Raw genomic sequence first — 55,399 nt, 5'->3', positions numbered from 1 at the left:
GACTTCCTGGCGCGCATCAACGCCGAGCGCGGCACCACGATCCTGCTGACCACGCACGACCTCGGCGACATCGAGCGGCTCTGCCGCCGCGTCATGATCATCGACCACGGGCGGCTCGCGTTCGACGGCGGGCTGGACGCGCTGCGCCGCACCGTGGCCGCCGACCGGCTGCTGGTCGTGGAGCTGGCCCGGCCCGGCCCGCCGATCCGGCTGGACGGGATCGAGGCCGAGCGGGTCGAGGGGCCGCGGCAGTGGCTGCGGCTGCCGCGCTCGGCGAACGCGGCCGCGGTCATCGCCGAGCTGGCCCGGGTCCACGAGGTCCGCGACATCGCGCTGCGCGAGTCCGGGATCGAGGAGGTCCTCGCCGCGCTCTACCGCGGCGACCACGCGTACTGGTGCTCCGGGCGGCCGGTGGCGCCGTAGCGCAGCGTCACCACGACCCGTCCGGACTGCGCGAGCGCGGCCAGGTACCGCTGGGCGGTGGCGCGGGACACCCCGACCTCGTCGGCGATCTCGGCGGCCGAGCGGGGCGCGTCCGCGCGCCGCAGCGCGTCACCGACCAGCCGCGCCGTCACCGGCGACTGGCCCTTGGGCGGGGGCGCCTGCCCGTGCAGCGGCGCGTACAGCGCGCGGACGGCGCCGTCCAGCGCGGCCTGGGTCAGCTCGCCGTCCCCCGACAGCGCCTCCCGGTAGCGGGCGTAGGCGGTGAGCCGCGCGCCGAGCGCGGCGGCGGTGAACGGCTTGACCAGGTAGTGCAGGGCGCCGCCGCGCAGCGCCTCCCGGACGGCGCCGGGGTCGGCCGCCGCCGTCGCCATGATGACGTCGGCGTCCAGCTCGGGCAGCAGGGCGAGGCCGGAGGCGTCCGGCAGGTAGACGTCCAGCAGGACCAGGGCGGGCGCCAGGTCCGCCGCCATGGCGCGGGCCTGGGCGGCGGTGTGCGCGAGCCCGGCGACGGCGAAGCCGCGCACCGCCGCCACGAACTTCGCGTGGACCTGCGCCACCCGGAAGTCGTCGTCCACCACGAGAACGTCGATCACCGCACCGCCTCCGCTCATCTCACCGCACCGCCTCCGCGCCCAGCACCCCGGGGATCCGCGCCACCGCGACGGCACCGCCGGGCCCGTCCGCCCCGGCGGCCACGAACGCCACGTCGCCGCCGCGGGCGCGGGCGGTGCGGCGCGCCAGGCCGAGGCCCAGCCCGCGGGACCGGCCGGCCGGGGCGTCGCGGGTGGACACGCCGTCGTCGAACACCGCCTCGCGCAGCCCGTCCGGCAGACCCTCGCCGGAGTCGGTGACGGTGACGTGCAGGTCGGCGCCGTCGCCGAGCAGCTCGACCTCGACGCGGGCGGGCCGCCGGCGGCCGAGCCGGGCGGCCTCCACGGCGTTGTCGACCAGGTTGCCGACGACGGTCGTCACGTCGAGGGCGTCGGCGACGCGGCCGGGCACGTAGCTGGCGGCGCCGATGTCGAGCCGGACGCCCTTCTCCGCGGCGACCGCGGACTTGGCCGACAGGAACGCGCGCAGGTAGGGGTCCGACACCGGGTCGGGCAGGGTGTCGGGCGCGGGCGCGCGGCGGGCCGCGTCCTCCATCAGCGCGCCGATGTAGTCGGCGGCCTCCGCGGCGTGCCCGAGCTGGAGCAGACCCGACAGCGTGTGCAGCCGGTTGGCGTACTCGTGCCGCTGCGCGCGCAGCGCGTCGAACAGGGTGCTGACCGAGTCCAGCTCGCGGGCGAGGGTCTCCAGGTCGGTGCGGTCGCGCAGCGTGACGACGGCGCCGAGGTCGCGGCGGTCGCGGCGCACCTCCCGCCGGTTGACGACCAGGACCCGCTCGCCCGCCGTGACGAACAGGTTCGCGGCCTCCCGGCGGCCCGTCAGGACGTCCCGCAGCGTGCCCTCGGCGGCGAGGTCCCCGGCGGGCGCGCCGCGCTCGGGCGTGACGCCGAGCAGCCGGGCCGCCTCGTCGTTGCAGACCGCGATCCGCCCCGCGGTGTCGACGGCGACGACGCCCTCGCCGACCCCGTGCAGCACCGCCTCCCGCTCGTGGACGAGCTCGACCAGCTCGTAGGGTTCGAGGCCGAGCGTCTGCCGCTTCAGCCGCCGCCCGATCGCGGCGGACGCGGCCACGCCGAGCAGCACGGCGCCCGCCACGAACAGCGACATCTCGCGCAGCACGTGGCCGAGCTCGCGGTCGATCGCGCGGGCGTCGAACCCGACGCTGACCTCGCCGAGGACCCGGCCGTCCCGCCCGTAGAGGGGCACCTTGCCGCGCGCGGACAGGCCGAGCGTGCCGCGCTCGACGCGCACGACCTCCCGCCCGGCGAGCGCGTCGGACGGGTCGGTGCTCACCCGCTCGCCGAGGCGGGCCGGGTTGGGGTGCGACAGCCGCAGGCCCCGGTGGTCGGTCACCACGACGAACAGCGCCCCGGTGCGGCGGCGGACCCGCTCGGCCCGGTCCTGGACGGTGCGCCCGGGGTCGCCGGCCGCGACCGCGTCGCGGATCTCCGGGTCGGCGGCGACGGACCGCGCGACGGTGAGCGCCCGCTGGCCGTACTGGTCGCGGAGCCGGCCGTCCAGCATCCACGCGACCAGGCCGTAGCCGAGGACGGCCACCACGACGACCACGCCGACCTGCAAGATCAGCACCTGCCGGGCGAAGGAGATGCGGGGCCGGACGGACATGACGTGTCACCGTAATCCATGCCGGCCCGGCCGCCCAGCCCCCGCGGACGGAACCGTGAGCAGAACGCGCGGAAGTCGCGGAAACGCGCGCAACATGGGGATTCGCGGCTTGCGAGCACATCGCGGGCAAGGGTTCCGGTGACGCGCGCCACATCCGTACGGTGCCGCCGTGTCCGAACGAACGAGCGTCCCAGAAGAGCGCACCGAGCGGCCCGGCGGGCCCGTCATCGAGCTGGACGGCGCCACCAAGCGCTTCCGGTCGGCGGGCGGCGTGCACACGGCCGTCCGCGACCTGCACATGAGCGTGGGGCCCGGCGAGTTCGTCGCCGTGGTCGGCCCCACCGGCTGCGGCAAGTCGACCACCCTGTCCCTGGTCTCCGGCCTCGAACCGGCGTCCGCGGGCCGCGTCCTCGTGCAGGGCCGGCCGGTGGACGGCATCCCCGACGGCGTCGGCTACATGTTCCAGAACGACGCCGTGCTGCCCTGGCGGTCCGTGCTCGACAACGTCGCGGCCGGCCCCCGCTACCGGGGCGCGTCCCGCCGGGCGGCCCGCGACCGCGCCCGCGACTGGGTCGCGCGGGTCGGCCTCGCGGGCTTCGAGCGCTACTACCCGCACCAGCTGTCGGGCGGCATGCGCAAGCGCGTCGCCCTCGCCCAGACCCTGGTGAACGAGCCGTCGGTGCTGCTGATGGACGAGCCGTTCTCCGCGCTCGACGTCCAGACCCGCGGCCTGATGCAGGACGAGCTGCTGCGCCTGTGGTCGGGCTCGGGGGCGGCGGTCGTGTTCGTCACCCACGACCTGGAGGAGGCGCTCGTGCTGTCCGACCGCGTCGTGGTGATGACGGCGGGCCCCGCCACCATCAAGGCCGTGTTCGAGGTGCCGCTCGACCGGCCGCGCGACGCCGAGGAGGTCCGCCTGACCGGCGCGTTCCTCGACATCTACCGCGAGGTGTGGGACTCGCTGCGCGAAGAGGTCCAGATCACCCGGGAGAGGGGCGCCGGCCATGCCGCGTGACGCGCAGACCATCGAGCAGGCGCCCGCCGCGGGCCCGGCCGAAACCGGCGACGGCGACCGCGCGGCGATCGCGCGGGCCCGCACCGCGGGGCTGCGCCGCGCCGCCGGCATCAACGCCGTCCGGGTCGCGCTGGTCGCGGTCTGGCTCGGGTCGTGGGAGCTGGCCGCCCGGCACTGGATCGACCCGTTCTACTACTCGATGCCGTCCAAGATCTGGGAGCGGCTGGCCGGCTGGTTCACCGACGGCACCTCGCAGGGCTCGATCTGGGAGCAGATCTCCGTCACCCTGCAGGAGGCCGTCGCGGGCTTCGCGCTCGGCGCGGCGGGCGGCGTGGTCCTCGGCATCGTGCTCGGCCGCAGCCGGTTCCTGTCGGACGTCTGCGCGCCGTTCATCAAGGCCGTCAACGCGATCCCGCGCATCATCCTGGCCTCGCTGTTCATCATCTGGTTCGGGCTCGGCATGCAGTCCAAGATCGCGACGGCGTTCGTGCTGGTGTTCTTCGCGGTGTTCTTCAACGCCTTCCAGGGCGCCCGCGAGGTCGACCGGAACCTGGTGAACAACGCGCGGATCCTCGGCGCGGGCCGGCTGCAGGTGCTGTGGACGATCGTGGTGCCGAGCGCCACGTCCTGGATCCTCGCCTCGCTGCACTCGGCGTTCGGGTTCGCCATCATCGGCGCGATCGTCGGCGAGTACACCGGCGCCGACAAGGGCCTCGGCCTGCTCATCAACCACTCCCAGGGCACCTTCGACGCGGCCGGGATCTACGCCGGAATGATCATCATCACGGTGCTGGCCCTGCTCGCCGAGTGGCTGCTCACGCTGCTGGAGGGCCGGCTGCTGCGCTGGCGCCCGTCCGTCTCCGGCCACGACGTCCAGATCTGACCGCACGACCGGGAGAACCGCCATGCCCAGCACCACCACGCCCAGCACCACCATGCCCAGCACCACGGTCCGGGCGGGCGCCGCCGCGCTCGCCGCCCTCACCGCGCTGTCCTGCCTGTCCGCCTGCCGCGACTCCGGCGGCGGGGACGGCGGCTCCGGCGGCACCGTCAAGATCATGGTCGGCGGCATCGACAAGGTCATCTACCTGCCGGCCAAGCTCACCGAGCGGCTCGGCTACTTCAAGGAGCAGGGCCTGGACGTCCAGTTGCTCACCGAGCCCGCCGGCGCGCAGGCCGAGAACGTCCTCATCTCCGGCGACGTGCAGGCCGTCGTCGGCTTCTACGACCACTCCATCCACCTGCAGACCAAGGGCAAGTGCGTGCAGAGCGTCGTGCAGATGGCCGACGTCCCCGGCGAGGCCGAGATGGTCTCGACGTCGAAGGCGGGCACGCTGACCTCACCGGCCGCGTTCAAGGGCAAAAAGCTCGGCGTCACCAGCCCCGGGTCGTCCACCGACTTCATCACCCGCGCGCTGGCCGTGCGCAACGGCGTGAAGACGTCCGACTACACGACGGTGAAGGCGGGCGCCGGGCAGACGTTCATCTCCACGATGGACAACGGCGGCATCGACGCGGGCATGACGACCGACCCGACGATCGCCAAGCTGGTCAGCACCGGCAAGGCGAAGGTGATGGTCGAGATGCGCACCGAGGAGGGCACCCGCGCGGCGCTCGGCGGGCTGTACCCGTCCAGCTCCCTCTACATGGACTGCGCGTACGTGGAGTCGCACGGCGAGACCGTGCAGAAGCTCGCCAACGCGTTCGTCAAGACGCTCGGCTGGATCAAGGCGCACGACCCGGCGGAGATCGCGGCGAAGATGCCGGCGGACTACGCCGGCGGCGACCCGAAGCTGTACGAGAAGGCGATCGGCGACTCGGCCGGCATGTTCAACGGCGACGGCGTCATGAAGCCGGACGCGGCGGAGAACGTCCTGAAGGTGCTCGCGCAGTTCTCGCCCGAGGTCGGCGAGATGAAGGACCGGATCGACCTGTCGAAGACCTACACGACCGAGTTCGTCACGAAGGCCGAGCAGTGACGAGGGCCGGGCAGTCGTGAGCGCGCGCGGCGGCCGGGCCTCAGCGGGCGCGGCCGCCGCGCTCCATCGCGTTGTAGAAGTCGAGGTCGGCGGCGTCGTCGTCGCGCTCGGAGCTCCAGCGGCGCGGCGCCCAGGCCGGCATCAGCAGCGCGAGGCCCATCATCGCGTAGAGGCCGGAGCCGAGCAGCATGCGCAGCCCGGCGTCCAGGTCCCCCGCCGGCGGCACCCGGCCGGGCAGGTCGAGGACGGCGCCGGGGTCGGCCAGGAACCAGCCGGACAGCCCGAGCAGCGCGAGCGCGGGCACCAGCGAGACCAGCGGCGACGCCCAGCGCGCGACGATGACCACGCCCATCACCAGGCCGACTGCGGCGAGCAGGGCGAACGCGCCGTAGATGCGGGTGCGGTCGGTGATCTCCTGCCCGGTGCCGTCGAAGGACCGGCCGGCCTGCACGTAGCCCCAGGCGGCGCCGTACAGCAGCGCCGGGGTCAGCAGGAGGCCGAGGACGAGGCCGAACGCGTGGCGCACCGCGCATCACATCCATTCGCACGCGCCCGCCGCAGGGCGCGCATCATTCCGGTAGCGGCCCCAATCACAACATGCGAGTCGGGCATAGCGCAGTAAATCCACTCAGATGACCTTGTCTCGCACCGCAGCTCGCCCGGCGCCGCGAGCGGCTCCGGGGCCTGACCGTTTCTTGGTGGTTCGTTTTGAACGCCATTGACCGGGCATCGCGGTCTCATCCTGATCCGACGCACGCTGGAGGAGACCATGTCGACCGCGATATGGGTCGTCATCGCCGTAGTCGTCGTCGCCGCCCTCGCCGCGGCGGCGCACCTGGCCCGCACCAGGTCCCGGACGCGGCGGCTCAGGCGGCGGTTCGGCCCCGAGTACGACCGGGCCGTGCGGGACGCGGGCGGCCGCGCGGCCGCCGAGCGGGAGCTGCTGTCCCGCGAGCGGCGCCACGAGGAGCTGGAGCTGCGGGAGCTGGACCCGGCCAAGCGCGAGCAGTACCACGAGCAGTGGGTCCGCGTTCAGGAGCGGTTCGTCGACACGCCGGCGGCGGCGGTCGAGCAGGCCGACGGGCTCGTCACGGTCGTGATGGGCGAGCGCGGCTACCCCACGCACGGGTTCGAGGAGAAGGTCGCCCACCTGTCGGTCGAGCACGGCCGCACGATGGAGCACTACCGGCGCGCCCACGCGATCGGCGGCAGGGCCGCGTCCAGGGAGGCGTCCACCGAGGACCTGCGGCAGGCCATGGTGCACTACCGCGCGCTGTTCGAGGAGCTGCTCGCCGCGCCCGGCCGCGAGCGGGCCGGGCGGCACGCCGCGGACGGGCCCGCGCCCGAGGCGCCGGCGTCCACCGAGACCCCGAGGAGCTGACCCCCATGGAGCACAGGCGGCACGCCGAGCGAGTACCGGCCCCGGGCGTGCCCGGCGACACCCGCGTCGCCGGTCCCGTACCGGACCCCGCGGCGGACGCGCCGGAGCCCGTCCCGGACACGGCCCCGGACCCCATGCCCGCCGCGGAGCCCGAGCCCGCAGCGGAGCCCGAGCTCACCACGGCCCCCGGATCCGCCGCCGCTCCCGGGACCGCCGCGGCCCCGGACGGGCTGTTCGACCCGGCCGAGACCGAGCGGTTCCGGGAGCGCTGGCGCGAGGTGCAGTCCGCGTTCGTCGACGACCCGGGCGGCGCGGTCCGCCGCGCGGACGCGCTGGCCGCCGAGGCCGCCGAGGCCCTCGGCCGCGCGGTCGCCGCGCACCGGCGGGCGCTGTCGGACGGCCTCGGCGGCGGCGCGGGCGCCGACACCGAGCGGCTCCGGCTGGCGCTGCGCGGCTACCGGGACCTGCTGGACCGCGTCTGCGCCTCGTGAGGGCTCAGCCGTTGAGGAAGCGGTAGACCGCCTCGCGCCCCTGCGTTCCGCGCTCGCGGTTCTGGATGGAGTGCGAGGCGCCCTTCACCACGACGAGCCGGCCGCGCGGGGCGTGGCGGAGTTCCTCCCGCGCCCATTCCAGCGGCGTGGACAGGTCGCGGTCGCCGTTGAGCAGCAGGACCGGGACGGAGAGCCTCGTCCGGTGCGGTTCGGCGGTGTGCCGCGACCACGGCCAGCGCAGGCACTCCTGGACGAACCCGTTGCCGACGGCCGTGTCGGCGGTGAACGGCCAGGTGGCGCGGGCGGGAAGGTGCCTGCGCACCCGCTCCAGCGCGGCGGGGCGGGCGGCGGGCGGGGTCTCCGACGTCCCCCACGGGAAGTGTCCGTCGCCACAGATCGTCGCGATGTGCAGGCCGGAGCTGTACCGGGTGACGTCGTCGCCGCCCGAGTTCAGCATCCGCAGCAGCCCGTCGAGCCGCGCCGGGTCGCCGCGGCGCGCCTCGTGGAGGGCCGCCACGGCGTCGCCCGCACCACCCGGCAGGGAGTTCTCGTCCCGGTAGGTCGGGTCGAGGAACTCGTAGGTCACCAGCATGTCCCAGATGAGGACGGCGTCGTCGCGGTGCCGGGCGAGCCACGCCAGGTCCTGCGCGGGGTCGAACCCGCAGGCGGGCGCCGCCGCGCAGGCGTCCCGCAGGACGCGCGCGGTGGCGCGCAGGCCCGTCAGGTAGAGCATGTCGTCGCCCTGCGGGTCGACGTGCGGGAGCACCGAGTCCAGGACCAGCCTGCTCACGTGCTGCGGATACCGGACGGTGTAGCTCGCGCCGGTCATGGTGCCGTAGGAGACGCCGTCCACGGTCCACTTGCGCGCGCCGAGGGCACGCCGCAGCAGGTCGAGGTCGCCGACGGTCTGCTCGGTGGTGAAGTAGTGGCGCCGGTCCCCGAGGACGCCGGCGCACTCGGCGACCGCGCCGGGCGGGGGCGGCTCGATGTCGCTGCTGCCGACCCCGGCCTGCAGCTTCGGGCAGTCGATGGCGCCGAAGTCGCCCGTGCCGCGCTGGTCGACCATGACGAACCGGTAGTTCTTCGCGAGCTCCGGCATCCGCGCGGAGATCCCGTCGATGAACGGGACGCCGGGCTGGCCGGGCCCGCCCGTCAGGAACAGCAGGACCCCCTTCGGCGCGCGGGCGTTGTCCGAGGCGGCCACCTGGAGCCTCAGGGTGCCCTTGCCGGGGCGCCGGTGGTCGAGCGGGACGGTCAGGAACGAGCAGGTGAAGCCGGGCTTGCCCGCGCAGGGATGCGGGTCGGCCAGCCGCGGCGCGGACGGTGCGGGCGGGGACGCTGTGGGTGCCGCGGCCGCCGTCGCCCCGCCGGATGCGGCGAGGGCGAGGGTGAGGGCGAACACCGCTGTGAGACGTGGTCGCATGTGGTGATCATCACTCCGTTCCGCGCCGCCGGCGGGGATCTCGCCGCATCCGGCCATCGGCGCGCCGTCCGCGCCGGGCGCGGTCCGGGGCGCGGCACGTCTCGTCAGACGGGCCGCGAAGGTGAATACTGAATCTCGTTCGGTAATCCCCTGAGCGGAGGATCAACGGTGTCCGAGACCTTCTCGATGACCATCGGCGGCGCGGCCGCGGACGCGCCCGGCACCTTCGGGGTGATCAATCCGGCGACCGGCGAGGTGGCCGAGCAGGCGCCCGACGCCTCCAGGGAGCAGCTCGACGCGGCGATGGCCGCGGCGCAGGCCGCCTACGCCGACTGGCGCCGCGACGAGCCCGCGCGGCGCAAGGCGCTGCTGGCGGCGGCCGACGTCATGTTCGCCCGGTCCGAGGAGATCGGCCGCATCCTCACCCTGGAGCAGGGCAAGCCGCTCGCCGACGCGACCATGGAGGTCGTCGGCGCCGGCGTGTGGCTGAAGTACTTCGCCGACCTGGAGCTGCCCCGCGAGGTCATCCAGGACGACGACAGCGCGCTGGTCGAGGTCGTCCGCCGCCCGATGGGCGTCGTCGCCGCGATCACCCCGTGGAACTTCCCGCTGCTGCTCGCGGTGTGGAAGATCGCCCCGGCGCTGCTCGCGGGCAACACCCTCGTCCTCAAGCCGTCCCCCTTCACCCCGCTGTCCAGCCTCAAGCTCGGCGAGGTGCTGCGCGACGTGCTGCCGCCCGGCGTGCTGAACGTCGTCACCGGCGGCGACGACCTCGGCGCCTGGATGACCGCGCACGACGTCCCGCGTAAGATCAGCTTCACCGGCAGCGTGGCGACCGGCAAGCGCGTCGCCGCGGCGGCGGCCCCCGACCTCAAGCGCGTCACGCTGGAGCTCGGCGGCAACGACCCGGCGATCCTGCTGGACGACGCCGACCCGGCCGCGGTGGCCGACCGGCTGTTCGGCGCGGCGTTCCAGAACAACGGCCAGGTCTGCTCGGCGATCAAGCGCGTGTACGTGCCGGACGCGCTCTACGGCGACGTCGTGGACGCCCTCGCCGAGCGGGCGAAGGCCGCCAAGGTCGGCAACGGCATGGACGAGGGCGTCCAGTACGGGCCCGTCAACAACCGGCCGCAGTACGAGCGGGTGTCGGAGCTCGTCGCCGACGCGCTCGCGGGCGGCGCCCGCGCGGCGGCCGGCGGCAGGCCGATCGACGGCCCCGGCTACTTCTTCGAGCCGACGATCCTCGCCGACCTCTCCGACGGCACCCGGATCGTGGACGAGGAGCAGTTCGGCCCCGCGCTGCCCATCGTGAGGTACAGCGACCTGGAGGAGGCGCTCGCCCGCGCCAACGGCACCCACTTCGGGCTGTCCGGCTCGGTGTGGGGCACCGACGCCGACCGCGCCGCCGAGGTCGCCGGCCGGCTGGAGTGCGGTACCGCGTGGGTCAACACCCACCTTGCGCTGTCGCCCAGCCAGCCGTTCGGCGGGTTCAAGTGGAGCGGCGTCGGCGTCGAGAACGGGCCGTGGGGGCTGTACGGGTTCACCGAGCTGCAGGTGATCCACCGCTCCAAGCGCTGAGCGGTGCCGGACGGGCCCGGCGGCGGCCGCCGCCGGGCCCGTACCCGTCTCCACCGCGTACTACATGAGCGGAAAGTCACGACTTCGAGTCCGGAAAGTGACATGGCCACTACTAGCGGTCGGCGACCGGAATGGCACATTCTCTGTGCGGGGGCGTGGAGTCCGCACCGCGACCTGTGAGGGAGCCGCATGCACACCTGGGACGTCATGCGCCAGGACGACCTCGGCAACACCTTCCAGGTGGCCGGCCACGACTCGCGCATCGCGGCGCTGGCGCAGGTCCTGGTGCTGGAGAGCGGCGTCCAGCACAAGCAGTCGTACTGGGTGGAGGGGCCGCCGGAGCCGGCCGTCCGCACCAACCGCGACCTGTACCTGGTGTTCCTGCACCTCGGCCAGGAGGCCCGCGCGGCGTCCTGGTCGCTGTCGGCGTTCCTGCGCTCGCTGTGGAAGGTCGGCGCTCCGCTGAGTGACCGGTCCCGGCTGGAGCCCGACGACGTCGCGGCGATGTTCGCCGCCGCGTCCACCACCCCGCCCGCGGCCTTCGACCCCGCGTGGGCGGGCAAGGACCTCTCGCTCCCCGGCTCCGAGCCGGAGTGCTACGCCGACTGGGAGCGGGTCCTGCTGTCCCAGATCGCCGACCTGGAGGACTTCCTCGCCCACCCGCCGGGGCCCCGGGCCCGGTTCGGCGCGGACGCGCCCCGGCCGCCGGGGTCGGGCCCCCGAGCCACCCCCGCCCGCTGGTACAACTTCGACCCGGCGACCTACCTGGAGTGCGCGGTGGCCGGCAGCCTCGGCGGCTGGGACGCCGCCGACGGCGCCCGGGTGCCGCTGCCGCCCCGGCCCGGGGAGCCCCCGGCCCGCTCCTACGTCCGCCCCGTCACGACCATGACCTGGGCCGACCTCGCCCGGATCGCGGTGTGCGGCCAGATGTACGAGTAGCCGGTTCCGTCGGTCCCGCGTGGTAGGACTGGGAGCATGGCCGACAAGCCCGCCGCGGTCACCGGCAGGCCCGTCGCGGTCACCGACCGGGGCGGCTGGTACCTGGCGCAGGGGCGCCCGCACCCGGCGCTGCGCCCGTTCCTGCGCTCCTACGACGGCTACTGGGAGACGCTCGCCGTCCCGAGCCGGATGCGCACGCTGCCCACCCGCACCACCGTCGTGATCCTCAACCTGGGTCCGCCGCTGTACCTGGCGGTCCCCGACCCCGGCGTCCGCGACCGCGCGTACGGGTCGTTCGTGGCCGGCATGCACGACGGGCACGGCATGTACCTCAGCCCCGGCGGGCAGCGCGGCATCCAGCTCGACGTGACCCCGCTCGGCGCCTACTCGCTGCTCGGCGTCCCGATGGCCCGCCTCACCAACGCGGCCGTGGAGCTGCCCGACCTGCTCGGGAGCGAGGCGCGGGTGCTGGTCGAGCGGCTCGCCGAGGCCCCGTCCTGGGCCGCCCGCTTCGACCTGCTGGACGCCTTCCTGCTGCGCCGCCTCGACGCCGGCCCCGCCCCCGACCCGGAGGTGGCCCGGGCGTGGCGGCTGCTGGACGGCGGCGCCGGCGTCACGGTCGGCGACCTCGCCGCCGACGTCGGCTGGAGCCGCAAGCACCTCACCCACCGGTTCCGCGAGCAGGTGGGGCTGCCGCCCAAGGTGATGGCGCGGGTGCTGCGGTTCCGGCGCGCCGTCGAGCTGCTGGCCGGCGGCGCCGCGTTCGCCGACGCCGCGGCCGCCTGCGGCTACTACGACCAGGCGCACCTCAACCGCGAGTTCCGCGCCCTGTCGGGCTGCACGCCGACCGAGCTGGTCGGCGGCCAGCTGGAGCAGCAGCGCACCACCACCCTCGCCGAGCCCGCCTGACCCGGGGCACGGGCGGGCCGGGCGGGGTCAGCCCTGGTGCACCCCGCCGCCGAGGTTCATCACGACGACCCCGATCACGATGATCACCGCGCCGGCGACCGTGAGCGGCTTGAGCTGCTCGCCGAACAGCAGCACGCCGCCCGCGAACGCGCCGATCGTGCCGAGCGCGGACCAGATCGCGTAGACCGGGCCCACGTTCAGCGACGTCAGCGCCTTGGCCATGAAGGCGAACGAGACCAGGTACCCGGCCACGACGATCAGCGACGGCCACAGCCGGGTGAACCCCTCGGAGGCCCGCATCGCCAGCGTGGCCGTCACCTCGAACGCGATCGCGAACGCCAGCAGCACGAACGGCATCAGTGCCGCTCGCCGTACTCGGCGGCGACGGCCTCGAACACCTTCATGTCCGCGTCGAACCGCGTGCCGGGGCGCGGCCAGTGCAGCGCGATCTCGGTGACGCCCAGCTCCGCGTAGCGGCCCGCGAGGTCGGCGAACGCGCCGGGCGAGGCCAGCCACGGCTCCCCGGTGAAGCCCGTCATGAGGACGAGGTCGTCGAGCTTGCGGCCCTCCTCGTCGCAGGCCGCCTTCAGTGCGGCGAGCCGCGACCGGACCACCTCCTGCGGCTCCCTGCCCTCGGCGTGGCCGCTGGTCACCCAGCCCGTGCCGTGCCGGGCCGCGACGCGCATCCCGCGCGGCCCGTTCCCCGCGATGAGGAACGGCACCCGGGGGCGCTGGACGCAGCCGGGCTCCTCGACGACCTCCCGCGCACTGTAGTACGCCCCCTCGAAGGTCGTGCGCGGCCCCGTCAGCAGCCGGTCGAGCAGCTCCACCCATTCGGCGAACCGGGACGCGCGCTCGTCCGGGGACCACTCGGGCCCGCCGAGGACGCCGGCGTCGCTGGTGCGGTGCGTCCCGCCCGACCCGATCCCCACGGTCAGCCGGCCCCCGCTCACATGGTCGATCGTCTTGATCGCGTGCGCGGTGGGGACGGGATGCCGGAAGTTCGGCGAGGTCACCAGCGTGCCGATCCGGACCCGGGAGGTGACCGCGGCGGCCGCGGCCAGCGTCGTGTACGCGTCGTACCAGGGCGTCGCGCCCCGCCAGGCCAGGTGGTCGTACACCCAGGCGTGCCGGAACCCCAGCTCCTCGGCGCGCCGCCACGGCTCCCCCGCCTCCGGCCACGACCGCATGGGCCACAGCACGGCGCCGATCCTCGGTGCGTTCACCCGTGTCTCCGTTCTCCTCGCTCCATCATGGTCGGGCATCGGCGAGCCAGCGGTGCAGCGCCCACCACCGGTTCGCGGTCCGCGCCACCGCCGCGCCGCCCGCCGGGTCCAGCAGCGGCCGCCCGGTCAGCTGCTGGAAGCGGCGGATCCGGTACTTCACCGTATTGCCGTGGACGTGCAGCGCCGCCGCCGCGGGGCCGATCCGGCCGCCGTGGTCGAGGTAGGCCAGCGCCGTCTCGGCCAGCTCCCGGTGGAAGGGGTCGCCCGGGTCCAGCCCGGTCAGCAGCGCAGCCGCCAGCAGCCCGCCGAGCTCCGGCTCGGCCGCGGTGACGGTGAGCAGCGCCAGGTCGGCCAGCTCCCGCATCCCGGTGAGGCCCGCGGCGGCGCCCGCCCGCAGCGCGCGGCGCCCGAGCCCGTACATCGGCGCGACCCCGGCGGGCGGGGCGGGCGGGGCGGCCACCAGCAGCGGGCCCGGCGGCACCGGGTCCGGCAGGCGCGGCACCAGCGCGGCGAACCGGCCGTCCACGAGCCCGCACAGGCCGGGCGCCGCGGCGGTCAGCTCCTCCTCCAGCCGCGCCGCCACCTCGGGATCGCTCACGTCCGACACCACGCAGTGGTACGCGGCGGCCGGGTCGAGCGGCGCGCGGACCGCGACCGCCTCGCCGTGCAGCAGCCGCCGGAGCATCTGGACCCGAGTCTCCCGCGCGGTGCGGGCCAGCTCCAGCTCGGCGACCCGGTGCGCCTGCACCATCCGGTGGACGAGCGCCGTGGTGATCTCGTCGATGCGGGTCACCCCGTCCAGCAGCTCGGCGTCGGGGACGCCCAACCGGCGGCCCCCGGCGACGACCGTCCGGACGAGGTGGGCGCGGCCCGCCTGGAAGCCGTCCAGGAACGCCTCGACCGGCACCCCCTGCCGGGCCCGGTCCGAGCCGAGCCGCGCCGCCGCCGCGAGCACCTCCTCGCTCGGGCCGCCGCCGCGCAGCGCGGAGACGACGCCGCGCACGAGCGCGCGGGTGTGCCGCCGGGTCTCCTCCTCGGGCAGCGCCGCCACCAGCTCCGACCGGCCGCGGGCGGCGCGCACCGTCGCCTCCAGCAGCGCCGGGTCGTCGCCGTGCTCGATCAGCAACCGGAGGAACCGGTCGCCCGCGCCGGGCTCCATCCCCACATTCTGCTCCCCCGTTGTCCCGTCCGGACAACCGGCCCCGCGGGGCTTGGGCGCCGCCGGTCTAGCCGGGCCGCCGCCCGATGGTGTTCGGTGGGGGCAGGCTGAGGCGAGGAGGCCCCGATGTCCGACGAGGACGAGTTCCTGGAGAAGCTGCCGACCGACCTGATCTTCCGGCTGCCGCCCGCGTTCGACGACGTCGCGGACGAGCGCCGGCACCGCAAGGAGCGGCTGGCCGCCGCGCTGCGGATCTTCGGCAAGTTCGGGTTCGAGGAGGGCGTGGCGGGCCACATCACCGCCCGCGACCCCGAGCGCACCGACCACTTCTGGGTCAACCCGTTCGGGATGTCGTTCAAGCACATCAAGGTCAGCGACCTGATCCTGGTGAACCACGAGGGCAAGGTCGTCGAGGGCCGCTACCCGGTGAACGAGGCCGCGTTCGCGATCCACTCGCAGGTGCACCAGGCCCGCCCGGACGTGGTCGCCGCCGCGCACAGCCACTCCACCTACGGCCGCGCGATGTCGGCGCTCGGGCAGAAGCTGGAGCCGATCACGCAGGACGTGTGCGCGTTCTACCAGGACCACGGCCTGTTCGACGACTACACCGGCGTCGTCACCGACCTGGAGGAGGGCAAGCGCATCGCCGCCGCCCTCGGCGGGCACAAGGCCGTCATCCTGCGCAACCACGGGCTGCTCACCGTCGGCGACACCGTGGACGCCGCGGCCTGGTGGTTCATCACGATGGAGCGCTCCTGCCAGGTGCAGCTGCTCGCCAAGGCCGCCGGGCAGGTCGTCCCCATCGAGCACGACAACGCCGCCCTCACCCACGAGCAGATCGGCAACGACCTGGTCGGCTGGATCAACTACCAGCCGCTCTACGACCAGATCACCCGCGAGCAGCCCGACCTCTTCGAGTAGCCCGCGCCGCCCTACCCGGCGGAGCCCGCACCGGACTCATCGCCTGACCCGCCGCCGGGCTCGTCGCCGGAGTTCTCGGCGGCGGGCTCGGTGAGCGGGAGGAGGACCTGGAAGCGGGTGTCGCCCGGCAGGGACGACGCCACCGTGATGTCGCCGCCGTGGCGGTCGGCGACGATGCGCCAGGAGATGTCGAGGCCGAGCCCGGTGCCCTGCCCGACCGGCTTGGTGGTGAAGAACGGCGTGAAGATCCGGTCGACGTCCTCGTCGGGGATGCCGGTCCCGGTGTCGCCGATCTCCACGAGCGCGTGGTCGTTCACGCGCGCGGTCCGGAGCGTCAGCGTGCCCGCGCCCTGCATCGCGTAGAGCGCGTTGACGATCAGGTTCGTCCAGACCTGGTTCAGCTCCGCCGCGAACACCGGCACGGGCGGCAGGTCCGCGTCGTAGTCGAGCTTCACGGTCACGTCCGGCCCGATCTTGCGCTTCAGCATCGTCAGCGTGCTGTCCAGCAGCTCGCGCAGGTCGGCCCGCCCGTAGGGGGCGCGGTCGAGCTGGGAGTACTGGCGGGCCGAGTCCAGCAGCGCGGTGATGCGGCCCATCGCCTCGGAGATCTCCGACTGGAGCTGCGTCACCTCCATCACCTCGGCGAGCCAGCGCATCGCGGCCGGCAGGTGCCCGCCGGCCGCCCGCTCGACCTCCGCCGCCTGCTCGGTCCCGACCCCGGCGGCGACCAGGCCCGGCGCGAGGTCCCAGGCGTCCGGCACGCCGCGCTCCTCCAGCCAGTCGCCCAGCTCGTCCTCGGCGTCGCTGACCTCCAGCGGGCTGCGCCGGCCGCCGGGCGGCGGCGCGGGCAGCGCCGGGCGCAGCGACACGAGGGCGCTCAGATGCGTGCAGTCGACGCCCTGCGCGGCGAGGTCGGCGAGGCCGCGCTGCGCGCCGAGCAGCCGCTCGCCGAGCTCGGCGCTGGCCCGCGCGGCGGCCGCGGCCGGGTTGTTCAGCTCGTGGGTGAGCCCGGCCGTGATCGTGCCGAGCGCGGTGAGTCGCTCGCGCTGGTCGACGATCCGCCGCGCGTTGGTCATCCCGAAGAAGATGCCCTCCAGCAGGTGCGTGGCCATCGGGAACCACTTGCGGACGGCCTTGGCGAACTTCAGCGCGGGCAGCACGAACACCCGCGCGGGGCGCGTCGCCCGCAGCGAGTGCTGGTACCGCTGCTCGATCTTGTGCCCCAGGTACGCCTGCACGGCGCCGCCGTAGGTGCCGGGGCGGTCGGTCCGGCTGACCTCGACGGCGTGCCCCCGCACGGTCTGGGTCATCGCCATCTCGCCGTCCAGCAGCACGTACAGGAACTCGGCGGAGTCGCCCTGCGCGCAGATGACGCCCTCGGCCGGGTACTCGGCGACCGTCCCGCACAGCGACAGCCAGCCGAGCTTCTCGTCGTCGAGGTCCTCGAAGAGGAACAGCCCCCGCAGCTCCTCCGGTGATGCCGCGCTCATGCCTGCTCCAAATAACGGTGGACGAGTGCGACGGCCATCGCACCGTCGCCGACCGCGGACGCGACGCGCTTCATCGACTCCGAGCGCACGTCGCCCGCGGCGAACACCCCGGGGACGCTCGTCTCCAGGTGGTAGGGCTGCCGGACGAGCGGCCACCCGGCGGGGCGGCGCCCGCCGGCGACGAGGTCGGGGCCGGTCAGCACGTACCCGCGCGGGTCGCGCTCGACGAACCCGCCCAGCCAGTCCGTGCCCGGCTCCGCGCCGATGAACACGAACAGCCAGTGCGCGTCGATGGTCTTCTTCCCGGCCGCCGACGCGAACGTGAGCCGCTCCAGCCGGTCGGCGCCCTCCGCCGCGCACACCGTCTTGCCCGTGTGCACCTCGATGTTCGGCGTCGCCGCGATCTGCTCGATCAGGTAGTGCGACATGGACCTCTCCAGGCCGTCGGCCCGGACGATGATGTGCACCTTCCTGGCGTACTTCGCCAGGTGCACCGCCGCCTGCCCGGCGGAGTTGGCGCCGCCGACGACGGCGACCTCCTCGTCCTCGCAGGACGGCGCCTCGGTGAGCGCGGCGCCGTAGAACACGCCGCGCCCGACGAAGTCCTCCACGCCCTCGGCGTTGAGGCGCCGGTAGGACACGCCGCTGGCGAGGATGACGGCGTGCGCGGCGATCTCCGTGCCGTCCGACAGCGTCGCCACCCGCGCGGTGCCGCGCGACTCCAGCCCGACGACCTCGCCGGCCTGCAGCAGCTCGGCGCCGAACCGGTCGGCCTGCCGGCGGGCGCGGTCGGCGAGCTGCGCCCCGCTGACCCCGTCGGGGAAGCCCAGGTAGTTCTCGATGCGGGAGCTCTGCCCGGCCTGGCCGCCGAGGGCGCGCCGCTCCACCACGACCGTCCGCAGCCCCTCGGAGGCGCCGTACACGGCCGCGCCGAGCCCGGACGGCCCGCCGCCCACCACGATCAGGTCGTAGAACCCGGTGGACGGGGTGCTCGGCAGCCCGGCCGCGGCGGCCAGCTCGGCGTCGGACGGCGCCGCCAGCGCCGTCCCGTCCGCGGTCACCACCAGCGGCAGCTCCGGCGACCCGGCGGCCGCGACCAGTTCGGCGCCCTCCGGGTCGGTGTCCATCACCCAGCTGTAGGGGACCTGGAGGCGGGCGAGGAGCTCGCGGACCTCGTAGCAGCGGGACGACCAGCGGTGCCCGACCACCCGCAGCTCGGACGGCGGGCGCCGGTCGAGCCGCCCCCAGGCGTCCAGCTGCTCGTCGATCACCGGGTAGAACTTCTCCTGCGGCGGGTTCCACGGCTTGAGCATGTAGTGGTCGAGGTCGACGTCGTTGATCGCGCGGATCGCCGCGTCGGTGTCGGCGTAGGCGGTCAGCAGGACGCGGCGCGCGAACGGGAACAGGTCCATCGCGCGTTCCAGGAACTCCACGCCGTCCATCCCGGGCATCCGGTAGTCGGCGAGGAGCACCGCCGTGTCGTCGCCGCGCAGCCGCAGCTCCGACAGCGCCTCCAGGGCCTGCGGCCCCGACTCCGCGCGCACGATCCGGTACGTCTCGGCGTACCTGCGGCGCAGGTCCCGCGCCACGGCCCGGGACACTCCCGGATCGTCGTCGACGGTCAGCAGCACTGGCTTGGGCAACGTGTCCCCCTCGATCCGGCACAACCCCGGACGAAAGCCTACGTCTCCCCTACCCCTTCCCGCCGCACGCGACCCGCCGACACGACCCCCGCCGCCCGGCCGCCGCGGCGGCATCGGTCATGATCGGGGCATGGACCTGCGAGTTGCGCTCATCGGATACGGCACCGGCGGCTCGGTGTTCCACGCCCCGCTGATCTCGGCGGTGCCGGGGCTGCGGCTCGCCGCGGTCGTGACCGGCTCCCCCGAGCGGCAGCGGGCCGTGCGGGAGCGGTACCCGGAGGCGGAGGTCCTGGACGGCGCGGACCGGCTGTGGGGCACCTCGGGCGACTACGACCTGGTGGTGGTCGCCGCGCCGAACCGCCAGCACGTGCCGCTGGCCCGGACGGCGCTCACCGCCGGCGTCCCGGTCGTGGTGGACAAGCCGGTCGCGGCCTCGGCGGCGGACGCCCGCTCGCTCGCCGCGCTGAGCGCCGTCCGCGGCCTGCCGGTGTTCCCGTTCCACAACCGCCGCTGGGACGGCGACTACGTCACGGCGGCCCGGCTGATCGAGTCGGGCGCGCTCGGCGAGGTGCGGCGGCTGGAGTCCCGGTTCGAGCGCTGGCGGCCCGAGGTGAAGGAGAGCTGGAAGGAGAGCACCGACCCCCGCGACGCGGGCGGCATCCTGTTCGACCTCGGCTCCCACCTCGTCGACCAGGCGGTGGCGCTGTTCGGCCGGCCCGCCCGCGTCTACGCCGAGATCGACACCCGCCGGCCCGGCGCCACCGCCCCCGACGACGTGTTCGTCGCCCTGGCCCATCCCGGCGGCGCCCGCTCGCACCTGTGGATGAGCGCGACCGCGGCCCAGCTCGGCCCGCGCTTCCGGGTGCTCGGGAGCCGCGCGTCCTACACGGTCTCCGGAATGGACCCGCAGGAGGACCAGCTGCGCGCCGGCCTCACCCCGAAGGACCCCGGCTACGGCATCGCCGACCCCGGCGCCTACGGCCTCCTCGGCGCTCCGGACGAGGCCTCCCCGGAGCCCACCGCGCCGGGCGCCTACCAGGAGTTCTACGCGGGCGTCGTCCGCGCCCTGCGCGACGGCGCGCCGCCGCCGACCACGCTCGGGGACGCGATCACGGGCCTGGAGGTCATCGAGGCCGCCGCCCGCTCCGCCCGCGACGCTGCCGTCGTCGGCCTCGACCCCCAGTAGCCGCGGGCCGGCGACCACGCCGGCCGCGAGCGTCCCACTCCGGCCCGGAGGCGCCGGGTCAGAGGACGGAGACGTGGACGTGGTCGTAGTGGTTCTGGGTGATGCTGCCGCGGTCCTCCATCTGGCGCCAGCCGCCGCTGCCGCGCATGTCGTAGATGCGCTGCTTCCAGATGACGTACTTGATGCCGAGGCGGGAGGCGTTGTCGATGACGTACTGCGCGACGCGGTCGCCGTGGGCCTGGGCGGAGGCGCTCGGCATCTTGCCGCCGGTGCTCTCCATGAAGTCGCAGGCGGTGCCGGAGCCGTGGTCCTGCGGGTCTCCGGGGCGGGCGCAGCCGATGGTGGGGAACGGGCCGAACTTGCCGTCGACCTCCAGCAGCACCGTGCGCATCCGCGAGGTCATGGAGTTGCCCGCGATCGGCGACTTGCTGCCGCTGACCCCGTCGGGCCGCCCGGCGCCGCCGCCCACGGGGGCCTTGGTCACCTCGGGCTTGTACTTGGCGAGGAGCTTCTTGACCCGGGCGCGCTGGCCCTCCAGGTCGTCGATCTCCTTCTTCACCGCGGTCAGCTTCTTCTCGGCGGCCTCCCGCGACTGCGCCGCCTTGGTGCTGAGCACCTCGAGTTCGGCGATGCGGCGGCCGTTGTTGCGGGTGATGTGCTCGATGACCGCGGCGTCGCGGACGGCGGCGCCCGGCTCGGCCGAGGAGACCATCGGGATCACGTCGAGCCGGCCGGTCATGTAGGTGGTGGAGGCGATCCGCGCGACGGCGACGCGCGCCGCGTCGTACTCGCGGCCGGTCTTCCGCGCGTCCGCGCCCGCGCGCTCGGCGGCCTTCTTCGCCTCCTCCAGGCTGACCAGCTCGCCCCGGTACTCCTTCGACAGCTTCTCGGAGCGCTCCTTGAGCTTGGCGTACTCCTTCTTGAGGTCCTTCGGCTCCTGCGGGAGCCTCGCGGCGGCCCCGGACGCGGGCGGCAGCACCGCCGACACGCCCACCGCGAGCGCGATCGCCGCCAGGCGCTTCGCCGCCGTGCGCCCGCGCGCCGCACGGGCCGTCCTGCCACCGGGATCGAGGGCCGCCACAGATCACTCCTAGATAACAAAGCTCAAGATTGGCGGCACGCTATCACAATCGCCCATTTAGCCTCAGACGCTTCCTCAAAACACCCGCTGTCACGCGTGAGTCACCGAGACGGGGCACATGGTACGAGACGCGGCTGGTACGGGACGCACGAGGGCCGGACCGCCGTCCCGGCGGTCCGGCCCTCCGCTCCGCCCTCGTCAGGGGCCGACGAGCTCCTCCCAGCGCGGGACCCGCGGCCGCCACCGCAGCCGGAGCCCGGCCTCGGCGACCGTCCGGTCTCCCTTGCGGTTGTTGCACTTCCCACACGCCAGGACGGTGTTCTCCCAGGTGTCGCCGCCGCCGCGGGACTGCGGGCGGACGTGGTCGATCGTGTTCCCGCGCCCGCCGCAGTAGCAGCAGCGGCCCCGGTCGCGCAGGTACACCCCGCGCTTGCTCCACGGCGGCCGCCTGCCGTGCCGCCAGCGCATCGCGACGTACCGGACGAGCCGCAGGACCCGCGGCACGGGGAAGCGGCCGAAGGTCCGGCCCTCCTCCGCCTCCTCGACGACCGCCACCTCGCGCACCAGCATGCGGATGGCGTGCCGCAGGTCCACCCTCTGTAAGGGCTCGTACGACGCGTTCAGGACGAGCACGTTCACCGGGTCACCTCCTTGCCCCTGTGCCGCTCCCCCACCGGGATTCGAACCCGGATCCCGTGCTGAACCCCTCCATTCCCGGGCCCGTAGTACGGAGGGGATTGGAGAATGCCGCAGCACGGCGTTCTTCCGGTGAACTATGGGGAAATGATTCGGCAATTCCACGGCCGCCGGGCATTTCCCGGAACGGCCTCCCTAAGAATGCCGAGGCGCGGGGCGCGGCGGCAAGGTGTTTTCGGCCCGGCCCGGCACTGCCTTCCGGCCCGGTCAGGGCAGGGCGGCCACCGGGGCCTGGTACTCCAGGGACTCGCGCTCGGTGCGGAACCCGAGTTCCTCGTTGACCGCGATCATGTGCACATTGTCGCCCGAATTGTCCGTTTCTATCTCGCGGACGTCGGGGCGCTCGGCGGCCAGCCAGGAGAGCATCGCGGCCTTCACCCAGATGCCGACGCGCCGGCCCCGGTGCTCGGGGACGACCGCCGTGTCGTACTGCGCGGCCCGGCCCGCCGAGTCGTGCGGGACGACGACCTCGGTGAACCCCGCGATCGCACCGCCGTGCAGCGCGGCGACCGTGTACAGGTCGTCGCCGCGCTTGGCGACGACCTCGGCCATCTCCCGGACGCGGTGCGCGTCCCACTGCGTGCCCTCGTACTCGGCGAGGTCGGCCATGGCGTACTTGGCGCGGGCCAGGGCGGCCGCGTACCCGTCCGGCACCACGCCCCGCCAGCGGGCCAGCCGGTACCCGGCGGGCGCCTCGGCCAGCAGCCGCGCGACGCGCTCCGGAGGGACGTCCGCCAGCCGCAGCACCATGCCGCGCAGGGTGAGCACGCACTCGAAGCCCAGCGACTCCAGGAACGGGACGGCCGGCGTCCCGGCGAGGACCTGCGCGATCACGCTGGCGCGCCGGTCGGCGCGCAGCCCCTCGGCGGCGGCGGCCAGCAGCCGGCCGCCGAGCCCGCGCCGCCGGTGCCCGGGTCGGACCTGGACGTCGATCTCACCGGGGCGCTCGGCGCCGGGCTCGCCGGGGAGCCGGAGCGCCGCCACCGCGAGCAGCCGGCCGCCGTCCGGCACCGCCCAGAGCCGCTGCCGCGAGCCGGGGTCGGCGCCGAGCAGCCGCCGCGCCGTCGCGTCGGGGTCGGGGGCGGGCTCCCCGGCCGGGTCGGCGGCGTGGACGGCCGCGACCACCTCGTGCCACGCGCGGATCTGCGCGTCGGTCGGAGCATCGAGCGCGATGACGTCCATCCGACTTTTGTACCGGATCCGGGGCCGCCGCGACCGGGACCCCGGACATCCCGTGCCCGGAACCGGGTCAGGCGTCCCGGGTGAACGCCGCCAGGATGCGGTCGGCGGCCAGCGCGGGGGTGAGCGTCCCGTCGGCGACCTCCCGCTCCAGTTCCGGCACGACCTCGCGGACGCCGGGGTGCGCGTGCAGCGCGCCGAGCAGCCGGTCGCGGACCATCGCCCACGTCCAGCCGACCTGCTGGCGGCGGCGCCGGGCCTCCAGCTCGCCGGACGCGCGGAGCCGCTCCTGGTGCTCGATGATCAGGCCCCACACCTCGTCCAGACCGGTGCCCTCGCGGGCGCTGCACGTCAGGACGGGGGTGTCGCGCAGCCGCTCGTCGCCGCGCAGCATCCGCAGCGCCCCGGACAACTCGCGCGCGGCGCGCTTGGCCTCCATCTTGTGCTCGCCGTCGGCCTTGTTCACGGCGATGACGTCGGCCAGCTCCAGGACGCCCTTCTTGATGCCCTGGAGCTGGTCGCCCGTGCGGGCGAGGGTGAGGAACAGGAAGGAGTCGACCATCTCGGCGACGGTCGTCTCCGACTGGCCGACGCCGACCGTCTCGACGAGCACGACGCCGTACCCGGCGGCCTCCATGACGACCATCGCCTCGCGGGTGGCCTTGGCGACGCCGCCGAGCGTCCCGGCCGTCGGCGACGGCCGGATGAAGGCGTCCGGGTCGGCGGCGAGGCGCTGCATGCGGGTCTTGTCGCCGAGGATGCTGCCGCCCGTCCGGGTCGAGGACGGGTCCACGGCGAGGACCGCGACCTTGTTCCCCTCCCCCGTCAGCTTCGTGCCGAGCGCGTCGATGAAGGTGGACTTGCCGACCCCGGGCACGCCGGTGATCCCGACGCGGCGGGCGTTCCCGGCGTGCGGGGTCAGCTCGACCAGCAGCCTCTGCGCCAGCTCCCGGTGGTCGGGGCGGGTCGACTCCACGAGCGTGACCGCGCGCGCGATCCACGCCCGCGACCCGTCCCGCACCCCGGCGACGTAGTCGTCGAGCCCCGGCCTCACCGCGCGACGTGCCCCAGCTCGGCGCCCAGCTCGTCCAGCAGGCCGAGCGCCGCGTCCGCGAGCACGGTGCCCGGCGGGAAGATCGCGGCGGCGCCGGCGGCGCGCAGCTCGGCGAAGTCCTGCGGCGGGATGACCCCGCCCACGACGATCATGATGTCGGCGCGGCCGAGCGCGGCCAACTCCTCGCGCAGCGCGGGCACCAGCGCGAGGTGGCCGGCGGCGAGCGAGTTGACGCCGACGATGTGCACGTCGGCCTCGACGGCCTGGCGGGCGACCTCCGCCGGGGTCTGGAACAGCGGGCCCACGTCGACGTCGAAGCCGAGGTCGGCGAACCCGGTAGCGATCACCTTCTGGCCGCGGTCGTGGCCGTCCTGCCCCATCTTGGCGACCAGGATGCGCGGGCGGCGCCCCTCGGCCTCCTCGAACGCGGCCGTCGCGGCGCGCGCCCGCTCGATGCTCGTCACCTCGCCGGCCTCTTCCCGATACACACCGGAGATCGTACGGATCTGCGCCGCGTGCCGCCCGTACGCCCGCTCCAGGGCGTCGGAGATCTCCCCGACGGTGGCCTTGGCGCGGGCCGCGCCGATGGCGAGCGCGAGCAGGTTGTGCTCCAGGCCGTGCGGGCGGGTGCCGCTCTCGGCGGCCCCGGCGGCCCGGGTCAGCGCGTCCAGCGCGGACTGCGCCGCGCCCTCGTCGCGCTCCTCGCGCAGCCGGCGCAGCTTGTCGATCTGCTGCGCCCGGACGGACGCGTTGTCGACCTTGAGGACCTCGATCTCCTGCTCGGCGTCCGGACGGTACTTGTTGACGCCGATGACCGGCTGCCGCCCGGAGTCGATGCGGGCCTGGGTGCGGGCCGCGGCCTCCTCGATGCGCAGCTTGGGCAGCCCCTCGTCGATGGCCTTGGCCATGCCGCCGGCCTGCTCGACCTCGGTGATGTGCGCCCAGGCGCGGCGGGCGAGGTCGTAGGTGAGCCGCTCGACGTAGGCGCTGCCGCCCCACGGGTCGATGGTGCGGGTCGTCCCGGACTCCTGCTGCAGCAGGAGCTGGGTGTTGCGGGCGATGCGGGCCGAGAAGTCGGTCGGCAGGGCCAGCGCCTCGTCCAGCGCGTTGGTGTGCAGCGACTGGGTGTGGCCCTGCGTGGCGGCCATCGCCTCGATGCAGGTGCGGGCGACGTTGTTGTAGACGTCCTGCGCGGTCAGCGACCAGCCGGACGTCTGGGAGTGGGTCCGCAGCGACAGCGACTTGGGGTTCCGCGGCCCGAAGGTCTTCACCAGCCGCGCCCACAGCAGCCGCGCGGCGCGGAGCTTGGCGACCTCCATGAAGAAGTTCATGCCGATCGCCCAGAAGAACGACAGGCGGGGCGCGAACGCGTCGATGTCCAGGCCGGCCTCGCGCCCGGCGCGGATGTACTCGACCCCGTCGGCGAGGGTGTAGGCCAGCTCCAGGTCGGCGGTCGCCCCGGCCTCCTGGATGTGGTAGCCGGAGATCGAGATGGAGTTGTACTTCGGCATCCGCTGCGAGGTGAACGCGAAGATGTCGGAGATGATCCGCATCGACGGCTGCGGCGGGTAGATGTAGGTGTTGCGGACCATGAACTCCTTGAGGATGTCGTTCTGGATGGTCCCCGCCAGCGCCTCCGGCTGCACCCCCTGCTCCTCGGCGGCGGCGATGTAGAGCGCGAGGACGGGCAGCACGGCGCCGTTCATGGTCATCGACACGCTCATCTTGTCCAGCGGGATGCCGTCGAACAGCTGGCGCATGTCGTAGATGGAGTCGATCGCCACGCCGGCCATGCCGACGTCGCCCGCCACGCGCGGGTGGTCGGAGTCGTAGCCGCGGTGGGTGGCGAGGTCGAACGCGACCGACAGGCCCTTCTGCCCGGCCGCGAGGTTGCGCCGGTAGAAGGCGTTGGACTCCTCGGCGGTGGAGAAGCCGGCGTACTGCCGGATCGTCCACGGCTGGGTGGCGTACATCGCCGGGTAGGGGCCGCGCAGGTACGGCGCGATGCCGGGCAGGGTGTCGAGGAAGTCGACGCCGGCCAGGTCGTCGCCGGTGTAGAGCGGCTTGACGCCGATGCCCTCCGGGGTGTCCCAGGTCTGGGCCTCCGGGTCCCCGCCGGTGGCGTCGGCGACGGCGGCGCGCCAGCGCTTGGCGGCCTCGTCGGCGGGGGGCGCGGTCCCGAGGTCGATCTCGGTGAAGTCGGGGATCATTCGTTCACTCCCAGATCGTGGAGGGTGGTCTCCAGGACCCCGATCGCGTCGCATCCGGCGTACACGCGGGCGTCGACCCCCTCGTAGGTTCCCTTACCCGCGAGCCAGACCTTCACCGCGCCCGCGTCGCGCAGGATCCGCGCGGCGTCCGCGGCCTGGTCGGCGTAGACCTTGTCGCTGGAGCACAGGCAGGCGACGGCGGCGCCGGACGCCCCGAACTCCTCGGGCGCGCCGGTGACCGTCTCGATCCCGCCCGCCTGGAACAGGTTGGCGGCGAACGACGCGCGCGCCGTGTGGACGGCGATGGGCCCGAGCGTCGCCAGGAACACCTTGGGCCGGGCGCCGGCGGCCTCGGCGTGGGCGTCGGAGCGGTCGCGGAGCGCCTCGAAGTCCTGCGCGTAGGCCACCACCGGGAGGCCGCCGCCCGGCTGGGCCGGGGCGGGTTCGCGCTCGGGCAGCGCCTCGGCGAGGTTGGGGAACTCGCTGACGCCGGTGAGCGGGGCCTTGCGCCGGGCGATGTCGGCGCGGCGCCGCTCCCACGTCGCGGCGAGCCGGCCGGCGACGAGCCCGGACTCCAGCGCGGCGCCGAGACCGCCGGCCTTCTCGATCTCGGTGAACCAGGTCCAGGCGGCCTGGGCGAGGCCCTCGGTGAGGCTCTCGGCGTACCAGGACCCGCCGGCCGGGTCGACGACGCGGGCGAGGCTCGACTCCTCCAGCAGGAGGGTCTGGGTGTTGCGGGCGATGCGGCGGGCGAAGTCGTCGGGCAGCCCGAGGCGGGCGTCGAACGGCTGGACGGTGACCGCGTCGGCGCCGCCGACGCCGGCCGCGAACGCCGCGATGGTGGTGCGGAGCATGTTCACCCACGGGTCGCGGCGCGTCATCATCGCCGCCGAGGTGACCGCGTGGATCCGCGCGGCCGTCCCGTCGGCGGCGCCGCTGACCTCGGCGACCCGCGCCCACAGCCGGCGCATCGCACGCAGCTTGGCGATCGAGGAGAACTGGTCGGCGTTGACGGCGAGGCGGAACTCCAGCTGCCCGAACGCCTCGTCCACGCTCAGCCCGGCGCCGGTCAGGGCGCGCAGGTAGGCGACTCCGGCGGCGACGGCCGCGCCGAGCTCCTCGGCGTCGGCGCCGCCGGCGTCGTGGTGGGGGGTGGCGTCCACGGTGATCGCGCGGAGCTTCGGGAACTCCCGGGCGCACCGGACGGCCAGCGCCGCGGCCTCCTCCAGCGATCCCGCGGCGCCGGTGCGGGCCTGGAGGCCGAGCGGGTCGGCGCCGAGACCGCCGGACACCTCGGCCGCGTTGCCGCGCTCGGCGGCCAGGGCCAGGAACGCGCCGGCCGCCTCCGCGGCCGCCGCCCCCGCGTCCAGCACCACGGGCGCGAGGTCGAGCAGGACGCCGCGCAGGGCGTCGGGGAGGGACGCGACGGGCAGGCCGCCGTCGCCGAGCCGCAGCCAGACCGACGTGGCGCCGTTCTCCAGGTCGGCGAGGACCGCCTCGCGGGTGGCGGCGGCGTCGGGGTGCGCGTGCCGCTGCCGGACGTCCCAGCCCGCGATGCCCTCGCCATCGGGCCGCACCTCGCGGACGTACGGGGCGAGGCCGGGGCGTCCCGGCGGGGCGTCGGCACGGGTGTAGAGCGCCGCGACCGGCACCCCGTCGTACGACTCGCGGGTCAGCAGACCCTCGATCGCCTCCAGGGGGGTGTCGTCGGTCGCCGCGCCGGACTTGCGCAGCACCCCCTTCACCATCTCCCGCCACCGGTCGCGCTCGGCCGGGGGGAAGGCGGCGGCCAGTTCGAGTTCCTCAGGCGGCACCGTCATGCCGGAAATCGTAGGTGAGCGACCGAACGGGGCTCTGAAGCGGGTCCCGCTGACCAGTACCCGGGGACGGTCCCGGGGTTCCGGCGGCCCGTGCACGGGCCCGCCCCCGGGCCCCGGTTAGCGGCCCGGGGGCCGGGAAGAGGGGCGTCATGAGCTTGGATTCTCTCCCCGGTGACCTCTACCACATGCAGGAACTCCTCGACGAGCGCGAGCAGGAGATCGTCGGGCGGGTGCGCGCCTTCCTGGAGGCCAAGGTCGCGCCGATCGCCGACGACTGCTGGGCGCGGGCGGAGTTCCCGTTCGACCTGATCCCCCAGTACGGCGAGCTCGGCGTCGCCGGGCTCGCCCACGACGAGTGCCCCGGGGAGAAGCCGAGCAGCCTGCTGACCGGCTTCCTCGCGATGGACATGGCGCGGGTGGACCCGTCCATGGCGACGTTCTTCGGCGTCCACACCGGGCTCGCGATGGGCAGCATCGGCCGCTGCGGCTCCCCCGAGCAGCGCGAGCGGTGGCTGCCGGCGATGGGGCGGATGGAGAAGATCGGCGCGTTCGCGCTCACCGAGCCGGAGGGCGGGTCGGACGTCGCGCTCGGGCTGCGCACCACGGCCCGCCGCGACGGCGACCACTGGGTGCTGAACGGCGCCAAGCGCTGGATCGGCAACGCCACGTTCGCCGACCACACCGTCGTGTGGGCGCGCGACGTGGCGGACGACCAGGTGAAGGGGTTCGTCGTCGCCAAGGGGACGCCGGGGTTCACCGCCACCCCGATCCGCAACAAGATCGCGCTGCGGACGGTGCAGAACGCCGACATCGTGCTGGCGGACTGCCGCGTCCCCGAGTCCGACCGGCTCGCGGGCGCCGGCACCTTCAAGGACACCGCCGCGATCCTGCGCCGGACCCGCAGCGGCGTCGCGTGGCAGGCCGTCGGGGTGATGCTCGCCGCCTACGAGATCGCCCGCGACTACGCGGTGCGGCGCGAGCAGTTCGGCCGGCCGATCGCCCGGTTCCAGCTCGTCCAGGACCTGCTCGTCCGGATGCTGGGGAACGCCACCGCCTGCCTCGGCATGGTGGTGCGGCTGGCGCAGCTCCAGGACGCCGGCCGGTACCGCGACGAGCACTCGGCCCTCGCCAAGGCGTACTGCACCACCCGGATGCGGGAGGCCGTCGGCTGGGCGCGCGAGTTGATGGCGGGCAACGGGATCGTCCTCGACTACGGCATCGGCCGCTTCGTCGCCGATGCCGAGGCGCTGTACTCCTACGAGGGCACCCGGGAGATCAACACGCTGATCGTCGGCCGCGCGGCGACCGGAATGGGAGCGTTCGTCTGATCCGTCACCCTGCCGGCGCCCCGGCGCGGCCCGGAGGTGATCTACGGGGTACCCCGGAAGGCCCTGTGGCTAGGGGCGTTGCTAGAGTTCGGGCACGTACCGCCCCTCCAGAACCTTGCAGAGGAACCAACGCATGTCGACTGGCAGCCACGCCGGGCGCCCGAAGTCCTGGGTCGCCGTGGTCATCATCTTCGTCGGTTTCGTCGTCGGCGGTGTCGGCATCACCCTGGGCCCCGACTGGATCGTGTTCGGCGCGGGCGCCGCGATCGCCGTCGTCGGCGGCATCGTCGCGCTGGCCGTCGACATCATGACCGACGTCATCGTCGACGACCCCCGGCAGTAGCGAGGGCGGCCATGGCGTTCGGTCGCCCTCCCATCGAGGAGCGGATCGCGCAGCGTCAGCGTGAGCGCGGCGAACTGAAGCACGGGGCGGTCTTCCCGCACGGCCCCGCCAAGATGCTGTTCTTCTTCAGCTTGGGCGTGGTCGTGGTGACGCACATCGTCGCGCTGGCGATGTACTTCGTCGACGCCGGCCCGGGCCGCTAGCCCGGGCCGCCGCCCTCCGCTCTCCCGCGCCTTACTCCCCGCCCGCCGCGCAGGGTCAAAACAAGGTCAAGAAGATCCGTTTCCGCCCGGATTACGGTCTGTCCGCCAGATGCGGGCCCGGCGGCGGCCACGTACGGTCGAAGTGAGTGCGGCCGCCTGGCCCCGAGACCGAGGTGGTGGATGGCCCTGCGGTTCGGTATCGAGGAAGAGTACTTCGTCGTCGATCCCGTGTCCCGGGAGGTCGTCCCCCGTGCCCCCGCCGTCGTGCGGCGGGCCGGCGCGGCCCTGGGCGAGCGCGCCTCCACCGAGCTGGTGGCGTTCCTCGCCGAGGCCAAGACCTCGCCGTGCGACGACCTGGACAAGCTCCGCGAGCAGATCCGCGCGATGCGGGCCGCGATGGCGGCGGCCGCGGCGGCCGAGGGCGTGCGGCTCGCCGCCACCGGGACGCCGGTGCTGGGCGAGGTGGTCCCGGCGCCGATCGGCGCCGGCGCCCGCTACGCCGAGAGCCTGGCCGTCTACCGGGGGCTGGACGACGAGCAGAGCATCTGCTCCTGCCACGTCCACGTCGAGATGCCCGACCGCGAGCACGCCGTCCAGGTCGGCAACCACCTGCGGCCGTGGCTGCCGACGCTGCTCGCGCTCGCCGCGAACTCCCCGTACTGGGCCGGGCGCGACACCGGCCACGCGTGCTGGCGGGCGCTGGCCTGGGCCCGCTGGCCGGTGGCGGGCCCGCCGCCGTACTTCGCGTCCGCCGCCCACTACGACGACCTCGTCGGGACGCTGCTCGGCTGCGGCGCCCTGATGGACACCGGGACGATCTTCTGGGACGTCCGGCCGTCGGCGCGGCTGCCGACCGTGGAGGTGCGGCTCGCCGACGTCGCGCCGACCGCCGCCGACGCGGCGGTGCTCGCCGCGCTGATCCGGGCGCTGGTGCGGGAGGCCTCGCGCGCGGTGGCCGCCGGCGAGCCCGCGCCCGACCCGCCGCAGGAGCTGCTGCGCGCGGCCTACTGGCTGGCCGCGCGGGACGGGCTGGCGGGCCGGGGCCTGGACGTGCGCACGGGCCGCGCCGCCGGCCAGCGGGAGCTGGCCGGCGACCTGCTGGCGCACGCGCTGCCCGCGCTGAGCGCCGCGGGCGACCTCGGCTTCGTCACCGCCGGCGTCCGGCGGCTGCTCACCGGCGGGACGGGCGCCGAGCGCCAGCGCGCCGCCTACCGCAGGCGCGGCCGGCTGTCCGACGTCGTCGACGCGGCGCTGCTGCCGGACCCGGTGACCCGCGGCGAGTAACCCGATCCGGCCGGATTTTACGTATTTGGCCCGTTTCCCCCGGTCGGGGCCGGGTACCAACTGGTCTGGACCAGTCGCCGCCGGCCGCCGGAACGGGGATGCGGGCCGCCTCGCACGGCCGCCCGCGACCGCGTAACCTCGACCGGATGCAGGCGACCGCAGCGACCTCGGACGGAGCGACCGCACGATGAGCCTCAGGCCCGGCGGACCGGGCGTGATGCCGCAGGGCCACTTCGTCCATCCCGCCCTCTTCTACCGCGACGACGAGGAGTACCTCGCCGGCACCGTCCCGTTCGTCCGGGCGGGGCGCGCGGCCGGGGAGCCGGTCGCGGTCGCGGTCCCCGGCCGCCGCCTGGAGCTGCTGCGCGGCGCGCTCGGCCCGGCCGCCCGCGAGGTCACCTGGCTGGACATGGCCGAGGCGGGGCGCAACCCCGGGCGGATCATCCCCGGCGTCCTGCGCGACTTCGCCGACCGGCACCACGGCGTGCGGGTGCGGATCATCGGCGAGCCGGTCTGGCCGGGCCGGACCGCCACCGAGTACCCCGCCTGCGCGCAGCACGAGGCGCTGATCAACCTGGCCTTCGCGGGGCGCGGCGTGTCGATCCTGTGCCCCTACGACACCGCCGGGCTGGACGAGGTCGCGCTCACCGACGCCCGCGCCACCCACCCCGTGCTGATCGACCGGCACGGCGAGCACGTGAGCGAGGACTACGCGCCCCACCGCGTCATCCGCTCCTACAACCGGCCGCTGCCGGAGCCGGCCGGCGCCGTCGCGATGAGCTTCGACCTCGACGCGCTCCCCCGCGTCCGCGAGTTCGCCTGCCACTGGGCCGCCCGCCTCGGCCTCGGCGCCGACGCCGTGGGCGACATGGAGCTCGCCGTGAGCGAGCTGGCCGCGAACTCCTGCCTGCACGGCGGCGGGTCCGGCACCGCCCGGTTCTGGGCCGAGGACGGGCAGGTCGTCTGCGAGGTCCGCGACGCCGGGACGATCACCGATCCGCTGGCCGGGCGCCGCCCGGCGCACATGAGCCCGCACGGCGGCCGGGGCATCCTGCTGGTCCACCACCTCGCCGACCTCGTCCGCGTGCACACCGGCCCCGGCGGCACCGCGATCCGGGTGTACCTGCGCGCGTAGCCCCTGGCGGGGGCAGGCCGAGACTTGACCCGGGCCCAGGTGTAGCGGGCCGACGGCGGGAATGATGCCCTGCGCCCGGACTCTCCCGACCGTGATGGGGAACGATGCGTCTCTTTGCTCGTGCTCACCAGATGCCGGTCCGCTTGGCCGTTGGGGCGTTCGTGCTGAACTCGGGGCTGTCGAAGCACAAGGCCCTGGACGAGTCGGCCGAACAGACCCACGGCATGGCGAAGGCCGCCTACCCGTTCCTGGAGTCGCAGGACGCGCGGGACTTCACCCGCAACCTCAGCCGGGCCGAGATGGCCCTCGGCTCCGCGCTGATCGCGCCGTTCGTGCCCTCGCTGGTCGCGGGCGCGGCGCTGACCGCGTTCGCCGCCGGGCTGACCGGCCTCTACCTGCGGCTGCCGGGCATGCGGGAGGAGGGCGGCATCCGCCCCACCCAGCAGGGCATCGCGCTCGCCAAGGACTTCTGGCTGGTGGGGGTGGGGACCTCCCTCGTCCTGGAGGAGCTCGCCGCGATGCGCGGGGACCGCTGTCCTTGACGCGGCGGCGCGGCGCCGGTGAGGATCGGCGCGTCCCCCACAGGAGGCCGCGCCCATGACGTCCCCGTCCCAGCCGTCCCCGCTCGTCCGCACGGCCGGCGCGTCCGACGCCGCGGCGGTCTCCGCCCTGCTCGGGCGCGCCTTCGACGACGACCCGGTCTGGCGCTGGCTGCTGCCCGACGACGCCTCCCGGGTGCGCCGGCTCACCGGCCTGTTCGAGGTCCTGCTGCGGCGGGTCCACCTGCGGCACGAGGCCACCGAGGCCACCGGGCGCGGCGGCGCCACGGAGGCCGCCGCGCTGTGGGACCCGCCCGGCCACTGGCGGGTGCCGCCGCGGCTGCAGGCGGCGCAGGCGGTGCCGCTGCTGCGCATCCTCGGCACCCGCGTGCCGGCGACGCTGCGCACCCTCGGCGCGATCGAGCGGCACCACCCGCGGGAGCCGCACTGGTACCTGGCGGTGCTCGGCACCGACCCGCCCGCGCAGGGCGGCGGCCTCGGCGGCGCGCTGCTGCGGTCCAGGCTCGACCGGTGCGACGCGGCGGGCGCCCCCGCCTACCTGGAGAGCTCCAAGGAGAGCAACGTCCCCTACTACGAGCGGTTCGGGTTCCGGGTGACCCGGGAGCTGGCGCTGCCCGGGCGGGGCTGCCCGCCGGTCTGGCTCATGTGGCGGGACCCCGCCGGCTGAAACCCCGCCGGGACGGTTTTCCACAGCAATTCGACCGCGTCCGTTAAGTGCGTGTCATGGCCGGATCCGGCCATTCGCCGGGCGGGTGCGTCCGGTGCCGTGCACGCGCGGCGACGGTCCGTTCCGTTGCCGCGTTCCTGATGCCCGTCCCGGCGGCCGCCGGGAGGGGCGCGGCGCCGCGAAACCTCTCCGGCCCGATGTGGCCACCGGGGCGCGCGGCCGCCGGGCCGCCCGGCCGCCCCGGTGGCGCCCGCGCCGGGCGGGGCGCCTACCGTCGGAAAGGAGCCATTGCACTCCTCCCTTCGGTGAAGGCGATAGGTGAACCAGATGACCATGGCCGGGACACGGGCGCCGGAGACCCCGCTCGCCCTGCACAGGCCGGGTCCGGCGCGGGTCCACGACTACCTGCTCGGCGGCAAGGACAACTACGCCTGCGACCGCCGGCTCGCGCACCGGATCCTCGACGCCCTGCCCCAGTCGGCGGAGGCGGCCCGCTCCGCCCGCGCGTTCCTCGCCGGCTCGGTCCGGCTGCTGGCCGAGCGCGGCCTGCGCCAGTTCCTCGACCTCGGGTGCGGGCTGCCCCGGGCCGACAACGTGCACCAGATGGCCGCCCGGCACATCTGCGGCACCCGCGTGGTCTACGTCGACCGGGACCCGCTCGTCATCGCGCACGCCCGCGCGCTGCTGATCGACGGCGGCAACGTCGCGGCGCTGCGGGCCGACATCGGCGACCCCGCCGCGGTGCTGGCCAGCCCGGAGGTGCGCCGGCTGATCGACCCGGCCGAGCCCGTGGCGCTGGTGCTCTCGTCCGTCCTGCACTTCCTGCCGGGCGCGGCCGACCTCGTCGCCGGCCTGGCCGCGGCGGTCGCGCCGGGCAGCGCCGCCGTCGTCTCGCACCTCACCGCCGACTTCGCCCCGGCCGGGGTCGCGGAGGCCGCGCGGGCGTACCGGGAGGCGAGCGGCGTCGCGCTGTACCCGCGCGGCGGCGCGGAGGTGGCGCGGCTGCTCGGGCCGTTCCGCCCGCTCCCGCCCGGGAACACGCCGCTCACCGGCGGGACGCGCGCCGGGGACCCGGTGATGTACGGCGTCGTCGGCGTCCGCTGACCCGGCCCGGAGCCCGCGTGCGGCGGTGTGGCGTTGGTCACAGCCGCAGTCCTGGAACGGCTCCGCCGCGCCCGCGCTCCAGGCTCCGCGACGGCCCTGCTCCCGGCGCTCCTCGGGCGTTCCGCTCCCGTCACGCTGAGTCAGCTGAGACAGCTCCTATCTCACAAAAATCTCATTCACCCGTTAGGGACGGTAACGGTTCGGCCCCTATGGTGGCCCCCGATGCCGACGAACACCCTGCCTCCCGCCGAAACGACGATCGCCGCTCCCAAGGGCCGGGCCTCTCGGATGGAGTGGCTCGACGCCCTGCGCGGCCTGGCCGCCCTGGTGGTGGTGTTCGAGCACTCGCTGGACGTCCTGCTGCCGGAGGTGCGCCGCACGGCCAGCCCCTGGTTCGACTTCGGCCGCTACGGCGTCTTCGTGTTCTTCCTCGTCAGCGGCTACGTCGTGCCGTTCTCGCTGCAGCGGCGCGGCAGCGTCCGGGAGTTCTGGGCGGGGCGGTTCTTCCGGCTCTACCCGGCCTGGGCGGTGTCGCTGGTGCTCGCGCTGGCGCTCGCGGCGGCGGGCATCGGCTACGGGCTGCCCGCCGCGCTCGGCGACCGGCCCTGGGCGTCCACGCTCGCCCACCTGACCATGCTCCAGGACCTGCTGGGCGTGCCCAACGCCGTCAACGTCCTCTGGACGCTGTCCTACGAGATGGTGTTCTACCTGCTCATCACGGCGATGTTCGTCGCCGGCGTGCACCGCTCCAGCGCACGGGTCGCGCTGGGGTTCGGCGTGGGCGCGGCGATCCTCGGCGTGGCGCTGCCGTCCGGGCTGCTGGCCTCCCGGTGGCCGGGCGGCACGATCCTCGCCGCCGCGCTGCTGCTGGTGGGCGGCCTCGGCGCCATGCTCACCCGGCGGCGGGCCGTGCGGCGCGCCGGCGTCGTCGTCGTGGCGGGGCTGGCGCTGACGCTGCTCGTGCTCAACAGCCGCATCGGCGCGATCGAGAGCCTGTGCGTCATCGCCACGATGTTCGCCGGGACGGCGGTCCGCGGCATCCAGGACGGGCGGCTCCGGCGCGGCCCCGCCGTGGCGATGGTCGCGGTCGTGGCCGGGCTCTCGCTGCTGGCGGGGACGCGCACCCCGACGACCTGGGCGCTGCACGCCAACCCGGACCCGCTGGGCCCGGACTGGTCGGCCGCCGTGGCCGCCGCCTGGGTCACCTTCCTGGTCGGCCTCGCGCTCCGGCACCACCGCATGCCCCGCTTCCTGGTGTGGGCGGGGCTGGTCAGCTACTCGCTCTACCTGCTGCATCCGCTGGTCGTCCAGGTCGTCTGGTACGCCGCCGGCCAGGACACCTGGGACCTGCCCGTGCCCGTCCGGGCGGCCTGGGGCGCGGCGCTGGCCGCGGCCGTCCTGGTGACCGCGGCCCTCGCGCACCGGTACGTCGAGCGGCCGGCCCAGCGCCTCGGGCGGCGCCTCACGGCGCGGCACCGCGCCGGCCCCGCCCCGAGCCCGGCCGCGAGCCCGGCCACGGCGCCGCAGCCCGCGCGGCCCTGACCGGTGGCCGGGGGCCAGTGATGACAGCGGTGCCCTTCTTGCTTAGGGTGAGGCCGATCCGTCCCGTCCCCCCGACCCCGCCGAACGGAACCCGCGGATGACAGAAGGGCCGATGCCCGCCGAGCTGCCGGAGATGCTGCGGCAGCACCTCCAGGCCGCCGTGGACGAGATGGAGCGGGAGATCCGCGACCAGGTCCCCGAGTACGCGGGCGACGACGGCGGCGAGTACGCCAAGCGCGTGGAGCGGACGGTCGGCGACACCGTCGCGTTCTTCATCGACTCCGTCGACCACCCGGACGCCGACGCGCGCACCCTGACCGAGCTGTACATGCGGCTCGGCGAGGAGGAGGCCCGGCAGGGCCGCAGCCTCGCCGCGCTGCAGAACGCGATGCGGGTCAGCAGCCAGGTCGCCTGCCGCCGCTTCATCAAGGACGCCTACCGGCTCGGCTGGTCCCGCGAGACGCTGGGCCGGCTGACCGACTCGCTGTTCATGCTGCTCGCACGGGTCGCCGACGCCGCCGCGCAGGGCTACGCGCGCCAGCAGGGCCAGCTGGCCACCGAGCGGGAGCGCCGCCGCGACCGGCTGCGGGACCTGCTGGTGAGCGAGCCGCCGCCCGCGCCGGAGGCGATCGCCGAGCTGGCGGCGGCGGCCCGCTGGGACCCGCCGAAGAGCATCGCGCTGATCGCGCTGCCGGCCGGCGCGCCCGCCGGCGCCCGGATCCTGCCGCCCGGCGTGCTGGCCGGGTGGGACGCGCCGGTCCCGTTCCTCGTGGTGCCCGACCCGGAGGGCCCCGGCCAGGAGCGGCTGTGGCCGGTGCTGCGGCGGCTCGGCCCGGCCGCGATCGGCCCGACCGTGCCGCTCGGGCAGGGCGCGGTCTCGCTGCGCTGGGCCCGGCACGCGCTGACGCTGGCCGAGCGCGGCATGCTGCCCGGGGACGCCCCGGTCCGGTGCGCCGAGCACATCGCGGCGCTGGCCGCCTTCGCCGCGGACGAGCTGGTCGGCGCGACCGCCGGTGCCGTCCTCGGGCCGCTGCTGGAGCTGGCCCCGGCCCGCCGGCAGCCGCTCGCCGAGACGCTGCTGACCTACCTGGAGTGCGGCGACAACGCGGTGATCGCGGCGGAGCGGCTGCACATCCACGAGCAGACCGTCCGGTACCGGCTGCGCCGCATCACCGAGCTGACCGGCGGGCGGTTCGCCGAGACCGACGGGCGCCTCGACCTCATGCTGATGCTGAGCTGGCTGGTGCGCAGCGGCCGCGCCGCCACCGCCTGACCGGCCGGCGCTACGCCGGGAGGGTCGGGGGGTCGTCGCGGCCGCGGGCGGCGTGCGCGGACCGCGACAGCAGCGCCACCCCGCCGGTGAGCAGCAGGACGCTGAACGAGACGGCGGTGAACGCGGCGGCGGTGCGCGGCGGCAGCGTCTCGAACGCCAGCGCGGCGACCAGGTAGGAGGCGATCGGGTTGGTCATCGTCATCGCGGTCATCGCGGCGGGCAGCGACCCGGCGGCGAACGCCCGCTGCTCCAGCACGAGCCCGAGCAGCGTGCTGCCGGCGAGCGCGTAGCCGGGCCAGTCCACCGCCGTGGCGGCGACGCCGCGGTCGACGAGGTCGGCGGTGGTGAGCTTGATCAGCACGGCGGTGGCGGCGAAGCACAGCCCCGCGCAGACGCCGAGGAGCGCGGCCCGCACCGGGCCCGCGCGCAGCCACGCCGCGCGGGACAGCACGACGACCGCCGGCGCCGCGATCAGCCCGGCGAGCAGGATCCGCGGCCGGGACGGCTCGCCCTCCGGCGGGATCGCGCCCGGCACCGTGAACAGCACCGCGAGGCCGGCCGACACGGCGAGGCCGCCGAGCAGGTCCAGCCGCGCGGGGCGGCGCCCGGTGCCGACCGTGCCGAGCACGATGGTGAAGACGAGCTGGCTGACCAGCAGCGGCTGGACGATGGCGGTGGACCCGAAGTGCAGGGCGACCGCCTGCGCGCAGAAGCCCGCCAGGTTCACCCCCCACCCGGTCAGCCACACCGGGTCCCGGACGAGCCGGCGGATCAGGCCGTGCGCGGCGCTCGCGTCCGAGCGGCCGTGCACGGCGCGGCGCGCGGCCCGGTACTGCAGCGCGGCGGCCGCGGCGAACAGGAACGCGGCGACGAGGCTGAAGCCGACCGACCACGCCATCACGCCGTCCCGCTCTGCGCCTCGCTGCCCGCGCCGCTGCCGGCGCCGCCGCCCGCCCCGGCGGCGGCCAGCCGCTCGAAGGCCCGCAGCAGGCCGTCCGGGAACGCGGCCCCCTCGGGGAGCACCCGCGGCTCGGCGGTGACCGAGACGTGCAGCGACCCGTTCCAGCTGAGCGCGCCCACCGCGAACGGGACGCCGTCGGCGAGCGGCAGGATCGGGTGGACGTCGCCGAGCGGCGCGCCCGCGAGCGACATCGGCAGCGGCGGTCCCGGCATATTGGAGACGATCCCACCGAAGAACCCCGCCCGGTAGGTGCCGCGCGCCGCGCGCGCGTGCAGCGGCGGGGGCAGCGCGCCCATCAGCCGCATCGCGGCGGTGCTCGCCGCGGTGCGGCCGGACCTGCGGCGCGGCTCGGCCGCCGCGTGCACCGCCGCCAGCCGGTCCAGGACGGGCATCCGCCCCACGGGCACGTCGAGCCGGAGCGCGGCGGTGAGGTTGCCGGGCACGGCGGTGCGGCCGCGGCCGGGGGGCTCGGGGGCGCGCAGCGTCATCGGCACGGCGGCGCGCAGCGGCCGGCCGCCCGCCGGTTCGCCGCGCCCCGCCAGCACGTCCGCGACGACCTCGCCGACCAGGGCGAGGAGCACATCGGTGATCCGGACGCCGGCGGCGCGGGCGACCGCGCGCACCCGGCCGAGCGGGAGCGTGGCGGTGCCGAAGACGCGCTCCGGGCCGAGCGCCCCGGTGACGGACACGGTCCGGGCCGTCCCGTCGAGGCCGAGCAGGACCAGGCCGGGCAGGACGGCGGCGGCGCGCGCGAGCCCGCCGGGGCCGCGCGCCGGGGCGGCGTCCGGGAGGGCGGGCTCCAGGACGCCGCGCAGGATGTCGACGACGCCGATCCCGTCCGCGATGGCGTGGTGGAAGAGGATCACGACGGCGTCGGGGCCGTCCGGGCCGCGGCGGACGAGGCAGAACCGCCACAGCGGGCGCCCGTGGTCCAGCGGCTCGGCGACGAGGCGGGCGACGAGTCCGTCCAGCGCGCCGCGGCCCCCGCCGGGCGGCAGCCGCACCTCCCGGACGTGCCGGCGCAGGTCGACGGCGCCGGCCTCGACCCAGCGCGGCCGCCGCAGCGCGCCGCCGGGGCGGACCCGCTGGGTGAGGCGCGGCAGCCGGGGCAGCCGGTCGGCGAGCAGCGCGCGCACCCGCTCGGCGGACGGCCCGGGGCCGGCGAACTCGGCGACCCCGCCCACCACCTGCGGGACGTCCCGGCTCTCGACGTGCAGGAAGAACGCGTCGGCGGCGGCGACCCGCTGCTCCCGGCGGACCCGTCCCGGCCCGGTCGCGCCGCGGCGGCCCCGCACCGGCCGGCCCCGCACGAGCCGGGCCCGCGCCGCCTCGGCCGCCGCGGCGGCGGGGACGAGCAGCAGCCCGCCCGGGATGTCGACGACGTAGTGCGCGGAGGTCGCGACGATCACCAGGGCGGTCACGGCCAGGTGCAGGGCGCAGAGCCAGGCGAAGAGCGGGCCGCACCGGGCGCGGAGGGCGGCCGCCCCGATCCACGCGACCCAGCCGATGTGCAGGCTCGGCATGGCCGCGTAAGGGTTGGCGCCCGCGGACACGACCCCGGTGCCCCAGGTGGCGGGGGGATGGTGCAGCGCGATGATGTCGGTGTACCCCTCGCCCGGCAGCAGTCGCGGGGGCGTCGCCGGCCACAGGGCGAAGCAGCAGATCGCGATCAGCGTCACCAGGATCAGCGTGTTGCGCGCCCAGGGGTAGGCGGGGCTGCGGCGCCACCACAGCCAGGCCAGGAAACCGAAGGTACCGACCACGTAGGTCGTCGCGTACTCCCACGCGGCGACCGCGCCGAGCCATCCGTGCCGGGTCAGGAACTCGTTCAGCGGGCGCTCGGCGTCCAGGCCCGCCCACCGCTCGAACTCCAGCAGGGCTCGCCCGTGCGCATCGCTGACCGCGCGGTCCCCGCTGAAGGCGTGGGTGAAGACCAGGTAGACGACCAGGACGGCCAGCGCGGTGGCGATCTCCCGCGCGGCCGACGCGGCCCGTCCCCCGTCCTCGCCCGCCGCCGCCCCGGCGGGGCCGGGCGGCGCTCCCCGGTTCACGGCGCCACTCCCGCCTCGCGCATCGCTCCACCCCCTCCGATCATCTTCCCCACGATCGGACTAAACGACCATGCGCGCACTCGACCCCTTGACGACGGCGCCAAACGGGCATAAATACAAGAGAAACAAAATCAAACGGAAGGGAAGCCACATGGTCCGGGGAACGGCGCGCGCATGATCGTGACGGTGACGCTCAACCCGAGCCTCGACCGGACGATCGAGGTGGACGTGCTGACCCGCGGCGCGGTCATCCGGGCCCGGTCCGCGCGGCTGGACCCGGGCGGCAAGGGGGTCAACGTGTCCCGGGCGCTGCTCGCCAACGGTGTCCCCTCCACCGCCGTGGTCGCGGTGGGCGGCGCCGACGGCGACCAGCTGCACCGGCTGCTGGCCGCCGAGGGCATGCGGGTCCGCGCCGTCCGCGTCGCGGGCCGCACCCGGTCCAACGTGACGATCGCCGAGCCCGGCGGCCTCGACACCAAGCTCAACGAGCCGGGCGGCCCGCTGTCGCACGGCGAGCTGGCCGAGCTCGCCGCGGTGGTCGCGGCCGAGGCGGGCGCGGCGAGCTGGGTGGTGGGCTGCGGCAGCCTCCCGCCCGGCGTCCCGGACGACACCTACGCCGCGCTGTGCCGCCGGTTCGCCCCGGACGGCGTCCGCGTCGCGGTCGACTCCAGCGGGGCGGCGCTGCGCGCGGCCGTCGCGGCCGGCCCCGACCTGATCAAGCCGAACCGGGAGGAGCTCGCCGAGGCGGTCGGCGGGGCGGTCGACACCGTCGCCGACGTCGTCGAGGCGGCCGGGGAGCTGCGGGCGCGGGGGGCCCGCACCGTCCTGGTCAGCCTCGGCGCGGAGGGCGCCGTGCTCGTCGACGACGACGGCGTCCGCACCGGCGAGGCGCCCGTCGCGCGCCCGCGCGGCACGGTCGGCGCCGGCGACGCCCTGCTCGCCGGGTTCCTCGCGGCCGGGGCGCGCGGGCCGGCCGCGCTCGCCGAGGCGCTCGCCTGGGGCGCGGCGGCCGTGCGGACGCCCACCGGCCGGATGCCGGGCCCGGCGGAGATCCACCGCGACACCGTCCGCATCCACTCCCGGCCGGACCTCGCCCGGCCCCTGCTCACCTGACGGCCCGCAGTACCCACCCCCGATCGACAGGAGGCCCGAGATGGCCACCACGTACACCCCGGAGCCCACCGGCACCGGGTTCCGGGCGCACGTCCAGCGCGTCGGCGGCAAGATGGCCGGGATGGTCATGCCGAACATCGGCGCGTTCATCGCCTGGGGCCTGATCACCGCGCTGTTCATCCCCACCGGCTGGCTGCCCAACAAGGAGCTGGGCGAGCTCGTCGACCCGATGATCAAGTTCCTGCTGCCGCTGCTGATCGGCTACACCGGCGGGCGGATGGTGCACGGCCAGCGCGGCGCGGTGGTCGGCGCCGTCGCGACCGTCGGCATCATCGTCGGCGCGGACGTGCCGATGTTCCTCGGCGCGATGATGATGGGACCGCTCGCGGCGTACCTGCTGAAGCTGTTCGACGGGCTCGTCCAGGACCGGGTCCGCACCGGGTTCGAGATGCTCGTCGACAACTTCTCCGCCGGGATCATCGGCGGCGCCATGGCGGTCGCCGGCAACCGGGTGATCGGCCCGGTCATGAACACCTTCAGCGAGTGGGCCGGGGACGGGGTGAGCTGGCTCGTCGACCACGACGTGCTGCCGCTCACCTCCCTGCTGATCGAGCCCGCGAAGGTGCTGTTCCTCAACAACGCCGTCAACCACGGCGTGCTCGGCCCGCTCGGCGTGCAGCAGGCCGCCGAGACCGGCAAGTCGGTGCTGTTCATGCTGGAGTCCAACCCCGGGCCCGGCCTCGGCGTCCTGCTCGCCTACTGGTTCTTCGGGCCGCGGCGGCTGCGGCCGAGCGTCCCGGCGGCCGCCATCATCCACTTCTTCGGCGGCATCCACGAGATCTACTTCCCCTACATCCTGATGAAGCCGCGGATGATCCTCGCCGCGATGGCGGGCGGCATGACCGGCGTGGCGATCTTCGTGGCGACCGGCACCGGGCTCGTCGCGACGCCCTCCCCCGGCAGCATCTTCGCCTATCTCGCGCAGACCCCGCGCGGCGCCGGCAACTGGATCGGCGTCTACACCGGCATGCTCGCCTCCGCGGCCGTGTCCTTCGGCGTCGGCGCCGCCCTGCTCGGCTTCGGGAAGCTCGCCGAGCCCAAGGAGGACGGGGCCGAGGACGAGCTCAAGGAGGCCGAGAAGAAGACCGCCGAGAACAAGGCCGCGGGCCGCACCGCCGAGGAGGAGGAGGCCGGCGCGACCGCCAAGGACGCCGGCGGGACCGCCAAGGAGGCGGCCGCGTCCTGACCCCCCACCCCGTCCGATGGAAGGCACACCCACCATGAACGGCAAGGACATCCGCAAGCTCGTCATCGCCTGCGACGCCGGAATGGGCAGCAGCGTCATGCTGGCCGGGCAGCTCCGCAAGGCGCTGAAGAAGAGCGACGTGACCGTCGAGCACACGCCCGTCGACGCGATCCCCGGCGACGCCGACGTGGTCGTCACCCACGCCGGGCTCGCCGACCGCGCCCGGCGCGGCGCCGGGGACGCCCCGGTCGTCACCTTCGAGGTCTACATCGGCGACCCCGCCGTGGACCGGCTGGTCAAGGCGATCAAGGACGGCGGTGAGGTCGGTGCCTGACCGGGCCGCGGCCCTGCTGGCGCCGGAGGCGATCCGGCTGGACGCCCGCGCCGCCGGCCGCGACGAGGCCGTCCGGATCTGCGGGCGGGTCCTGGTGGACGCCGGGGCCGTCGAGCCCGGCTACGTCGAGGCGATGCTGGAGCGGGAGCGCTCGGTCTCCACCTACCTCGGCGAGGGCGTGGCCATCCCGCACGGCACCAACGAGAGCCGCGGCCTGATCCTGCGCGACGCCCTCGCCGTCGTCCGGTTCCCCGAGGGGACCGACTGGAACGGCCACCCGGTGACCGTGTGCATCGCGATCGCCGCGCGGGGCGGCGGGCACATGGAGATCCTCGCCGAGCTGGCCGAGATCCTCATGGACCCCGGCCGGGCCCGCGCGCTGCGCGAGGCCGCCGAGCCCGAGCACGTCCTCGCGCTGCTCGCCCCGCAGCCCGACCACCACCGACCGACAGGACAAGGACACACCGTATGAAGGTCGCCCGTTTCTACGCCCCCGGCGACATCCGGCTGGAGGACGCGCCCGAGCCGGCGCCCGGTCCCGGCGAACTGAAGATCCGCGTCCGGAACTGCTCGACCTGCGGGACCGATGTCAAGATCTCCCGCTTCGGGCACCACCACATCGTGCCGCCGCGGGTGATGGGCCACGAGATCGCCGGCGAGGTGGCCGAGGCCGGCGCCGGCGTCGCGGGCTGGGCGGCGGGCGACCGCGTCCAGGTCATCGCCGCGATCCCCGACGGCGCCTGCGCGGAGTGCCGGCGCGGCCGCCGGACGGTCTGCACCGCGCAGGAGTCGATGGGGTACCACTACGACGGCGGCTTCGCCGAGTACATGATCGTCCCGGCGAAGGTGCTCGCGGTGGACGGGGTGAACCGGATCCCGGACGGCGTCTCGTTCGCCGAGGCGTCGGTGGCCGAGCCGCTCGCCTGCGTCCTCAACGGCCAGGAGCTGGCGCGGGTCGGCGAGGGCGACGACGTCGTGGTGTTCGGTTCGGGCCCGGTCGGCTGCCTGCACGTGCGGGTCGCGCGGGCCCGCGGCGCCGCCCGGGTGTTCCTCGTCGAGGTCAACGCCGAGCGGCTGCACCAGGCCGCCGCGCTGGTCAAGCCGGACGCCGCGATCGACGCGGGCGTCGCCGACCCGGTCGCGGAGGTGCTCGCGCGCACCGGCGGGCGCGGCGCCGACGTCGCGATCACCGCCGCCGCGTCCGGCGCCGCGCAGGAGCGGGCGCAGCGGCTGATGGCGCCGGGCGGCCGGGTCAGCCTGTTCGGCGGGCTGCCGAAGGACGACCCGGTGATCTCCGTCGACGCCAACCGTGTCCACTACCGGGAGCTGTCGCTGGTCGGCGCGAACGGGTCGAGCCCCGCGCACAACGCGCGCGCACTGGAGCTGATCGGGTCCGGACGGGTGCAGGTCGAGGACCTCCTCACCCACCGGCTCCCGCTGGACGCGCTGCACGACGCCCTGGACCTGGTCACCCGGGGCGCGGCCATCAAGGTCACGATCGAGCCCTGAAGGAGCACGCCATGCCCGAACGCAGCGTCGTCATCGCCTCGGCGCAGGGCCTGCACGCCCGGCCCGCGCAGATCTTCGTGCGCACCGCCGCCCGGCAGGCCGTCCCGGTGTCCATCCGGGTCGGCGACCGCGCGCCCGTCCCGGCGAGCAGCATCCTCGGCGTGCTGTCGCTGGGCGTCGCGCAGGGGACGGAGGTGACGCTGTCGGCCGAGGGCGACGGCGCCGCCGCGGCCCTGGACGAGCTGGCCGGCCTGCTCGCCCGCGACCTGGACGCCGAGGAGCCCGGCACCCGCCACAATGGGGCGGGACGGGACTGACGCGGCACGGGACTGACGCGGGACGGATGGGACGGTCATGTACGCCGAGGAACGGCAGCAGGCGATCCTTGCGCTGGCGCGCTCGAAGGGCCGGGTGGACGTGGTCGCGCTGTCGGAGGAGTTCTCGGTCACGACCGAGACGATCCGCCGGGACCTGACCGTCCTGGAGCGGGCCGGCACGATCCGCCGGGTGCACGGCGGCGCGATGCCGGTGGAGCGGCTCGGGTTCGAGCCGGAGCTGGCGGCGCGGGACGCGGTGATGACCGAGGAGAAGCAGCGCATCGCCAAGGCCGCGCTGGCGGAGCTGCCCGCCGAGGGGTCGATCATCGTGGACGCGGGCACGAGCACGGCCCGGTTCGTCCAGCTGCTGCCGGCCGACCGCGAGCTGACCGTGATCGTGAACTCGCCGCCGCACGCCGCGGTGCTGGCCACCCGCGCCAACCTGACCGTGATCATCCTGGGCGGCCGGGTCCGCGGCCGGACGCTCGCCACGGTCGACGACTGGGTGCTGCGGCCGCTCGCCGACCTGTGGGTGGACGTGGCGTTCATGGCGACCAACGGCTGCTCGGTCGAGCGCGGGCTGACCACCTCCGACCAGGCGGAGGCGGCGGTGAAGCGGGCGATGATCGCCTCGTCCCGGCGGCGGGTGCTGCTCGCCGACCGCACCAAGATCGGGCACGACCACCTGGTGCGGTTCGGCGGGCTGGCCGACATCGACGTGCTGATCACCGACACCGGGCTGGACACCGACCTCGCCGCCGACCTCGCCGCCGCCGGGCCGGAGATCGTCCGGGCCTGAGCTCGTCCGGGCCCGGGCCGGTGCCCCCGGGGCCGCCGTCCCGCGCCGGTGGGGCGGTCGCGCGGGACGGCGGCGGCACCGCCCGTCAGCCGGCGGCGGGGATCCCGTTGGCGGGCGCCTGCGGCTGCGGCGCCGTGTAGGGCTGGATCGGCCCGTCGCCGTCGTCGGTGGTGAGCGGCTGCCCCTCGGGCACGACGTTCTCGCCCTGGATCTTTCCGATCACCGCGCCGGTGTACCCGGCGTGCGACTCCTTGCTGTAGGCGAACGGGACGACGCCGGGCCCGGTGAAGTGCGACTTCTCCAGCGCCTCGACGAGGCCCTTGCGGGTCGGGTCCTTCCCGGCCGCCTGCAGCGCCTGCACGAACGTGTAGGCGACCGACATCCCGTAGACGATGTTGCCGTTGAAGGGCAGCTTCGGGATGTACTGGGCGTGGATCTTCTTGAACAGCTGCGTCCAGCTGTTGGAGGCGTCGCCGGGCGCCGCCAGGTACCCGTCGGTGATCATGCCCTGGATGAGCGGGCTGCCCTTGACCTCGGCGCCGCCCTTCTTGGCGAAGCTCTCCAGCAGCCCGGTGAGGGTGATCGGGTCGGACCCGACGTTGCTGACGACGAACGTCGGCTTGTAGTTCAGCTTCAGCGCGGCGAGCCGGAACAGCGCGGTGTAGGTCGGGATGCTGAACAGCACGACCACGTCGGCCTTGGACTGCGCGATCGCCTGGGCCTGCGCGCCGATGTCGGTGCTGCCCGGCTGGTAGGACTGCCGGGACACCACGTCGGCCTTGGGGATGTACTTGTCGAGGCCCTTCACGCCGTCCTGGCCGAAGTCGTCGTTCTGGAAGAAGTAGGCGACCTTCTTGCCGGCGAACGTCTTCTTGATGTGGTCGCCGAGGATCTTGCCCTCGCGGATGTAGTCGACCTGCCAGCCGAACGTCTGCGGGTGCTTCCGCGGCTCGTCCCAGCAGCCGCAGCCGGACGCGACGAACAGGTCGGGCACGCGCTGGGCGTTGAGGTAGTCGACGACCTTGGAGTGGGTGGGGGTGCCCAGCCCGTTGAAGATCGCGAAGACCTTGTCCTGGAGGACGAGCTTCTGCGTCACGCTGACGGTCTGCGTCGGGTTGTAGGCGTCGTCCACGTACTTGTAGACGATCTTGCGGCCGTTGACGCCGCCGTTGGCGTTGACGTAGTCGAAGAACGCCTTGGACGCCGCGGAGTTGGCGCTGTACCCGGGCGCGGCCGGGCCGGTCAGCGGCTGGTGGCTGCCGATGGTGACGGTGGTGGCGGTGACGCCGGGCGCCGCCGAGCCGCCGTCCCCGCCGTCACCGCCGCAGCCGCTCGCCGCGATCGCCAGGCTCGCCGCGGTCATCACGGCGAGCGCCCTGGTCCGCAGTCGCTTCATCTGCTCCTCCTGGGTGCGTGGTGGTGGGCCCCGATGTGTCGGTCGATGCGGAACCGCGCGGCCCGGGAGCTCGGTCGCGCCGGACGTGCGCGCGGCGCCGGACGGCGCCGCCGATGCCGCGGAGCCCTCCCTGGAGTCCGCGCGGGAAGGCCAGCGTCACCACGATGAGGACGAGGCCGTAGACGGCGAGGGGCAGGTTGGAGGCGATGTTGTGCGACAGGCCGGACGAGGACGACAGGTCGGACGCCCACGTCGGCACGTACACCAGGATCAGCGCGCCCCACACGGCCCCGGCCAGGCTGCCGAGGCCGCCGATGATGATCGCGGCGATCAGCTGGAGGGACAGCGTGAGCGGGAACGCGCCCGGCGCGGCCAGCGTCGCGACCACCGCGAGCAGCCCGCCGCCGAGGCCGGCGCAGGCGGCCGAGACGACCGTCGCGGCGATCCGCAGCCGGGCGACGCGGACCCCGCTGAGCGCGGCGGCGATCTCGTCGTCGCGGCTGGCCCGCAGCGTCCGGCCGAACCGGCCGCGGGTGAGGTTGGCGAGCAGGAACAGCGTGATGACGGCGCCGAGGCAGGAGATCCACGCCTGCCAGCGCTCCAGCGGGAACGTCGCGCCGAGCGACTCGGGCGGGACCGGCGGGAGGAGCGTCAGCCCGTTCTGCCCGCCGAGCAGGTCGGTGAGCGGTGCGTAGTTGGCGAGGCCGGGCAGCCCGACGGCGAACGCGAGGGTGGCGCCCGCCAGGTAGGGGCCGTGCAGCCGGGCGGCGACCGCGCCGACCAGCACGCCCGCGACGGCGGTGACGCCGGCCGCCGCCGCGAGGACGGCGGCGAGCGGCCAGCCCCAGTGCCCGATGACGAGGGCGGCGGTGTAGGCGCCGACGGCCATGAACGCGCCGTGCCCGAGCGAGATCTGGCCGCCGAGCCCGGTCAGCACGGTGAGGCCGGCGACGGCGCAGGTGAGGTAGCCGACCTGCGCGATCTGCAGGTCCCGGTAGGGGCCGACGGCCGTCGTCAGGAAGTACAGGGCGGCGAGCGCGGCGAGGGCGCCGGCGGTGTGCCGGGTGAGCGTCGAGCGGCGCAGCAGGTTCAGGACGGTGTCCACCGCGTCACACCCTTCTCGCCGTGCTCGCCGAGAACAGGCCGTTGGGTCTGACCATCAGCACGGTGATGAGCGCCGCGAGCGCCCCGAACGTGACGAGGTCGGAGCTGACGTAGCCGGAGACGTAGCTGAGCGCGCAGCCGAGCAGCAGCCCGCCGGTGACGGCGCCGGCCGGGCTGTCCAGCCCGCCGATGACCGCCGCGGTGAACCCGAAGACGAGCATCGCGTCGAACTGGGCGGGGCCGACGAACACCGACGGGGCGATCAGCACCCCGGCGAGCGACCCGACGAGCGCGGCGAGCGCCCACCCGAGGGTGAGCATCCGGCCGACGCGGACCCCCTGCAGCCGGGCGATCTCCGGCCCGAACGCCGACGCGCGCAGCCGCAGGCCGAGGTCGGTGCGGACGAACAGCAGCGTCAGCAGCACCATCACCGCGGCGACGGCGCCGATGACGAACAGGTCGAACGGGGACAGCAGCAGCCGCGTCCCGGCGACCGACAGCCCCTTGATCGTGAACGCGGGCGGGTAGGAGTGGGGTGTGTCGCCCCAGATCATCCCGGCGCCCGCCTGCAGCAGCACGTACAGGCCGAGCGTGACGATGACGGCGTTCAGCGGCGGTTTGTTCTCCACCGGGCGGACCACGACCCGCTCGATGACCGCGCCGAGCACCAGCCCGGACGCGAGCGCGACGCCGAGCGCCAGCCAGTAGGAGCCGCCGCGGTCGATGACGCTCCAGGCGAGGAACGTCGTGAACATCAGCATCCCGCCCTGCGCGAAGTTCACGACGCGGGTGGCCCGCCAGATCAGCACCAGTGCGAGCGCGACGGCCGCGAACACCATGCCGGAGGTGATGCCGGCGAGCGTGAGATTGATGAAGCGCACCATCAGAACCCCAGGTAGGCGTGGCGGAGGCGGTCGTCGGCGGCGAGGGTCGCGGCGGGCTCGGCCGCGACGACCGCGCCGAGGTCCAGGACGATCGCGCGGTCGGCGACCGACAGCGCGCTGCGGGCGTTCTGCTCGACGAGCAGGACGGTGCGCCCGTCCTCGTCGCACAGCCGGCGCAGCACGGCCATCAGCTGGGCGACCACGCGCGGCGCCAGGCCGAGGGACGGCTCGTCGACCAGCAGCAGCCGGGGCGCGCCGGTGAGCGCGCGGGCCAGCGCGAGCATCTGCCGCTCGCCCCCGGACAGGGTGGCGGCGGTCCGCGCCCGGCGCTCGGCGAGCGGCGGGAACAGCGCGTACATCTCGGCGACGCGGCGGGCCAGCGCGGCGCGGTCGCGCCGCCACAGCCCGCCGAGCCGCAGGTTGTCCTCGACGGTCAGCTCGGTGATGACGCCGCCGCTCTGCGGGACGTGCGCGACCCCGAGCCGGACGATGTCCTCGACCGGCAGCCGGGTGAGGTCCCTGCCGTCCAGCTCGACGCGGCCCGCCCTCGGCCGCAGCAGCCCGGAGACGGTGCGCAGCAGGGTGGTCTTCCCGGCGCCGTTGGCGCCGAGCACCGCGGTCACCGAGCCCTCGTCCACCGACAGGTCCACGCCGCCGAGCGCGCGGACGGCCCCGTAGTGGACGGTGAGCCCCTTCACCTCAAGCACCCGCGACCTCCTCGCCGAGGTAGGCGTCGAGGACGGCGGGGTCGTCGCGGACCTCCGCGGGCGCCCCGCTCGCGATGACCTTGCCGAAGTCCAGCACCACGACCTGGTCGCAGACGTTCATCACGAGGTCCATGTGGTGCTCGACGAGGACGACCGCCGGGCCGCCGCGCAGCCCGCGGATCAGCTCGGCCAGCTCGTCCATCTCCGTCGCCGAGAGCCCGGCGGCGGGCTCGTCCAGCAGCAGCAGGTCGGGCTCGGCCACCAGCGCCCGCGCCAGCGCGACCCGCTTCTGCACGCCGTAGGGCAGCTGCCCGGACAGCCGGTGGGCCTCCCCTTCCACGCCCAGTTCGGCGAGGCGGGCCAGCGCCCGCTCGCGCAGCGCGGCCTCGTCGCGGTCGCCGCGCGGCAGCGCGAGGAGCCCGGACCAGAACCCGGCCCTGGCGTGCCGGTCGGCGCCGACCATCACGTTCTCCAGGACGGTGAGCCCGGGGAAGAGCCCGAGGCCCTGCAGGGTCCGGGCGACGCCGAGCCGCGTCAGGTCGTGCGGCCGGTGCCGGCCGAGGACCCGGCCGCGCCAGCGGACCTCGCCCGACACCGGCCGGACGAAGCCGCACACCACGTTGAAGAGGGTCGTCTTGCCGGCGCCGTTGGGGCCGATCACGCCGGTGACCCGGCCCTGCGGCGCGGAGAGGGACACTTCGTCCAGGGCGACCAGCCCGGCGAAGCGGACGGTCACCTCTCGTAGTTCCAAGTTCGCGGAGGAGCCGGACATATCGCCTCACCTCGCCGATGAAACAGCGTGAATCCCCCGAGGCTGAAATGCACATACCGACTGGTCGGATTCCATGAAGATAGAATCATCGGGCACTCCCGGTCAACAGCCGGTGCGCAGGTCCCGATACGGCCCCGCGCCCGCGCCGCCGGTAGGCTGTCGGCGATCTGCGGGCGGCCGCCGCCGGGACGGCGCGCGACCCCGGGGGAACCCGGAACGGAGGTGGAGTGATGACGCAGGCGCCCGTGAACCGGGTCCCCGGCAACCTGCCGCTGCCCGACCGGCTGCTCGCCGTGGCGACGCGCATGTTCGCCGACAAGGGCTTCGAGAACACCTCGGTCCAGGAGATCGTCAACGCCGCGGGCGTCACCAAGGGCGCGATGTACCACTACTTCGGCTCGAAGGACGACCTGCTCTACGAGATCTACCACCGCCTCCTCGGCCTGCAGATGTCGCGCCTGGAGCAGATCGCGGACGGCCCCGGCACCGCCGAGGAGCGGCTGCGCGCCGCCGCCGTCGACGTGCTGAACACCTCGTTCCGCTACCTGGACGACTTCACGGTCTTCTTCCGCTCGACGCACCTGCTCCCCCGCGACCGCCGCGAGGCCGTGCGCGCCGAGCGCCGCCGCTACCACGAGCGCTTCCGCGACCTCGTCGAGGAGGGCCAGCGGGCGGGCGCCTTCCGCAGCGCCACGCCCGCCGACATCGCCGTCCACTTCTTCTTCGGGACCGTCCACCAGATCGGCGTCTGGTACCGCCCCGGCGGCACCCTGGAGACCGAGGCCATCAGCGGCCACTACGTGGACCTGTTCCTGAACGGCCTGAAAGATTAGCGGCGCTCACTGAATCGAACACCGAAGCCCATTCGGTAATGGCGCGGGCGCCGCCGGATTCAGGGCTTCCCGATCCGCTCGACCTTCAGCGTCGCGTCCTTGTGGTGGGCCCGCAGGGGCTTCTTGTCGAACTTGCCGACGGTGGTCTTGGGGATCTCGTCGATGAAGGTCCAGTACTCGGGGACCTGCCAGCGGGCGACCTTGCCGGCGAGGAACGCGGCGAGCTCGCCGGCCGTCGCGGCCGCGTCCGGGCGCAGCACGACGCAGGCGAGCGGGCGCTCGTCCCAGCGCGGGTCGGGGACGCCGATGACGGCGGCCTCGGCGACGGCGGGATGGGCCATCAGGTGGTTCTCCAGCTCGACCGAGGAGATCCACTCGCCGCCGGACTTGATGACGTCCTTGGCCCGGTCGGTGATCTGGAAGAAGCCGCGGTCGTCGATGGTGCCGATGTCGCCGGTGCGCAGCCAGCCGCCGTCGAACTTCTGCGGGGCCGGGTCGCGGTGGTAGGCGCCGGTGATCCAGGGCCCGCGGACCTCGATCTCGCCGACGGCCTCGCCGTCCCACGGCAGCTCGGCGCCGGAGTCGCCGACGATGCGCATCTCGACGCCGGCGGCGACGCGGCCGGACTTCAGCCGCCACCGCATGTCCTCGTCGGTGCCGGGCTCCACGCCGGGCGGCGGGAACGCCATGCCGCCGAGCGGGCTGGTCTCGGTCATGCCCCAGCCCTGGATGATGCGCAGGCCGTAGCGCTGCTCGAACCGCTCCAGCAGGACGCGGGGCGCGGCGGCGCCGCCGGACGTCCCCGAGCGCAGGGACGACAGGTCGATCTCGTGCTGCTCCCCGTGGGCGAGGATGCCGTTCCAGATCGTGGGCACGGCGGACGCCAGCGTGCTGCGCTCGGCCTCGATGAACGTCACCAGGTGCTCGGGCTGCATGAACGGGCCCGGCATGTGGAGGGTGGCGCCGGACAGGAAGGCGCCGTAGGGCAGGCCCCAGGCGTTGACGTGGAACATCGGGACGATGGTCAGGACGCGGTCGGCCTCGGTGATGCCGACCATCGACGCCGACTGCACGGCCATCGCGTGCAGGAACGTGGAGCGGTGCGAGTACACCACGCCCTTGGGGTCGCCCGTGGTGCCGCTGGTGTAGCACATGGACGCGGCGGAGCGCTCGTCCAGCTCCGGCCACGCGAAGCCGGGCTCCTCGGCGTCGAGGAGGTCGCGGTAGCGCAGGACGGGCGCGCCGTTGCCGTTGCCCTCCAGCGCCGACGCGTCGCCGTCGCCGACCACCACGAACGCCTCGACGGCCGGGAGTTCGCCGACGACCCGCGCCAACAGCGGCACGAGACTGTCGTCCACGATGACGACCTGGTCGTCGGCGTGGTTGATGATGTGCGAGAGCTGTTCGGGGAACAGCCGGATGTTCAGCGTGTGCAGCACCGCGCCCATGGCCGGCACCGCGAAGTACGCCTCCAGGTGCTCCTGGTTGTTCCAGCAGAACGTCGCCACGCGGTCGCCGCGCCGGACGCCCAGCCGGGCCAGCGCGGCCGCGAGCCGCTCCGCGTCGCGGGCGATCTCCGCGAACGTCGCGCGGCGCGGCGGGCCGCCGCCGGTCCAGGTCACGCACTCGCTGCGGCCGTAGACGCGCGCTCCGTGCCGCAGGATCGCGGCGACCGACAGCGGAAAGTCCTGCATCGTGCTGGGGATCATGGCAATTCTCCGAAAGACGCGCGGCGGCGAACGGCCGGCAGGAAATGGACATCGCACATACCGACCGGTCGGTTCACCATAATTTCAGCGGTGCGCCGCCGTCAACGCCCGGGCGCGCCGTCCCGCAGCGCGGCGAGGCCCGCGCGCAGCAGCGGCTCGACGGCCGCGCCGACCGCGCCGAACCCCTCGCCCACGGTCTGGCCGCGCAGGTACCGGTAGTGGATGCCCTCGGAGATCACGGCGAGCTTGAAGCAGGCGAGCGCCACATAGAAGCCGATCGAGGACACGTCGCGGCCGCTCCGCGCGGCGTAGCGGGCCACCACCTCCTCCGGCGCGGGGAAGCCGGGCGCGCCGGCGGCGTCCCGGCCGCCGGGCGCCGGGGCACCCCGCCCCATGTAGACCAGCAGCAGCGCGAGGTCGGTCAGCGGGTCGCCGAGCGTGGCCATCTCCCAGTCGAGGACGGCCGCGATCCGGTCGCCGGAGTCGACGAGGAGGTTGTCGAGCCGGTAGTCGCCGTGCACGATCGCGGGCGCCGACCCGGGCGGCGGGTTCGCCGCCAGCAGCCCGTGCAGCTCGTCGGCCGCGGGCAGGTCCCTGCTGCGGGACGCGTCGAGCTGCTTCTTCCAGCGCCGCACCTGGCGGGCGAGGAACCCCTCCGGGCGTCCGAAGCCCGCGAGGCCGACGGCCTCCGGGTCGACCGCGTGCAGCGCGACGAGCGTGTCGATCATCCGGTCGGCGATGCCCGCCACCCGGTCCGGCCCGAGCGGCGCCAGCTCGGCGGCGCTCCGGTAGGGGACCCCCTCGACCATCTCCATGACGTAGAACGGCGCGCCGATCACGTCCGGGTCCTCGCACAGCGCGTAGGTCCGCGGGACGGGCACGGCGGTGCCGGCGAGCGCGGTCATCACCCGGTACTCGCGCGCCATGTCGTGGGCGGTCGCGAGCACGTGCCCGAGCGGCGGCCGCCGGACGATCCACGAGGAGCGCCCGTCGGTCACCTCGTAGGTGAGGTTGGAGCGCCCGCCCTCGACGACCCGCGCGCGCAGCGGCCCGGCCGCGGCGCCCGGCCGGACCCCGTCGAAGTACGCCCGGAACCGGTCCAGCGCCAGCCCGGGAAGGTCCGCCTCCTCGAATACCCGCATGGTCTCTCCTCGCCGTCCGAAAGCCTTGTACCGTCCGGTCGGTATGGCGCAGGATGCCGGAGGGCCGCACGCGGCGAGCGGGCATGGCAAGAGTCCGGCACACGCCGCCCCCGGGCAGGTATCCGCACGTAGATAAGACCATACCGACTGGTCGGTTTTCAATGGCGGAACTTATTGCCATTCGAGCGCGGCGGGATTACCGTGACCGCACGACGGACGGCGGAGCCGCGCTCCACCGCCGGTCGGAACCGGTTTCTCGGGGGAGAACAGCGCCCGGAGGAGTTCCTGAATGCCCGTTTCCTCGTCCACCGACGCCGGCGCCGCCGAGGGCGCCGCCGCACCGGGCCCCGCGGCCCGGCTGTGGCGCCGCGACCTGCCGCACTACCCCGAGACGGGGCGCCGCTACGGCTATCTCGCGATCGTGGTCGTCACCACGATCGTGCTGTACTACCTGCTCTACATCCAGTACGCCGTCGCGACGTCGATCATGACGCACTACTCGATGTCGTTCGCCTACTTCATCCTGCTGTCGGTGATCGGCAACGCGGTCGGCGCGTTCGCCTCGCTGCTCGCCGGGCTCGCCGACCGGTGGGGCCGAGCGAACCTCGTCGTCTACGGGCTGCTGGTCGCCGGCCTGCTGGTGCTGGCGCTGCCCTCCGCACCGGGCAAGCACACGTTCCTGGTGCTGTTCGCGCTGCTCAGCTTCATCGAGGGCATCGTGCTCGTCGCGACCCCGGCACTGATCCGCGACTTCTCCCCGCAGCTCGGCCGGGCCACCGCGATGGGCTTCTGGACGATGGGCCCGGTGCTCGGCAGCCTCGTCGTCACGACGGTGACCAGCGCGACGCTCGACACCTCCAGCTGGCAGGACGAGCTGCGCTACTCCGGGTACGCCGCGCTGGCGGTGTTCGTCGTGGCGCTGCTCGGGCTGCGCGAGCTGTCCCCGGCGCTGCGCGACCAGATCATGGTCAGCATGCGCGACCGGGCGCTGGTCGAGGCGCGCGCCAAGGGCATCGACCCCGCG

At 74.7% G+C, this 55,399-nt stretch carries 54 protein-coding genes and 1 tRNA gene (2 of these 55 running past the window's edge); 30 read left to right on the top strand and 25 right to left on the bottom strand.

What is annotated here, in order from left to right; all coding sequences use genetic code 11:
* Positions 1 to 423 carry the final stretch of an ATP-binding cassette domain-containing protein gene (locus tag HUT06_RS19945; RefSeq protein ID WP_254715284.1) on the top strand. It extends 570 nt beyond the left edge of the window, so the window shows 423 of its 993 coding nt (coding positions 571-993); its start codon lies beyond the left edge, outside the window; it ends in the stop codon at positions 421 to 423.
* Here the strand turns inward: HUT06_RS19945 and HUT06_RS19940 are convergent.
* Both HUT06_RS19940 and HUT06_RS19935 read right to left on the bottom strand, forming a co-directional pair.
* Positions 372 to 1,037, bottom strand: coding sequence for a response regulator (locus HUT06_RS19940; protein ID WP_176197121.1), 666 nt, complete (start codon positions 1,035 to 1,037; stop codon positions 372 to 374). The genes HUT06_RS19945 and HUT06_RS19940 overlap by 52 nt on opposite strands.
* Before the next feature lie 19 nt (positions 1,038 to 1,056).
* Entirely contained in the window at positions 1,057 to 2,679 is a 1,623-nt protein-coding gene (locus tag HUT06_RS19935; RefSeq protein WP_176197120.1) for a sensor histidine kinase, read from the bottom strand.
* A gap of 169 nt (positions 2,680 to 2,848) precedes the next feature.
* Here HUT06_RS19935 and HUT06_RS19930 point away from each other — a divergent pair, with 169 nt between their 5' ends.
* The 3 genes from HUT06_RS19930 to HUT06_RS19920 are packed head-to-tail and all read left to right on the top strand — an operon-like array spanning position 2,849 to position 5,673.
* Entirely contained in the window at positions 2,849 to 3,694 is an 846-nt protein-coding gene (locus HUT06_RS19930) for an ABC transporter ATP-binding protein (RefSeq protein ID WP_217711353.1), read from the top strand.
* Entirely contained in the window at positions 3,684 to 4,577 is an 894-nt protein-coding gene (locus HUT06_RS19925) for an ABC transporter permease (RefSeq protein ID WP_176197119.1), read from the top strand. The genes HUT06_RS19930 and HUT06_RS19925 overlap by 11 nt, the downstream gene beginning before the upstream one ends.
* 22 nt (positions 4,578 to 4,599) lie before the next feature.
* Entirely contained in the window at positions 4,600 to 5,673 is a 1,074-nt protein-coding gene (locus HUT06_RS19920) for an ABC transporter substrate-binding protein (RefSeq protein WP_217711352.1), read from the top strand.
* Between the two features lie 40 nt (positions 5,674 to 5,713).
* Here the strand turns inward: HUT06_RS19920 and HUT06_RS19915 are convergent, their stop codons facing one another.
* A complete protein-coding gene (locus HUT06_RS19915; protein WP_176197118.1) occupies positions 5,714 to 6,199 on the bottom strand; it encodes a hypothetical protein in 486 nt (161 codons plus the stop codon).
* Between the two features lie 243 nt (positions 6,200 to 6,442).
* Here HUT06_RS19915 and HUT06_RS19910 point away from each other — a divergent pair, with 243 nt between their 5' ends.
* Together HUT06_RS19910 and HUT06_RS19905 are read left to right on the top strand one after the other, a co-directional pair.
* Positions 6,443 to 7,054 (top strand): hypothetical protein, encoded by a 612-nt coding sequence (locus HUT06_RS19910; protein WP_176197117.1) that lies wholly within the window; start codon positions 6,443 to 6,445, stop codon positions 7,052 to 7,054.
* 5 nt (positions 7,055 to 7,059) lie between these two features.
* The gene (locus HUT06_RS19905; protein ID WP_176197116.1) at positions 7,060 to 7,545 is read left to right on the top strand and encodes a hypothetical protein; all 486 of its coding nucleotides are present in this window, start codon (positions 7,060 to 7,062) and stop codon (positions 7,543 to 7,545) included.
* Between the two features lie 4 nt (positions 7,546 to 7,549).
* Here the strand turns inward: HUT06_RS19905 and HUT06_RS19900 are convergent, their stop codons facing one another.
* Positions 7,550 to 8,968, bottom strand: a complete 1,419-nt coding sequence (locus HUT06_RS19900; RefSeq protein WP_176197115.1) for an alpha/beta fold hydrolase — start codon at positions 8,966 to 8,968, stop codon at positions 7,550 to 7,552.
* A 168-nt stretch (positions 8,969 to 9,136) separates the two neighbouring features.
* Here HUT06_RS19900 and HUT06_RS19895 point away from each other — a divergent pair, with 168 nt between their 5' ends.
* The 3 genes from HUT06_RS19895 to HUT06_RS19885 all read left to right on the top strand — a co-directional run bounded on the left by HUT06_RS19895 (position 9,137) and on the right by HUT06_RS19885 (position 12,394).
* On the top strand, positions 9,137 to 10,546 hold the full coding sequence (locus tag HUT06_RS19895; RefSeq protein ID WP_254715283.1) for an aldehyde dehydrogenase family protein: 1,410 nt from the start codon (positions 9,137 to 9,139) through the stop codon (positions 10,544 to 10,546).
* Positions 10,547 to 10,735: 189 nt separating this feature from the next.
* Entirely contained in the window at positions 10,736 to 11,485 is a 750-nt protein-coding gene (locus HUT06_RS19890; protein ID WP_176197114.1) for a hypothetical protein, read from the top strand.
* 36 nt (positions 11,486 to 11,521) lie between these two features.
* A complete protein-coding gene (locus HUT06_RS19885; protein ID WP_176197113.1) occupies positions 11,522 to 12,394 on the top strand; it encodes an AraC family transcriptional regulator in 873 nt (290 codons plus the stop codon).
* A 27-nt stretch (positions 12,395 to 12,421) separates the two neighbouring features.
* Here the strand turns inward: HUT06_RS19885 and HUT06_RS19880 are convergent, their stop codons facing one another.
* The 3 genes from HUT06_RS19880 to HUT06_RS19870 are packed head-to-tail and all read right to left on the bottom strand — an operon-like array spanning position 12,422 to position 14,779.
* Positions 12,422 to 12,751 (bottom strand): multidrug efflux SMR transporter, encoded by a 330-nt coding sequence (locus HUT06_RS19880; RefSeq protein WP_176197112.1) that lies wholly within the window; start codon positions 12,749 to 12,751, stop codon positions 12,422 to 12,424.
* On the bottom strand, positions 12,751 to 13,620 hold the full coding sequence (locus HUT06_RS19875; protein ID WP_217711351.1) for an LLM class flavin-dependent oxidoreductase: 870 nt from the start codon (positions 13,618 to 13,620) through the stop codon (positions 12,751 to 12,753). The genes HUT06_RS19880 and HUT06_RS19875 overlap by 1 nt, the downstream gene beginning before the upstream one ends.
* 25 nt (positions 13,621 to 13,645) lie before the next feature.
* Entirely contained in the window at positions 13,646 to 14,779 is a 1,134-nt protein-coding gene (locus HUT06_RS19870; protein WP_176197110.1) for a helix-turn-helix domain-containing protein, read from the bottom strand.
* A gap of 126 nt (positions 14,780 to 14,905) precedes the next feature.
* On the opposite strand from HUT06_RS19870, the gene HUT06_RS19865 reads away from it, so the two are divergent.
* Complete coding sequence (locus HUT06_RS19865) at positions 14,906 to 15,700, top strand: class II aldolase/adducin family protein (RefSeq protein WP_171069447.1); 795 nt, start codon at positions 14,906 to 14,908, stop codon at positions 15,698 to 15,700.
* 11 nt (positions 15,701 to 15,711) lie between these two features.
* Here HUT06_RS19865 and HUT06_RS19860 read toward each other — a convergent pair whose 3' ends face one another.
* Positions 15,712 to 17,190 carry an ATP-binding protein gene (locus tag HUT06_RS19860; RefSeq protein ID WP_176197109.1) on the bottom strand — a complete coding sequence of 493 codons (1,479 nt, stop codon included), beginning with the start codon at positions 17,188 to 17,190 and terminating at the stop codon, positions 15,712 to 15,714.
* Positions 17,187 to 18,833, bottom strand: coding sequence for an FAD-dependent oxidoreductase (locus tag HUT06_RS19855; RefSeq protein WP_254715282.1), 1,647 nt, complete (start codon positions 18,831 to 18,833; stop codon positions 17,187 to 17,189). The genes HUT06_RS19860 and HUT06_RS19855 overlap by 4 nt, the downstream gene beginning before the upstream one ends.
* 130 nt (positions 18,834 to 18,963) lie before the next feature.
* Between HUT06_RS19855 and HUT06_RS19850 the strand changes: the two genes are divergently transcribed.
* The gene (locus HUT06_RS19850) at positions 18,964 to 20,019 is read left to right on the top strand and encodes a Gfo/Idh/MocA family oxidoreductase (protein WP_176197107.1); all 1,056 of its coding nucleotides are present in this window, start codon (positions 18,964 to 18,966) and stop codon (positions 20,017 to 20,019) included.
* A 58-nt stretch (positions 20,020 to 20,077) separates the two neighbouring features.
* Here HUT06_RS19850 and HUT06_RS19845 read toward each other — a convergent pair whose 3' ends face one another.
* The 7 genes from HUT06_RS19845 to HUT06_RS19815 all read right to left on the bottom strand — a co-directional run bounded on the left by HUT06_RS19845 (position 20,078) and on the right by HUT06_RS19815 (position 28,059).
* Positions 20,078 to 21,100 carry a hypothetical protein gene (locus HUT06_RS19845; RefSeq protein WP_254715281.1) on the bottom strand — a complete coding sequence of 341 codons (1,023 nt, stop codon included), beginning with the start codon at positions 21,098 to 21,100 and terminating at the stop codon, positions 20,078 to 20,080.
* A gap of 198 nt (positions 21,101 to 21,298) precedes the next feature.
* Positions 21,299 to 21,739: an HNH endonuclease gene (locus HUT06_RS19840; protein WP_176197106.1), complete on the bottom strand. Its 441-nt coding sequence runs from the start codon at positions 21,737 to 21,739 to the stop codon at positions 21,299 to 21,301.
* A 26-nt stretch (positions 21,740 to 21,765) separates the two neighbouring features.
* A tRNA-OTHER gene (locus HUT06_RS19835) sits at positions 21,766 to 21,883 on the bottom strand.
* Positions 21,884 to 22,003: 120 nt separating this feature from the next.
* On the bottom strand, positions 22,004 to 22,978 hold the full coding sequence (locus tag HUT06_RS19830) for a GNAT family N-acetyltransferase (RefSeq protein WP_176197105.1): 975 nt from the start codon (positions 22,976 to 22,978) through the stop codon (positions 22,004 to 22,006).
* A gap of 67 nt (positions 22,979 to 23,045) precedes the next feature.
* Positions 23,046 to 24,029 carry a methylmalonyl Co-A mutase-associated GTPase MeaB gene (gene meaB / locus HUT06_RS19825; RefSeq protein ID WP_176197104.1) on the bottom strand — a complete coding sequence of 328 codons (984 nt, stop codon included), beginning with the start codon at positions 24,027 to 24,029 and terminating at the stop codon, positions 23,046 to 23,048.
* On the bottom strand, positions 24,026 to 26,239 hold the full coding sequence (scpA, locus tag HUT06_RS19820) for a methylmalonyl-CoA mutase (protein ID WP_176197103.1): 2,214 nt from the start codon (positions 26,237 to 26,239) through the stop codon (positions 24,026 to 24,028). The genes meaB and scpA overlap by 4 nt, the downstream gene beginning before the upstream one ends.
* The gene (locus HUT06_RS19815) at positions 26,236 to 28,059 is read right to left on the bottom strand and encodes a methylmalonyl-CoA mutase subunit beta (protein WP_176197102.1); all 1,824 of its coding nucleotides are present in this window, start codon (positions 28,057 to 28,059) and stop codon (positions 26,236 to 26,238) included. The genes scpA and HUT06_RS19815 overlap by 4 nt, the downstream gene beginning before the upstream one ends.
* A gap of 149 nt (positions 28,060 to 28,208) precedes the next feature.
* On the opposite strand from HUT06_RS19815, the gene HUT06_RS19810 reads away from it, so the two are divergent.
* From HUT06_RS19810 to HUT06_RS19765, 10 genes are all read left to right on the top strand, one after another.
* The gene (locus HUT06_RS19810; RefSeq protein WP_176197101.1) at positions 28,209 to 29,387 is read left to right on the top strand and encodes an acyl-CoA dehydrogenase family protein; all 1,179 of its coding nucleotides are present in this window, start codon (positions 28,209 to 28,211) and stop codon (positions 29,385 to 29,387) included.
* A 133-nt stretch (positions 29,388 to 29,520) separates the two neighbouring features.
* The gene (locus HUT06_RS19805) at positions 29,521 to 29,730 is read left to right on the top strand and encodes an HGxxPAAW family protein (protein ID WP_176197100.1); all 210 of its coding nucleotides are present in this window, start codon (positions 29,521 to 29,523) and stop codon (positions 29,728 to 29,730) included.
* An 11-nt stretch (positions 29,731 to 29,741) separates the two neighbouring features.
* The gene (locus HUT06_RS19800) at positions 29,742 to 29,933 is read left to right on the top strand and encodes a hypothetical protein (protein ID WP_176197099.1); all 192 of its coding nucleotides are present in this window, start codon (positions 29,742 to 29,744) and stop codon (positions 29,931 to 29,933) included.
* Positions 29,934 to 30,113: 180 nt separating this feature from the next.
* Entirely contained in the window at positions 30,114 to 31,217 is a 1,104-nt protein-coding gene (locus tag HUT06_RS19795) for a glutamate--cysteine ligase (RefSeq protein ID WP_176197098.1), read from the top strand.
* 187 nt (positions 31,218 to 31,404) lie between these two features.
* Complete coding sequence (locus tag HUT06_RS19790; RefSeq protein WP_217711350.1) at positions 31,405 to 32,352, top strand: sensor histidine kinase; 948 nt, start codon at positions 31,405 to 31,407, stop codon at positions 32,350 to 32,352.
* A gap of 104 nt (positions 32,353 to 32,456) precedes the next feature.
* Positions 32,457 to 32,894, top strand: coding sequence for a hypothetical protein (locus HUT06_RS19785; protein ID WP_176197097.1), 438 nt, complete (start codon positions 32,457 to 32,459; stop codon positions 32,892 to 32,894).
* 55 nt (positions 32,895 to 32,949) lie between these two features.
* Positions 32,950 to 33,579, top strand: a complete 630-nt coding sequence (locus HUT06_RS19780; RefSeq protein ID WP_176197096.1) for a GNAT family N-acetyltransferase — start codon at positions 32,950 to 32,952, stop codon at positions 33,577 to 33,579.
* 327 nt (positions 33,580 to 33,906) lie between these two features.
* Positions 33,907 to 34,683 (top strand): SAM-dependent methyltransferase, encoded by a 777-nt coding sequence (locus HUT06_RS19775; RefSeq protein WP_254715778.1) that lies wholly within the window; start codon positions 33,907 to 33,909, stop codon positions 34,681 to 34,683.
* Positions 34,684 to 34,905: 222 nt separating this feature from the next.
* The gene (locus tag HUT06_RS19770) at positions 34,906 to 36,225 is read left to right on the top strand and encodes an acyltransferase (protein WP_176197094.1); all 1,320 of its coding nucleotides are present in this window, start codon (positions 34,906 to 34,908) and stop codon (positions 36,223 to 36,225) included.
* 97 nt (positions 36,226 to 36,322) lie between these two features.
* The gene (locus tag HUT06_RS19765; protein ID WP_176197093.1) at positions 36,323 to 37,498 is read left to right on the top strand and encodes a CdaR family transcriptional regulator; all 1,176 of its coding nucleotides are present in this window, start codon (positions 36,323 to 36,325) and stop codon (positions 37,496 to 37,498) included.
* Between the two features lie 10 nt (positions 37,499 to 37,508).
* Here the strand turns inward: HUT06_RS19765 and HUT06_RS19760 are convergent, their stop codons facing one another.
* Together HUT06_RS19760 and HUT06_RS19755 are read right to left on the bottom strand one after the other, a co-directional pair.
* Positions 37,509 to 38,396, bottom strand: a complete 888-nt coding sequence (locus tag HUT06_RS19760) for a DMT family transporter (RefSeq protein ID WP_176197092.1) — start codon at positions 38,394 to 38,396, stop codon at positions 37,509 to 37,511.
* Positions 38,396 to 40,510, bottom strand: a complete 2,115-nt coding sequence (locus tag HUT06_RS19755; protein ID WP_176197091.1) for a phosphatase PAP2 family protein — start codon at positions 40,508 to 40,510, stop codon at positions 38,396 to 38,398. Before HUT06_RS19755 ends, HUT06_RS19760 begins: the two co-directional genes overlap by 1 nt.
* 174 nt (positions 40,511 to 40,684) lie before the next feature.
* Between HUT06_RS19755 and pfkB the strand changes: the two genes are divergently transcribed.
* From pfkB to HUT06_RS19720, 7 genes are read left to right on the top strand one after another with little or no spacing between them, the layout of a single operon-like run.
* Complete coding sequence (gene pfkB, locus HUT06_RS19750) at positions 40,685 to 41,623, top strand: 1-phosphofructokinase (RefSeq protein ID WP_176197090.1); 939 nt, start codon at positions 40,685 to 40,687, stop codon at positions 41,621 to 41,623.
* 40 nt (positions 41,624 to 41,663) lie between these two features.
* Entirely contained in the window at positions 41,664 to 42,869 is a 1,206-nt protein-coding gene (gene mtlA, locus HUT06_RS19745; protein WP_176197089.1) for a PTS mannitol transporter subunit IICB, read from the top strand.
* 34 nt (positions 42,870 to 42,903) lie between these two features.
* On the top strand, positions 42,904 to 43,203 hold the full coding sequence (locus tag HUT06_RS19740) for a PTS lactose transporter subunit IIB (protein WP_254715280.1): 300 nt from the start codon (positions 42,904 to 42,906) through the stop codon (positions 43,201 to 43,203).
* Entirely contained in the window at positions 43,187 to 43,675 is a 489-nt protein-coding gene (locus HUT06_RS19735; protein WP_254715279.1) for a PTS sugar transporter subunit IIA, read from the top strand. The genes HUT06_RS19740 and HUT06_RS19735 overlap by 17 nt, the downstream gene beginning before the upstream one ends.
* Positions 43,672 to 44,712, top strand: coding sequence for an alcohol dehydrogenase catalytic domain-containing protein (locus HUT06_RS19730; protein ID WP_176197088.1), 1,041 nt, complete (start codon positions 43,672 to 43,674; stop codon positions 44,710 to 44,712). The genes HUT06_RS19735 and HUT06_RS19730 overlap by 4 nt, the downstream gene beginning before the upstream one ends.
* 11 nt (positions 44,713 to 44,723) lie before the next feature.
* A complete protein-coding gene (locus HUT06_RS19725) occupies positions 44,724 to 45,029 on the top strand; it encodes an HPr family phosphocarrier protein (protein ID WP_176197087.1) in 306 nt (101 codons plus the stop codon).
* A gap of 37 nt (positions 45,030 to 45,066) precedes the next feature.
* Complete coding sequence (locus HUT06_RS19720) at positions 45,067 to 45,828, top strand: DeoR/GlpR family DNA-binding transcription regulator (RefSeq protein WP_176197086.1); 762 nt, start codon at positions 45,067 to 45,069, stop codon at positions 45,826 to 45,828.
* Between the two features lie 85 nt (positions 45,829 to 45,913).
* Here the strand turns inward: HUT06_RS19720 and HUT06_RS19715 are convergent, their stop codons facing one another.
* From HUT06_RS19715 to HUT06_RS19695, 5 genes are read right to left on the bottom strand one after another with little or no spacing between them, the layout of a single operon-like run.
* On the bottom strand, positions 45,914 to 47,224 hold the full coding sequence (locus HUT06_RS19715; protein ID WP_176197085.1) for an ABC transporter substrate-binding protein: 1,311 nt from the start codon (positions 47,222 to 47,224) through the stop codon (positions 45,914 to 45,916).
* Positions 47,145 to 48,329 (bottom strand): branched-chain amino acid ABC transporter permease, encoded by a 1,185-nt coding sequence (locus HUT06_RS19710; RefSeq protein ID WP_176197084.1) that lies wholly within the window; start codon positions 48,327 to 48,329, stop codon positions 47,145 to 47,147. The genes HUT06_RS19715 and HUT06_RS19710 overlap by 80 nt, the downstream gene beginning before the upstream one ends.
* Positions 48,330 to 48,333: 4 nt before the next feature.
* Positions 48,334 to 49,212, bottom strand: coding sequence for a branched-chain amino acid ABC transporter permease (locus tag HUT06_RS19705; RefSeq protein WP_176197083.1), 879 nt, complete (start codon positions 49,210 to 49,212; stop codon positions 48,334 to 48,336).
* The gene (locus HUT06_RS19700; RefSeq protein WP_176197082.1) at positions 49,212 to 49,919 is read right to left on the bottom strand and encodes an ABC transporter ATP-binding protein; all 708 of its coding nucleotides are present in this window, start codon (positions 49,917 to 49,919) and stop codon (positions 49,212 to 49,214) included. The genes HUT06_RS19705 and HUT06_RS19700 overlap by 1 nt, the downstream gene beginning before the upstream one ends.
* Positions 49,912 to 50,691 (bottom strand): ABC transporter ATP-binding protein, encoded by a 780-nt coding sequence (locus HUT06_RS19695; protein WP_176197081.1) that lies wholly within the window; start codon positions 50,689 to 50,691, stop codon positions 49,912 to 49,914. The genes HUT06_RS19700 and HUT06_RS19695 overlap by 8 nt, the downstream gene beginning before the upstream one ends.
* A 230-nt stretch (positions 50,692 to 50,921) precedes the next feature.
* Here HUT06_RS19695 and HUT06_RS19690 point away from each other — a divergent pair, with 230 nt between their 5' ends.
* Positions 50,922 to 51,524, top strand: a complete 603-nt coding sequence (locus HUT06_RS19690) for a TetR/AcrR family transcriptional regulator (protein ID WP_176197080.1) — start codon at positions 50,922 to 50,924, stop codon at positions 51,522 to 51,524.
* A gap of 59 nt (positions 51,525 to 51,583) precedes the next feature.
* On the opposite strand, the gene HUT06_RS19685 is transcribed toward HUT06_RS19690, so the two are convergent.
* Positions 51,584 to 53,233, bottom strand: a complete 1,650-nt coding sequence (locus HUT06_RS19685) for a long-chain fatty acid--CoA ligase (protein WP_217711349.1) — start codon at positions 53,231 to 53,233, stop codon at positions 51,584 to 51,586.
* Positions 53,234 to 53,334: 101 nt separating this feature from the next.
* Entirely contained in the window at positions 53,335 to 54,375 is a 1,041-nt protein-coding gene (locus tag HUT06_RS19680; RefSeq protein ID WP_176197079.1) for a phosphotransferase family protein, read from the bottom strand.
* Between the two features lie 289 nt (positions 54,376 to 54,664).
* Between HUT06_RS19680 and HUT06_RS19675 the strand changes: the two genes are divergently transcribed.
* Positions 54,665 to 55,399 carry the 5' end (the start) of an MFS transporter gene (locus tag HUT06_RS19675; RefSeq protein WP_176197078.1) on the top strand. 948 nt of this gene lie beyond the right edge of the window, so only the first 735 of its 1,683 coding nucleotides appear in the window; it begins with the start codon at positions 54,665 to 54,667; the stop codon falls past the right edge of the window.

The organism is Actinomadura sp. NAK00032, assembly GCF_013364275.1.
Taxonomy (GTDB): domain Bacteria; phylum Actinomycetota; class Actinomycetes; order Streptosporangiales; family Streptosporangiaceae; genus Spirillospora.
This window is presented reverse-complemented; position numbering and strand designations above follow the sequence as displayed.

Bases quoted from the DNA above. Each gene is read 5' to 3' on its own strand.
- HUT06_RS19770 (WP_176197094.1), top strand. From the start codon at position 34,906: ATGCCGACGAACACCCTGCCTCCCGCCGAAACGACGATCGCCGCTCCC.
- HUT06_RS19795 (WP_176197098.1), top strand. From the start codon at position 30,114: ATGGCCCTGCGGTTCGGTATCGAGGAAGAGTACTTCGTCGTCGATCCC.
- HUT06_RS19900 (WP_176197115.1), bottom strand. From the start codon at position 8,968: ATGCGACCACGTCTCACAGCGGTGTTCGCCCTCACCCTCGCCCTCGCC.
- HUT06_RS19880 (WP_176197112.1), bottom strand. From the start codon at position 12,751: ATGCCGTTCGTGCTGCTGGCGTTCGCGATCGCGTTCGAGGTGACGGCC.
- HUT06_RS19800 (WP_176197099.1), top strand. From the start codon at position 29,742: ATGGCGTTCGGTCGCCCTCCCATCGAGGAGCGGATCGCGCAGCGTCAG.
- pfkB (WP_176197090.1), top strand. From the start codon at position 40,685: ATGATCGTGACGGTGACGCTCAACCCGAGCCTCGACCGGACGATCGAG.
- HUT06_RS19885 (WP_176197113.1), top strand. From the start codon at position 11,522: ATGGCCGACAAGCCCGCCGCGGTCACCGGCAGGCCCGTCGCGGTCACC.
- HUT06_RS19910 (WP_176197117.1), top strand. From the start codon at position 6,443: ATGTCGACCGCGATATGGGTCGTCATCGCCGTAGTCGTCGTCGCCGCC.
- HUT06_RS19705 (WP_176197083.1), bottom strand. From the start codon at position 49,212: ATGGTGCGCTTCATCAATCTCACGCTCGCCGGCATCACCTCCGGCATG.
- HUT06_RS19740 (WP_254715280.1), top strand. From the start codon at position 42,904: ATGAACGGCAAGGACATCCGCAAGCTCGTCATCGCCTGCGACGCCGGA.
- HUT06_RS19935 (WP_176197120.1), bottom strand. From the start codon at position 2,679: ATGTCCGTCCGGCCCCGCATCTCCTTCGCCCGGCAGGTGCTGATCTTG.
- scpA (WP_176197103.1), bottom strand. From the start codon at position 26,239: ATGATCCCCGACTTCACCGAGATCGACCTCGGGACCGCGCCCCCCGCC.
- HUT06_RS19760 (WP_176197092.1), bottom strand. From the start codon at position 38,396: ATGGCGTGGTCGGTCGGCTTCAGCCTCGTCGCCGCGTTCCTGTTCGCC.
- HUT06_RS19720 (WP_176197086.1), top strand. From the start codon at position 45,067: ATGTACGCCGAGGAACGGCAGCAGGCGATCCTTGCGCTGGCGCGCTCG.
- HUT06_RS19785 (WP_176197097.1), top strand. From the start codon at position 32,457: ATGCGTCTCTTTGCTCGTGCTCACCAGATGCCGGTCCGCTTGGCCGTT.
- HUT06_RS19725 (WP_176197087.1), top strand. From the start codon at position 44,724: ATGCCCGAACGCAGCGTCGTCATCGCCTCGGCGCAGGGCCTGCACGCC.
- HUT06_RS19680 (WP_176197079.1), bottom strand. From the start codon at position 54,375: ATGCGGGTATTCGAGGAGGCGGACCTTCCCGGGCTGGCGCTGGACCGG.
- HUT06_RS19860 (WP_176197109.1), bottom strand. From the start codon at position 17,190: ATGAGCGCGGCATCACCGGAGGAGCTGCGGGGGCTGTTCCTCTTCGAG.
- HUT06_RS19815 (WP_176197102.1), bottom strand. From the start codon at position 28,059: ATGACGGTGCCGCCTGAGGAACTCGAACTGGCCGCCGCCTTCCCCCCG.
- HUT06_RS19695 (WP_176197081.1), bottom strand. From the start codon at position 50,691: ATGTCCGGCTCCTCCGCGAACTTGGAACTACGAGAGGTGACCGTCCGC.
- HUT06_RS19685 (WP_217711349.1), bottom strand. From the start codon at position 53,233: ATGATCCCCAGCACGATGCAGGACTTTCCGCTGTCGGTCGCCGCGATC.
- HUT06_RS19805 (WP_176197100.1), top strand. From the start codon at position 29,521: ATGTCGACTGGCAGCCACGCCGGGCGCCCGAAGTCCTGGGTCGCCGTG.
- HUT06_RS19830 (WP_176197105.1), bottom strand. From the start codon at position 22,978: ATGGACGTCATCGCGCTCGATGCTCCGACCGACGCGCAGATCCGCGCG.
- HUT06_RS19850 (WP_176197107.1), top strand. From the start codon at position 18,964: ATGGACCTGCGAGTTGCGCTCATCGGATACGGCACCGGCGGCTCGGTG.
- HUT06_RS19810 (WP_176197101.1), top strand. From the start codon at position 28,209: ATGAGCTTGGATTCTCTCCCCGGTGACCTCTACCACATGCAGGAACTC.
- mtlA (WP_176197089.1), top strand. From the start codon at position 41,664: ATGGCCACCACGTACACCCCGGAGCCCACCGGCACCGGGTTCCGGGCG.
- HUT06_RS19890 (WP_176197114.1), top strand. From the start codon at position 10,736: ATGCACACCTGGGACGTCATGCGCCAGGACGACCTCGGCAACACCTTC.
- HUT06_RS19730 (WP_176197088.1), top strand. From the start codon at position 43,672: ATGAAGGTCGCCCGTTTCTACGCCCCCGGCGACATCCGGCTGGAGGAC.
- HUT06_RS19715 (WP_176197085.1), bottom strand. From the start codon at position 47,224: ATGAAGCGACTGCGGACCAGGGCGCTCGCCGTGATGACCGCGGCGAGC.
- HUT06_RS19690 (WP_176197080.1), top strand. From the start codon at position 50,922: ATGACGCAGGCGCCCGTGAACCGGGTCCCCGGCAACCTGCCGCTGCCC.
- HUT06_RS19925 (WP_176197119.1), top strand. From the start codon at position 3,684: ATGCCGCGTGACGCGCAGACCATCGAGCAGGCGCCCGCCGCGGGCCCG.
- HUT06_RS19865 (WP_171069447.1), top strand. From the start codon at position 14,906: ATGTCCGACGAGGACGAGTTCCTGGAGAAGCTGCCGACCGACCTGATC.
- HUT06_RS19905 (WP_176197116.1), top strand. From the start codon at position 7,060: ATGGAGCACAGGCGGCACGCCGAGCGAGTACCGGCCCCGGGCGTGCCC.
- HUT06_RS19920 (WP_217711352.1), top strand. From the start codon at position 4,600: ATGCCCAGCACCACCACGCCCAGCACCACCATGCCCAGCACCACGGTC.
- HUT06_RS19765 (WP_176197093.1), top strand. From the start codon at position 36,323: ATGACAGAAGGGCCGATGCCCGCCGAGCTGCCGGAGATGCTGCGGCAG.
- HUT06_RS19790 (WP_217711350.1), top strand. From the start codon at position 31,405: ATGAGCCTCAGGCCCGGCGGACCGGGCGTGATGCCGCAGGGCCACTTC.
- HUT06_RS19780 (WP_176197096.1), top strand. From the start codon at position 32,950: ATGACGTCCCCGTCCCAGCCGTCCCCGCTCGTCCGCACGGCCGGCGCG.
- HUT06_RS19775 (WP_254715778.1), top strand. From the start codon at position 33,907: ATGACCATGGCCGGGACACGGGCGCCGGAGACCCCGCTCGCCCTGCAC.
- HUT06_RS19870 (WP_176197110.1), bottom strand. From the start codon at position 14,779: ATGGAGCCCGGCGCGGGCGACCGGTTCCTCCGGTTGCTGATCGAGCAC.